This window comes from Bradyrhizobium sp. Cp5.3, from assembly GCF_000426265.1.
Taxonomy (GTDB): domain Bacteria; phylum Pseudomonadota; class Alphaproteobacteria; order Rhizobiales; family Xanthobacteraceae; genus Bradyrhizobium; species Bradyrhizobium neotropicale.
This window is the reverse complement of the sequence record NZ_AUFA01000002.1, coordinates 230,687-288,357: the sequence shown is the minus strand read 5'-3', so window position 1 is coordinate 288,357 and position 57,671 is coordinate 230,687. Positions and strand designations below refer to the sequence as shown.

Here is a 57,671-nt window from a genome sequence, read left to right as displayed (position 1 = left end):
CAACATTTCTGGGACGGCACGAAGGCGGGCGAGCTGCGCCTGCAGCGCTGCGACGCCTGCGCACATGTCTACTTCCCGCCGCGCCCGTTCTGCCCGTCCTGCGCCTCGCGCAAGGTCTCGGTCTTCAAGGCGAGCGGCAAGGGCTTTCTCTACAGCTACGTGATCAACCACCGCCCGGCCGCGCCCGGCTTCACCCCGCCTTACGCGATCGCGGTGGTCGAGCTTGCCGAGGGGCCGCGGATGATGAGCAACATCATCGACTGTCCGCAGACGCCGGAGGCGCTCGAACTCGACATGAAGCTCGAGGTCGCCTTCGAGAAGCTCGACGACAAGATCACCCTCCCCGTGTTCCGTCCGGCGAAGGGATAGGTCATGCGCAGGAACCAGGTTGCCGTCGTCGGCGCGGCCGAGACCACCGAACTCGGCGTCATCCCCAACACGTCGCAGCTCCAGCTTCACGCGGATGCTGCGCTCAATGCCATTGCCGATGCCGGGCTGAAACTGTCCGACATCGACGGCTTCGCCACCGCGGTCGAAACACCGCAGCAGGTCTGCCATTATCTCGGCATCAAGCCGACCTGGGTCGACGGCACCTCGGTCGGCGGCTGCTCGTTCATGCTGCACGTCCGCCATGCCGCCGCGGCGATCGAGGCCGGTCTGTGCAAGACCGTACTGATCACCCATGCCGAGAGCGGCAAGTCGATGATCGGCAAGGCGCCCCGCTCGATCCCTGCCGACAGCCTGCAGGGCCAGTTCGAGGCGCCGTTCGGCGTCTACGGCCCGCCCAGCATGTTTCCAATCCCCGTGCTGCGCTTCATGAAGACCTACGGCATCACCCATGAGCAGCTTGCGTCGGTCGCCGTGGTGCAGCGGGAATGGGCGGCGAAGAATCCGCGGGCGATGATGAAGGACCCGATCACGGTCGCCGACGTCCTCAACTCGCGCATGATCGCCTATCCGTTCCGGCTGCTGCAGTGCTGCCTCGTCACCGACGGCGGCGGCGCGCTGATCCTGACCTCGGCCGACCGCGCCAAGGACTTTCCGCGGAAACCCGTCTACATCATGGGCACCGGCGAGAGCGTCGAGACGCCGATGGTCAGCCAGATGGAGACGTTCAACTCCTCGCGCGCCTTCAAGGTCGCAGGCCCCCTCGCCTTCAAGGAGGCCGGCATTGCGCACAGGGATGTCGACCATCTCATGATCTATGATGCGTTCGCGCATCTGCCGCTGTTCGGCCTCGGCGACCTCGGCTTCATGCCGTATGAGGAGACCGGAAAATTCATCGCCGACGGCAACACGCGGCCCGGCGGCAAGCTGCCGCTCAACACCAATGGCGGCGGCCTCTCCTACATGCATTCGGGCATGTATGGCATGTACGCGCTTCAGGAGAGCGTGCGCCAGATGCGCGGCATTGCGCCGGCGCAGGTGCAGAACGCGAAGATTTCGGTGTGCCACGGCGTCGGCGGCATGTTCGCCGCGAGTGGTACGATCGTGTTTACGAACGAGAGGTGATGCGAGCTGCCACCTCTCCCTCTCCCCGTTCTTACGGGGAGAGGGTTGGGGTGAGGGGCCGCTTCCACACACTCGGACTCGCGGAGAGTCCCCCTCACCCGAATTCGAGCTTTGCTCGAATTCGACCTCTCCCCCGCAAGCGGGGCGAGGTAAGAAGCACCGGATCGATCGGAGAACTCACATGACAAAATCACTGCAAGACAAGGTCATCATCGTCACCGGCGCAGGCCGCGGCATCGGGCGCGAGATCGCGCTGCTCTGCGCCGCGGAAGGCGCCAAGGTCGTCGTCAACGATCCCGGCGGTGCCGCCGACGGCGCCGGTTCGAACGCTGCGCCCGCCGAGGAAGTGGTCGAGGAGATCAAGAAGCGCGGCGGCACTGCGGTCGCCAACTTCGAGTCGGTGGCGGAAGCGATCCCCGCGAGCAAGATCGTCAAGACCGCGACCGATCATTTCGGCCGGCTCGACGGCGTCGTCAACAATGCCGGCATCCTGCGCGACATGATCTTCCACAAGATGAGCGTGGAAGCGTTCGAGGCCGTCATCAAGGTGCATCTGATGGGCTCGTTCTACGTCTCTCACGCCGCGGCGCGCATTTTCCGCGAGCAGGAGAGCGGCTCCTTCGTGCACTTCACCTCGACCTCGGGCCTGATCGGTAATTTCGGCCAGGCCAACTACGCGGCCGCCAAGCTCGGCATCGTCGGCCTGTCGAAGTCGATTGCACTCGACATGGGACGCTTCAACGTCCGTTCCAATTGCGTCTCGCCCTTCGCCTGGACCCGCATGATCGGCACCATTCCGACCGAGACCGACGCCGAGAAGGCGCGCGTCGAGAAGATCAAGCAGATGGGACCAGAGAAGATCGCGCCGGTCTGCGCCTATCTGCTCTCCGATGCCGCCAAGGACGTCACCGGGCAGATCTTCGGCGTGCGCATGAATGAGATCTTCCTGTTCAGCCAGAACCGTCCGCTGCGCTCGGTGCAGAGCAGCGACGGCTGGACGCCGCAGTCGATCGCGGAACATGCGATGCCGGCATTGAAGGGCTCGTTCTACAAGCTCGATCGCTCGGCCGATATCTTCACCTGGGATCCCGTCTAGAGGGATCCCGGCCATTGCTGCGCTGCGATCTCCGGTTGTCCGGCCGGAGATCGCCCGCATTACGCCCGAATGCGGGCGGATTGTTTTCCTTCCAACAAGAAATTGGGAGGAGACTATGACAAAACCACTGACCATCTCCGCCGATACCAGTGAGCCCTCGCTCGGGCGCCGCGCCCTGTTGAAGGGTGCGGCGGCCGCGGTAGCTGCGACGGGCGTCACCATGAACGCAGCCCTGGCAGCCACCGTCGCGCCATTGGGCCAGACGGGCACTCCGACACGATCGACGGCGCCATTGCCCCTGGGACCCCTGCCCGGCAGCCGCTACCCGGACTCTCATCTGGAATCCGCCAAGAAGGGGCCGCCAACATTCGGGCCCTCCGGTTTTCCGGCCTTCGCCGGCACGATGGCCGTTGAGCGCGTCGCAACCGGCTTCCGCTGGGCCGAGGGACCGGTGTATTTCGCGGCCGGGCGATACGTGTTGTTCAGCGACATTCCGAACAACCGCATCATGCGTTTCTCGGAGGATGACGGTCACCTCAGCGTCTACCGTCAACCCTCGATGAACTCGAACGGCAACACCATCGATCGCGAAGGACGCCTGATCACCTGCGAGCATAGCGGTCGGCGCGTGACGCGGACTGAACTCGACGGCTCGGTGACAATCATTGCCGACAAATTCAATGGCAAGCGGCTGAACTCGCCGAACGATGCGGTCGTCACTGCCGATGGCGCGATCTGGTTCACCGACCCCGCCTACGGCATCGGCGGCTTCTATGAAGGGATCAAGGCCGAGCCCGAGCAGGAGAAGAAGAACGTCTACCGGGTCGACCCGAAATCGGGGGACGTCAAGGTTGTTATCGATGACTTCGTTGAACCCAACGGCATCGCCCTGTCGCCTGACGAGAAGAAGCTTTATGTCATCGACACCGGCTTCACGGATGGGCCAGACAATCCATCTCACATCCGCGTGTTCGACCTCGACGTGGCGGCGGGGAAGGTGTCGAACGGCAAGGTCTTTGCAGAGATGCCAAAGCCGAGCATCACCGACGGCGTCCGCTGTGACACCGAAGGACGGGTCTGGTGTTCGGTGGGCTGGGGCGATCCGAACGAGGACGGCGTGCGCTGTTATACGCCATCGGGCGAGTTGCTCGGCAAGATTCATATTCCGGAAACAGTTGCGAATCTGTGCTTCGGCGGTCAGCAGCGAAACAGGCTTTACATCTGCGGCTCGACATCGCTCTATGCCGTCTACACGAGTGTGCAAGGCGCAATGAAGCCGTGAGGCGCAGCGACGATCGTCATGCCCGGGCTTGACCCGGGCATCCACGCCCGTTCGCGATTGCGGCGGCTCGCGGATGGCCGGGTCAAGCCCGGCCATGACGAGCCAGCGTGCTGCCTACCCCGTATTCCTCAGCCCCGCCGAGATGCCGTTGATCGTGAGCTGAATGCCGCGCAGCACCTGCTCGTCGGGGGTCTTCGCGCGGTGCTCCTTCAGGAGCTCCACCTGCACGTGGTTGAGCGGATCGAGATAGGGGAAGCGGTGGCGCACCGAGCGCTCCAGCAGCGGGTTGCCCTGGAGCAGCCGGTCCTGACCCATGATATCAAGCAGCGTCTCGATGCAGGAATGCCACTCACGGCGGATGCGGCCGAAGATCTTTTCGCGCAACGCTTCGTCCGGCACGAGTTCGGCATAGCGCGAGGCGATCGCGATCGAGCTCTTGGCGAGCACCATGTCCATGTTCGACAGCAGCATGCGGAAGAACGGCCAGTCGCGGTAAAGCTCTTTCAGGAACGGCATGCCCTTGTCGGGATGCTCGGCGATCCAGGTCTCGACCGCGCTGCCAAAACCGTACCAGCCCGGCAGCATCAGGCGGCACTGCGCCCAGGAGAACACCCAGGGGATGGCGCGCAGGTCTTCGATGGCGCGGGTCTTCTTGCGCGAGGCCGGGCGGCTGCCGATGTTCAACGTCGCGATCTCGTTGATCACGGTCGATGCCCAGAAATAATCGACGAAGCCCTCTGTCTCGTAGACGAGACCGCGATAGGCCTTGAAAGCGAGGTTCGATAGCTCATCCATCGCGGTCAGATATTCGCGCCGCGGCGCGCTCTGGCGCGGATGCAGCAGGCTCGCCTCCAGCGTTGCGGCCGCGAGGATCTCCAGATTGTTGCGGCCGACTTCGGCGTTGGAATATTTCGACGAGATGATCTCGCCCTGCTCCGTGATGCGGATCTGGCCGTTCACGGCCCCGCCGGGCTGCGCGACGATGGCGTCATAGCTCGGGCCGCCGCCGCGGCCGACCGAGCCGCCGCGGCCATGGAACAGGCGCAGACGCACACCATGGCGCTCGAACACTTCGACGAGGCCGATCTCGGCCTTGTAGAGCTCCCAGCCCGAGGTGACGAAGCCGCCATCCTTGTTGCTGTCGGAATAGCCGAGCATGACCTCCTGCACGCCGCCGCGGCTGTCGACGAGACGGCGGTAATCGTGCAGCGCCAGCATGCGATCCATGATGCCGCCGGACGCCTGCAAGTCCTCGATGGTCTCGAACAGCGGCACGATATTGATGGCGCTGCGCCCCGATGGATTGACGAGGCCAACCTCCTTGAGCAGCACCGCGACCTCGAGCATGTCGGACATGCCCTTGCACATCGAGATGATGCACTGGGGAATGGCGTCCGAGCCGAACGCCGCATGCGCCTCCGCGGCCGCGTGGAAGACGTTGAGCTCACCCATCGTCTCGTCACTGTATTTGACGAATTGCGAGACCAGCGAGCGGGTGCTGCGCAATTCGTTGGTGAGCAGTGAAATGCGCGCCTCCTCGCCGAGGGCGAGATAGGACATGCCGGGGTTCGCGGCATCCATCAACTCGGCGATGGTGCGCTCGTGCACAGCGGAGTTCTGGCGGATGTCGAGCCGCGCCAGGTGGAAGCCGAAGCAATCCACGGCGCGCCGAAGCAGCCGCAGCCGGCCACGCGCGATGACGCGAGCGTTGTTCGCGATCAGCGAGCGATGCAGCACGTCGAGATCGGCTTGCAGCTCCTTCACGCTCTGGTAAGGAGCACCTTTGCCGACCGGACGGCGCGTGATCTCGACCTCGAGTTTTTCGGCGGTCGCGGTGAGACGGGCATAGATGCCGGAGACGGCGAGGCGATAGGGCTCGCCGCTTCGGTGCGGCGAGGTATCCGGCGAGCGTTCCGCGAGCGCGCGCAGCTCCTCGGAGACGTCGGCGAGATGCGCCGCGATCGACAGCTCGGAGCCGAGCACGTGCAGCTCGTTCAGATAGAACTGCATGACCCGGCTCGACTGCAGCCGCAGCGTGCCGCGCATCACGTCGGCGGTGACGAAGGGATTGCCGTCGCGGTCGCCGCCGATCCAGCTTCCCATGCGCAGGAACGAGGCGAGCTCGCTTGCCGCCTGCTCGCCGCCTTCCTCCAGCCGGTCCTCCAGCACGTTGACGAGCCGCGGCACCTCGCGGAGGAAGGTGTAGTCGTAGAACGACAGGCCGTTGCCGACCTCGTCGAGCACGGTGAGCTTGGTCCGGCGCAAGAGGTTGGTCTGCCACAGCGTCAGCACCTCGCGGCGGAGCTGCTCATCACTCGCCGCGGCCTCCTCCGCCGTCATGGCGAGGCGCTCGCGGCGATCGAGCAACGCTGCAATCTCCATCTCGCGGTCCATGGTGCTCTTGCGACGGACCTCGGTCGGGTGCGCGGTCAGGACCGGGCTGACGAGGGCGCCCTTGAAGAAGCTGCGGAGCTCCTCGGCGCTGATACCGGCGTCCTTCGCATGTGCCAGCGTTTCTGCCAGCACGCCCGATCCAGACTCCTTGGCCGCCGCGCGGGCGCGCATCTGGCGGATGTTGTTCTGATCCTCGGCGATGTTCGCGAGGTGGGAGAAATAGCTGAAGGCACGGACGATCCGCACCGTCTCGGTGGTCGCCATGCTGTCGAGGATCTGTTCGAGCTCGCGGCGGGCAACCCGGTCCTCGTCGCGGTGGAACCGGATCGAGGTCTGCCGGATGCGCTCGACCAGGTCGAACATGTCGGCGCCCTCCTGGTCGCGCACGGTATCGCCGAGGATGCGCCCGAGCAGGCGGATGTCATCCCGCAGCCGCGCATCCGCCTCCATCGCCTGGGCGTCCTCAGGACGGTTGGGGCGCTGGTCGGCGGCATCGGATGGTACGGTCTGGAGGGACATTGCTCGCTCCCAAAGCTGCCCGGGGGAGCCGAGTGTGCAAGTTTTTTACCGCAGCGCAAGATGAAGTTGGGGGCGGTGCACACCGAGGGTCGGGCTGGGCCAATTCCTCCACCGTCGCCCCAGCGAACGCCAGGATCCAGTGCCTTCGACGTTAAGCTGGCACGATCACCTTTCCGATCGGCCAAAGCGCGATGCCCGCGAGCTTCAGGTGGGCCCATGCGAAGGGGATGCCGATGATGGTGATCGCGAGGATCACGGCAGTAATGACGTGGCCGAGCGCCAGCCACCAACCAGCGAGCAGGAACCAGATGATATTGCCGAGCACTCCGAGCGGGCCGGTGCCGATATCGCTCTCGCCGGTGACCTCGTCGCGCCGCACCGCTTTCGAGCCGAACGGCAGGAGCGTGTAGACCGCGATGTTGAACGCCGCCCGCGCCCAGGGCAGGCCGACAATGGTGATGGCCATGATGACGGAAGCTGCCAGCCAGCCAAACGCCATCCAGGCACCGCCGACGAGAATCCAGAGCACATTAAGCAGGAGGGAAACCGGAGCCATGGGATCATCCGCGGTCAATGACCCCATTTGTATAAGCTCAAATTCTGTCTCTGCGAAGACAGCTCCGGTAGGCGCGCAATGTCAGATCTTCCGTCCCGCCTGCTCCCAATAGGGATCGCGCAGGCGGCGCTTGAAGATTTTGCCCGAGTCTTCACGCGGCAGCTCGGTGCGGATTTCGATGTGCTTGGGCACCTTGTAGTCGGCGAGCGAGGCCTTGAGGCGCGCGCGGATGTCGGCGGCATCGAGCGTGATGCCGGGTTGCGGCTCGACCACGGCCATGAGCGCCTCGCCGAACTCGGCGTCGGGGATGCCGAACACCGCGCAATCATGCACGCCCGGCACGGCGTGCAGCACTGATTCAATCTCGGCCGGATAGATGTTGACGCCACCCGAGATCACCATGTCGCGCTTGCGGTCGCAGATGAAGACGTAACCGTCCTCGTCGATGTAGCCGACGTCACCGGAGGTGATGAAACCGTCGCGGTCGATCTCGGCGCGCTTCTCCGGCTTGTTATGATAGGTGAAGTCGGTGTTCTCAGCCATGCGCGAATAGATCTCGCCGATCTCACCTGCAGGCAGCACGCGACCGTCCTCACCGATGAAGCGGAGCTCCGCGCCGGGCGAGATCTTGCCGACGGTGCCGGGCTTCTTCAGCGCGTCCTCGGAGGTCGCGAACGTGACGGCACCTGACTCGGTCGAGCCGTAGAATTCGTAGATCACCGGCCCCCACCAGTCGATCATGGCGCGCTTGACGTCCGCCGGGCACGGCGCGGCGGCGTGGATGACGTGGCGCAGCGAGGAGACGTCGTATTTCCTGCGAACGTCCTCCGGCAGCTTCATCAGGCGGATGAACATGGTCGGCACCATGAAGATGGTGTCGATCCCAAAGCGCTCGATGAGCTGCAGAAATTCCTCTGCCTCAAAGCGCGGCATCAGCACCAGCGCGCCGCCGAGGCGGCCGGCGCGAATGCCGAACGAGTTTGGCGCGGAATGATAGAGCGGACCGGGCAGCAAAGCACGAGCACCAGGCTTCAGCCCATAGATCAGCGCGCGCATGCGCTCGCCGGCGGCGGCCTGCTCGGGCGTCGGCGCATGACGCCGCACGCCCTTGGGGTGGCCGGTCGTGCCCGAGGTGTAGATCATGTTCATGGGCTGCGGCACGACCGGACCGTCATAGGGCTGGAATTGCGCGAGCCACGACCCGAGATCGATCGCGAAATCCGGTGTCGCCAAATGAGCGGGATCGATCTTGTAGGTGATGAGGATCTCCGGCGGAGTCGGCACGCTGAGCACGGTGACACCCTTCGGAATCACATCGCGCAAGCCGTGCAGCATGTCGGCATGGGCGATCAGCACGGAGGTGCTGGAGTCCTTGAGGATGTAGTTGATCTCCTCCGGCTTGAAGTGCCAGTTGATCGGGACGCCATAGGCGCCCAGCCGCATCGCTGCGTAGGCGGCCTCCAGGAACGCGATGTCGTTGCGCATCAGCATGCAGACGCAATCGCCTTGCCTGACTCCGATCTTGGCAAGGCCGGAGGCGATGCGGTCGGCGCGGCTTGCGACCTCGGCATGGGCGCGGCGGCGATCGCCGGAGACGAGGCCGAGGAATTGGGACGTTTCGCTCATTTTGTTTTTCTTTGTTGTTTGGAGTTGCCCCTCATGGTGAGGAGGCGCGAAACGCCGTCTCGAACCATGAGAGCCCGTGGCCCATCCCCCGAGACGCCGTTTCGCGGCTCCTCGGGATGAGGTCCGCGCTAATCCGCAAACCGCGGCGCGCGCTTCTCGAGGTTGGAGCGCACCGCCTCGGTCTGGTTCGCGCTGCCGATCAGCCTCTGCTGCTCGACGGATTCTGCGAGCAGCGCCGGGCCCGGATCGACCGAGAGATTGTTCAGCAATCGCTTCGCGGCGCGGATCGCGTCGGGGCTTTTCCCCGCGATCTCGCGCGCGACTTCGAGTGCGCTAGCGCGCGGGTCATCGCAGATGCGTGTGGCGAGGCCGTAGGTCATCGCCTCCTGCGCCGAGAAGATGCGCCCGGTGTAGGTGAGATCGCGCAGGATGTCGTCACGCACGAGCGAGGCCAGGATCGGCGTGCCCGCCATGTCGGGCACGAGACCCCATTTGATTTCCATCACCGACATTCGCGCATCGGCTGCGACGAAGCGCATGTCCGCGCCGAGCGCGAGCTGGAAACCGCCTCCGAAGGCAACGCCGTGCACGGCCGCGATCACCGGAACCGGCAGCTGGCGCCAGCCCCACACCGCCTGTTGCGGAAAATTCGCCTTGCCATGGGTGCGCACGGTAAGGTCGCGATTTTCGCCACCCGGAATTCCATTGCCACCCTTTTCCTTCATGGCGGCAAAACGTCCCATGTCGAGACCGGCACAGAAGGCGCGGCCTTCGCCGGACAGCACCACTACGCGCACACCTTTTTCCTTGGAAAGACGCTCGGTTGCAGCAACCAGCGCCTCGAACATGGCCTGATCCAGCGCGTTCATCTTGTCCGCACGCACCAGGCGGACATCGGCAACGCCTTCCGAGATCGAAATCGAGACGCGCTCTTCCATGGATCAATTCTCCCCTGTTCTTGTTCGGTGCCGCTTTACAGGAAGCTGACGGCCGGATTTAGTCAATCGACCAATTAACTGACAATCCCTACGGGGGAAACAGCCATGTTCAAGGAAAATCTTCTGGCCGGCCGGCGCATCCTCGTGACCGGCGGCGGCACGGGTCTCGGCAAGTCGATGGCGGCGCGCTTCCTCCAGCTCGGCGCCGAAGTGCACATCTGCGGCCGGCGCAAGATCGTCTGCGACGAGACTGCGACCGAATTGATGGATCAATACGGCGGTCGCGTCACCAGCCACGGCGTCGACATCCGCAACGCGCTCGCAGTCGAGGAGATGGTCGAGAACATCTTTCGCGAGGCACCGCTCACCGATCTCATCAACAACGCCGCCGGCAATTTCATCTCGCGCACCGAAGAGCTCTCGCCGCGCGGCTTCGATGCGGTCGCCAACATCGTCATGCACGGCACGTTCTACGTAACGCACGCTGTCGGCAAGCGCTGGATCGCCGCGCGCCAGCCCGGCAACGTCGTCTCGATCACCGTGACGTGGGTGCGCAACGGCTCGCCTTACGTGGTGCCGTCGGCCATGAGCAAGTCTGCGATCCACGCCATGACGATGTCGCTTGCGACCGAATGGGGCAAATACGGCATCCGCCTCAACACGATCGCGCCGGGCGAGATCCCGACCGAGGGCATGAGCAAGCGCATCAAGCCGGGCGACGAGGCCGGCGCGCGCACCAAGGCGATGAATCCGATGGGCCGCGTCGGCACCATGGAGGAGCTGCAGAACCTTGCGGTTTTTCTGATCTCCGGCGGCTGCGACTGGATCAACGGCGAGACCATCGCCATGGACGGCGCACAGGCGCTCGCGATGGGCGGCAATTTCTACCAGCTCCGCGACTGGAGCGACGACGACTGGAAACAGGCACGCGAGAGCATCATGGCGCAGAACGAGAAGGATCGGGCTGCGCGGGGGTGACATGTTCTCCGAAGCTTTCAACCGTCGTCCCGGCGAAGGCCGGGACGACGTGTTGAAACTGCAGCGCTCCCCTCCGTATTGTCTTTGCACGCGGATGACGCCACACTCCGCGGCATAAAAACAAAACGCCACGGGAGAGACATGTCTACCTCACAGCCATTGGCGAATCTCGCCGATATGGTGCGCGAGCGCGCCGGGAGCCGCGGCAACGCCACGGCCTATGAATTCGAGGGCCGCGTCACCAGCTTCGCCGAGTTCGACACTAGGACCAACAAGGTCGCGAATGCGCTCATCGCGATGGGCGTCAAGAAAGGCGAACGCATCGCCTATCTTGGCAAGAACAGCGACATCTATTTCGAGCTCCTGATGGGTGCGATGAAGGCCGGCGTGGTGATGACACCGGTGAACTGGCGGCTCGCGGGGCCCGAGGTCGCCTTCATCGTCGCCGACTGCAAGGCGCCGGTGCTATTTGTGGGACCGGAGTTCATCGCGCAGGTTCGCCAGATCAAGGACAAGCTTGCGGACGTGCGCACCGTCATCACCACCGAAGGCGGCGCGCCGGAATGGCAGGATTTCACCGCCTGGCGCGATGCGCAGAGCGGCGACGACCCCAGGGTGCCGATCGATACGAAGGACATCGCGATCCAGCTCTACACGTCCGGCACGACCGGAAAGCCGAAGGGCGCGATGCTGTCGCATGCGAATTTCCTCAATCTGGTGCAGACCGGCAATGCCGAAGACAAGCCGGAGTGGAACCGCTGGTCGACCGACGACGTCTCGCTGGTCGCCATGCCGATCTTCCATATCGGCGGCTCGGGCTGGGGCGTGATGGGGCTCTATCACGGCGCACGCGGCGTGATCGCGCGCGAGTTCGATCCGACCAAGGTGCTCGACTTCTTCGAGCTGTCAGGCATCACGAAACTGTTCATGGTGCCGGCGGCGATGCAGTTCGTGGTGCGCCAACCGCGTGCGAAGACGGTCGACTTCTCGCGGCTGAAATACATGCTCTACGGCGCCTCGCCGATTCCGGCGGCGCTGCTCAAGGAGTGCATCGAGGTCTTCAAATGCGGCTTCGTGCAGATGTATGGCATGACCGAGACCACCGGCACCATCGTCGCGCTGCCGCCGGAAGATCACATCGAAGGGCTGGAGCGGATGCGCTCGGCGGGCAAGGCGCTGCCGGGTGTCGAGATCGCGATCCTCGACGCGGATGGCACGCCGCTGCCTCCGCGCCAAGTCGGCGAGATTGCGACACGCTCCGGCTCGAACATGGCGGGCTACTGGAACCTGCCCGAGGCGACCGCTGCGACGCTCCGTTCCGACGGCTGGCTGCGCACCGGCGATGCCGGCTACATGGACGAGGACGGCTATCTCTACATCCACGACCGCATCAAGGACATGATCATCTCCGGCGGTGAGAACATCTATCCGGCCGAGGTCGAGAGCGCGTTGTGCGATCACCCTGACGTCGCCGAAGCCGCCGTGATCGGCGTGCCCGACGACAAATGGGGCGAGGCCGTGAAGGCGATCGTCGTGATGAAACCGGGCAAGCAGGCGACCTCAACCGACATCATCAACTTCACCCGCGAACGCATCGCCGGCTACAAGACACCGAAGACCGTCGAGTTTCTGCCCGCGCTGCCGCGCAATCCGTCAGGCAAGATCTTGCGGCGGCAGTTGCGCGAGCCGTATTGGGCGGGGAAGGAGCGGCGGGTGAATTGATCGTCATCGGGAGGAGCGAAACAACAAAGCGATCCAGAATCCCTCCACGGTAGCATTTCTGGATTGCTTCGCTTTGCTCGCGATGACGGTGCGGAGGCAGACACGCGCCTCTATCCACCGTCATTGCGAGGGGCCCTTGCGACGAAGCAATCCAGACTGTCTCCGTAGAACGACTCTGGATTGCTTCGCTGCGCTCGCAAATGACCGCTTTAGTGCTTCCCCGGCCCCATGTAGCCGAACAGGAACCCCGCCACCTTGCGCATCTGGATCTCCTCGCTCCCCTCGGTGATCCGATAGCGACGGTGGTGGCGGTAGATGTGCTCGAACGGCTTGTGACGTGAGTAGCCCATGCCGCCGTGGACCTGCATGGCGCGGTCGGCGGATTCGCAGCAGAGGCGGTTCGCCCAGTAATTGCACATCGAGACGCGGTCGGAGAGCGTGCGCTCGATCTGTTCCTGGGTGAGCTGGTCCATCTCCCACGCGGTCTTCCGGATCAACAGGCGCAGCATCTCGGCCTGTGTCGCAAGTTCGACCAGCGGAAACTGGATCGCCTGGTTCTCGGCGAGCGCCTTGCCGAACGGCTTTCGCTCGCGCGCATACGTCACGCTTTCATTGATGCAGTAGACGGCAGCGCCAAGCGAGCTCGCCGCCTGCCGGATGCGATTCTGATGCACGAAGCATTGCGCCAGCGACAGGCCGCGGCCGACCTCGCCGAACAAGGCATCCTCCGGCACGAACACGTCCGTGAAGCTGACGCGCGGGTGATCGGTCGGCATGTTGAAGGTCCACATGTACTCCTCGACCTTCACGCCTTCGCTCTTGGCCGGCACCAGAAAGCAGGTGATGCCGCGCGCGTCGCCGTCGTTGCCCGAGGTGCGCGCGAACAGCGCGCAGTGGGTGGCCACGTGCATGCCGGTGGTCCACATCTTCTCGCCGTTGATGATCCAGCCCTTGACGTTGTCGCGCGTCGCGGGCACCGCGCGCGTCTCCATGTGAGTGGCGTCCGAGCCGTGATGCGGCTCGGTAAGACCAAAGGTGATGCGGTACTTGCCCCTGATCGAGCCGTCGATCATCGCCTTCTGGTCGTCGCGACCGTAGCGGTCGAGCATGGTGACGACCGGGAAATTGCCGACGATGGAGTGCTCGTTCTGCAAGTCATTGTGCAGCCCAAGGCCCTTGGCGGCAAAATGCTCGCGGATCACCGCCATCCAGAGATTGGAACCGTCCCTGCCGCCATGCTGCTTCGGCACCGGAAAGCGCAGGTGACCCGCGGCGTCCGCGAGATCCTTTGCCTTGCGCAGCAGCTCCTCCCATTCGTGCCGCGGCAGACCGCCATTCTCGAAATCGGTGCGCGCCCATTCGCGGCGATGGTCGAAGAAGCGGATGTTGTCGTCGGCCTCTTCCAGCGGCTTGATCTCGCGTTCGATGAAACGGTCGAGCTCTCCGAGATAGGCGACGAGATCGGCAGGCAATGAGAAATCCACGGTTCTCTCCCGGAATGATTTTGTCGTTTTGCGTTAAGGCGCTACGCGCGTTTTTGCTTCGCGCGATTAAGGTGAGAAGAGCGCACGCAAGTCAAGCAAGGCGAAGCGAGTGAAGCACGCAAGGCGCGCCCGCGCAATTCGATGGTGCTGCGGCGTGTCCGCGCGCTACTATGAGCCCATAATTCTCTGCCACAGAAAATCCGGGAGCGACCATGGAGCTGAAATTTTCCAAAGTGGAACGCAAGGGGCCGATCACGATCATCACGTTGTCGCGGCCCGAGGTCTACAACGCTCTGCATACCGATGCGCATTTCGAGCTCAACAAGGTGTTCGACGATTTCTCCGCCGATCCCGAGCAGTGGATCGCAATCGTCACCGGCGCCGGCGACAAGGCGTTCTGCGCCGGCAATGATCTGAAGTGGCAGGCGGCCGGCGGCAAGCGCGGCTGGGACAAGGGCGGCTTTGCGGGCCTGACCTCACGCTTCGATTGCGACAAGCCGATCATCGCCGCCGTGAACGGCGTCGCGATGGGCGGCGGCTTCGAGATTGCGCTCGCCTGCGACCTCATCATCGCCTCGGAGAACGCAACCTTCGCCCTGCCCGAGCCGCGCGTCGGCCTTGCCGCGCTCGCCGGCGGCCTGCACCGGCTGCCACGCCAGATCGGCGTGAAGCGCGCCATGGGCATGATCCTCACCGCGCGCCATGTCAGCGCCAAGGAAGGCCTTGAGCTCGGCTTCGTCAACGAGGTGGTGCCGCAGGGCGAGGCGCTGACGGCCGCGCTGCGCTGGGCCGAGATGATCACCAAGAACTCGCCGATGTCGATCCGGGCCTCGAAGCAGACCATCCAGAAGGGCCTCGCCGTCTCGCTCGAGCAGGCGATCGAGGAGCAGCGGGACTACCCGGCGGTAAAGGCGATGGTGGCCTCGCAGGACTACATCGAAGGCCCGAAGGCGTTCGCGGAGAAGCGGCCGCCGAAATGGCTGGGGAAGTAGGACGTCTTCCCCTCTCGTCATTCCGGGGCGCGCCCGCTTAGGCGCGAGCCCGGAATCCATCTCGCGGCAGAGACAGCGGATGAATGGATTCCGGGCTCGTCGCTGCGCGACGCCCCGGAATGACGGTAGAGAAAGAAGCACGCTTGACTCAACACCGTCATTGCGAGCGCAGCGAAGCAATCCAGGCTGTCACCGCGGAAAGACTCTGGATTGCTTCGCTGCGCTCGCAATGACGGAGGATGTGGCGCCGCCTATTCGCCTCTCGACACTTCCCGCTTGTAGGAGGCGTAGTTCGGCTGATCCACGGCGAGCTTGTCCATCGTGGTCTGCCAGAGATGCTCGGCCAAGCCCGGCGTCGCGAGATCCACCTCGCCCTTGGCGATGCGTTCTGCCAGCGCGCGGTTGAGCTCGGTGACCGAGCCATTCATACCAAGCAGCGTGCGCAGGCGCTCGACCTCCTTCGCGTCACTCCCCTCCTCCAGCGCCAGCTGCCGGATGACGAGGTCGAGGATGTTGATGGCGACGCGCAGCTTGAACGCCTGGTGGCCGGAGATCAGCGGCGCGATGTCGTTGCGGAGGAAATCGGCGACGGCCTTGGTCAGCTCGATCGGTGTCGGTTCGTCCTGCATGCATCACCTCCCGCGCGGCGCGAGCAGCCGCAACAGATCGATCTCGGTCTCGGAGGCGCGGCGGCCGATCATGGCGCGCTCCATCGAATGGTCCGGGCCTTCGCGAAAGCGCTGCATCATGCCGCCGCACATGATGCCCCAGCGCAACGTGCCCATCACTTCCCAGAATTTGACGCGCGCCGGATCGACCTTGCGGCCCGCGGCCTCATAACCTGCGAACAGCTCCTCGCGCGAGCCGAAGCCGCCGACCGGTTTGTCGATCTCGCCAAAGCGCCACGAGTTGACGCAAACCCAGCCGAGATCCTCCATGGGATCGCCGAGATGGGCGAGCTCCCAGTCGAGCACGGCGCGCACGCCGTCAGAGCCGATGATGAGATTGCCGTTGCGAAAATCGCCGTGTACCAGCGTCACCTCGACCGAGGGGCCAGGATCGTTGTCGCGCAGCCAGCGCAGCGCCAGCTCGAACACGGGCTTGGGCCAGTTCAGGCTGCGATAGTCGCGCTCGAACTCGTCGATCTCCTTCGCCGCGGTCATGAGGCGCAGCTCGGGCAACTTCTCCTGCGGCAGCCTGTGCAGGCCGGCGAGCACACCGCCGATCTGCCGCGCGAGCACAGGGCGGGCCGCGGCGAACTCGTCGTCGCGGAGAATCTTGCGCGCGATGGTCTCGCCCTCGACCCGCTGCATGATGAAGCCGGTACCGAGATCGTCCTCCGGCGTGAGTACATGCAGCACCCGCGGCGACGGCACACCGGCTTCATAGGCGAGCTGCATCAACCTCGCCTCGGCGGCAAGCCCCGCCGCGCGCGTCGGCGCGGCGCCATAGCCTTTTGGCGCGCGACGCAGGATCGCGCCGATCGGCCCGTCGGGATGCTCGATGTCGAAGCGCCAGGTTTCCTGGCTGGCGCCGCCGGACAGCTTTGCGGCGCAGCTCGCGCCGGTCGCGCCTGGGCACCAGCGCACCACGCTGCGCGAAAGCTCCGCCTCGATCATTTGCCTTTGAACTGCGCCGGGCGCTTCTCCAGGAACGCGCCGACGCCTTCGCGGAAGTCCTGCGTATCGCCCGCGCGCAGCTGGCACTGAAATTCGAGATTGAGCTGTTCCTCGAAGGAATTCTCCGGGCTGTCCCAGTACAGCTTGCGGATCAGCGCGAGCGCGACCGTCGGGCCGCCCGCGAGTTCGTGCGCGAGCTTCATCGCCTCCTCCATCAGCACGCCGTCGTCATAGACGCGGTTGACGAGGCCCCATTCCAGCGCCTTTTCGGCCGGAAGGCGCTCGCCCATCAACGACAATTCGACCGAGCGCGCCTTGCCGATCAGCCGCGGCAGCAGCCAGGTCGAGCCGCAATCGGGCACGAGGCCGATGCGGCGGAAGGCCTGCAGGAAATAGGACGAGCGCGCGCACAGGATCATGTCGCCGAGCAGCGCGAAGCTCATGCCGGCGCCGGCGGCCGGGCCATTGACCGCTGTGACGAGCGGACAATGCAGATTGCGGATGCGTCGCAGAAATGGATGAAAACCGGTCTCGAGCGTCAAGCCGGCCTTGGTCTTCTTCGACTGGTTGTTGCGGCCCTGAAGATTCGCGCCCGTGCAGAACGCCCGCCCCGCGCCGGTCAGCACGACGCAGCGCACCTCCTCCTTTTTCTCCTCGATCGCGTCAAGCGCATCAGCGAGGCCACCCAGCATATCCATGGAGACCGCGTTCATCACCTCCTGATGGTCTAGCTTCAGGATCGCGACTGAACCATCGAACTCGAGCGTGACGTGTTTGAACTGCATCGTTTCCTCGTCAGTTGCGGCCTGCGTCAGTTTCGCAGACCGGAATTAGGTTTGCCGGGGCACATATTTGATTTTTGGCGCGGCCTTGTCCATGGTGGAGCGAACATACCTTACCGTCGTATCGCACAATCTTGCGCGCACCGGCTGGCGCGCGGGCGTGCCAAGAACAGGAAACGCTCCATGAACATTTTCGACCTCACCGGCCGCGTGGCCGTGATCACCGGCGGCAATGGCGGTATCGGGCTCGGCATCGCGCAGGCGCTCGCGGGCCAGGGCTGCAATGTCTCGATCTGGGGCCGCAACGCTAACAAGAATAAAAGCGCTGCCGCGAGCATGGCCGGCCTGCCCGGCAAGGTCGATACCCGCGTGTGCGACGTCACTGATCCGGCCTCGGTCAATGCGGCGATGAAGGCGACGCTCGACACGTTCGGCCGAGTCGACGGCTGCTTCGCCAATGCCGGCATCGGCGGCGGCGGCCGGCGTTCGTTCATCGAGCGCACCGAGGAAGAGTGGCGCACGATGTTCGCGACCAACCTCGACGGCGTGTTCCACGCCTTCCAGGCCGCCGCAAAACACATGACCGACCGCGCCAATGCCGGCGATCCCTTCGGCCGTCTGGTCGCAACCTCCAGCCTCGCCTCGATCTTCGGCACCGCGCGCAACGAGCACTATGCCGCGACCAAGGCCGCCATCAACGCGCTGGTCCGCGCGCTCGGCGTCGAGCTCGCCCGCCACGGCGTCACCGCGAACGCAATCCTGCCCGGCTGGATCAAGAGCGACATGACCGCCGGCATCATGGCCAACGACAAATTCGTCGCCAATGTGATGCCGCGGATTCCGCAGCGCCGCTTCGGCGAGCCCAGCGATTTCGGCGGCATCGCGGTGTACCTGATGAGCAAGGCGTCATCCTATCACACCGCCGATACGTTCGTGATCGACGGCGGCTATACCGCGTTTTGAGATTTCGTAGGGTAGGCAGAGGCGCGCTTGCGCCGTGCCCACCAACGTTATTTTCCATTGCCATGGTGGGCACGCTGCGCTTTGCCCACCCTACGTTCTCTGGTTTTTAAGCGCAGAAGGGGGATAGGCAAACATGTTCTCGCACGTGATGGTCGGCACCAACGACCTCGACAAGGCCAAGGCGTTCTACGACAAGCTGCTCGGCACGCTCGAGGTACGACCGGCCAGGCTTGACGGCCACCGCATCTTCTACATCACCAAGACCGGCATATTCTCCGTCTCCAAGCCGATCAACGGCGAGCCCGCAACGCCCGCCAATGGCGGCACCATCGGCTTTGCCTGCAACTCGCCGGAGCAGGTCGATGCGTGGCACGCGGCCGGCCTCGCCGCTGGCGGCAAGACGTGCGAGAATCCGCCCGGCATCCGCCAGGGCCCGGGCGGCAAGCTCTATCTTGCGTATTTGCGCGACCTCGATGGCAACAAGATCTGCGCGATGCACAGGCTGGGGTGAGTGCGCCCATACGTAACGCTGTCATTCCCCGCGAAAGCGGGGAATCCAGTACGCCGCGGCTTCTCCGTGAATCACCGACGCCTCTGGAATACTGGATCGCCCGCCCCAGTGCGCAATTGCGCACAAGGCGGGCGATGACGACGGAGAGCGTGAAGCCTAGCAGCACCGTTCAAACAACATTTCAAACGCTCTCGCGATATTCCATCGCATGGCATGGCGCGCGTGAAAAATGCGCGCTCGCGCTTTGGCCGCGCTGCGACTATTCTCCGGCCCAACGCGATCTCAACGAAACGGGAGGAACAATGAAACACACCTACATTCCCCGCACCACCAACTACACCCTCAATCCCGGCGACGAGCTCAACGACCTCAGGATGTCGGACCAGGTCCGGCCGCTCTATGATCACGTCAAGAAGTTCATCCGCGACACCGTCGAGCCGATGTCGATCGAGTTCGCCAAGGCCGGCGAGAACAAGGAAGACCGCTGGAGCTTTACGCCGAAGCAGCTCGAGGTGCTGGAGAAGGCCAAGGACAAGGCCAAGAAGGAAGGCCTCTGGAACTTCTTCCTGCCCGATGACGAGACCGGCCAGGGCCTGAAGAATCTCGACTACGCCTATATCGCGGCCGAGCTCGGCAAGAGCCCGCTGGCCTCGGAAAGCATGAACTGCTCGGCGCCCGACACCGGCAACATGGAAGTGCTGGAGCGCGTCGGAACCAAGGAGCAGAAGGAGAAGTGGCTGAAGCCGCTGCTCAACGGCGAGATCCGCTCGGCCTATGTCATGACCGAGCCGAACGTCGCCTCCTCCGACGCCAAGAACATCTCGACGACGGCCAAGCTCGTCGGCGACGAATGGGTCATCAACGGCGAAAAGTATTACATCTCCGGTCTCGGCGATCCCCGCTGCAAGATCCTCATCGTGATGGTGAAGACCAATCCGGATGCGGCGCCGAGCAAGCAGCAGTCGCAGATCCTGGTGCCGCGCGACACGCCCGGCGTCGAGGTGCTGGGGCCCATGTACGTGTTCGGACAGGATCATGCGCCGCGCGGCCACATGCATATGCGCTTCAACAATGTGCGGGTGCCGAAGGAGAACATGCTGCTCGGCGAAGGCCGCGGCTTCGAGATCTCGCAGCTCCGCCTCGGACCCGGCCGCATCCATCACTGCATGCGCACGATCGGCAAGGCCGAGAAGGCGCTCGACCTGATGGTGCAGCGTGGCCTCACCCGCGAAGCCTTCGGCAAGAAGATCGCCCATCTCGGCGGCAACATGCAGATCATCGCGCAGGCGCGCTGCGAGATCGAGGCGATGCGACTGATGGTGCTGAAGGCGGCGAAGGCCATGGACGTGCTCGGCAACAAGGAGGCTCGCGTCTGGGTCTCCATGGTCAAGGCGATGGTGCCGGAGCGCGCCTGCAAGATCATCGACCAGGCGATCCAGATGCACGGCGCGACCGGCATCTCGCACTGGACGCCGCTCGCCGAGATGTACCAGGACGTGCGCCACCTCCGCTTTGCCGACGGTCCGGACGAGGTGCACTGGATGGTGGTGGGACGCCACGAGCTGAGCATGGCGTAAGGGCTCGCCTCTGAGCCGTAGGGTGGGCAAAGCCGCGCTCTTCGCGCGCTGTGCCCACCGTCACGGTTTCCGCACGAAGTTGGTGGGCACGCTTCGCTTTGCCCACCCTACGAAGCTCTGCACTTCCTGAGGGTCCTCCTCACCCGCATCGCATCTTCGGTGCGATGCGACCTCTCCCCGCAAGCGGGGCGAGGTGAAGCAGGCGGCCACTTACGACGCAGCCACTTCGCCGATCTTGTCCTGCGTCCTGGTCTCGAAGTCGCTGGCGTCGTGGCGTTCGTGGAGCTGGCTCGCGGGATCGCCGGAGACGCGGTTGACCATGCGTCCGCGTTTCACTGCGGGACGTTTGGCGATCTGGTCGGTCCAGCGCTGCACATTCTTGTAGTCCTGCACGGACAAGAATTCGCCTGCGCCATAGACCAGCCCCTTGGCGAGCGCGCCGTACCATGGCCACACCGCGATGTCGGCGATGGTGTATTCGTTGCCCGCGAGATACTCGTTGTCCGCGAGCCGCCGGTCGAGCACATCGAGCTGGCGCTTGGTCTCCATCGCGAAGCGGTCGATGGCATATTCGATCTTGGTCGGCGCGTAGGCATAGAAGTGGCCGAAGCCACCGCCGAGATAGGGCGCGCTGCCCATCTGCCAGAACAGCCAGGACATGGCTTCGGTGCGGGTCTTGATATCCTTCGGCAGGAAGGCGCCGAACTTCTCGGCGAGGTAGACCAGGATCGAGCCGGACTCGAATACCCGAATCGGCTCTGGTCCGGAGCGGTCCATCAGCGCCGGGATCTTCGAGTTCGGGTTGATGTCAACAAAGCCACTGCCGAACTGGTCCCCATTGCCGATCTTGATCAGCCAGGCATCGTATTCGGCGCCCTTGTGGCCGAGCGCCAGCAGCTCCTCCAGCATCACCGTGGCCTTCACCCCGTTCGGCGTTGCCAGTGAATAGAGCTGGAGCGGATGGCGGCCGACCGGCAGCTCCTTGTCGTGGGTGGGACCGGCGATCGGACGGTTGATGTTGGCGAACTGCCCGCCGTTTTCCTTATTCCAGGTCCAGACTTTGGGCGGTACGTAGGCGGGGGTATCGGTCATGCGGAAGGGCTCCGGCGCGGAAGGCGCGTGGCCTGTTAGCTAGCGACCGGGGCGGGATTGGCAAGGGTATTGGGATGCATTACCCGCCGGGAGGCCTCTGCGTTTCGTCATGGCAGCCCATCTCTACGCCGTCATTCCGGGGCGCCCGAAGGGCGAGCCCGGAATCCATCGTCCCACAGGAGTGCTTGGAGAAATGGATTCCGGGCTCGATGCTCCGGGCCGCGCTTTGCGCGGTCCGGTCGCATCGCCCCGGAACGACGGCGCGGAGAGAGCAACTATGACGCGGCAGCCGCCTCCGGCTGCACCGCCCGCTCCATCACAAATCCCTCATATCCCTTCGCGGCGACGTCGTTGCAGATCTGCCGGTAGACGCCGACGCCGCCGATATAGGGCATGAAGATGCGCGGCTTGCCGGGGATGTTGGCGCCCATGTACCAGGAATTGGCCTGCGGATAGAGCGTGCCGTGAGCGACCTCGTTGACGTGGGTTACCCATTTGTCCTCGGCCGCCCTGCCCGCCTCCATGGTGGCAAGACCATGCTTGCGCATGTGGACAAGGCCGTCGGCGATCCAGTCGACATGCTGCTCGATCGACACGACCATGTTCGACAGCACCGAGGGGCTGCCCGGCCCGGTGATGATGAAGAGGTTGGGAAAGCCCGCGCTCATCAGGCCAAGATAGGTCTTTGGGCCCTCCGCCCATTTCTGGTTCAACGTCTGTCCACCGCGGCCACGAATGTCGATCTTTGCGACCGATCCGGTCATGGCGTCGAAGCCGGTCGCGAGCACCAACGCATCGACCTCGTGGTCAGTGCCCGCAACGCGCACGGCATTCGCGGTGATCTCCTGGATCGGGTTGGTCTTGATATCGACCAATGAGACGTTCGGCCGGTTGAAGGTCGCGAAATAATCCGTGTCGATGCAAATGCGCTTGGTGCCGATCGGATGGCTGTTCGGCTGGAGCAGTTTTGCGGTCTCGGGATCGCTAACGATCTCCGCGATCTTGCCGCGCACGAAATTCGCCGCCGTGTCGTTCGCGGTGCGATCGAGGCCGAGATTGTTGTAGACATACATGAAGGTCAGTCCGCCTCGCTCCCAGCGCGCTTCATATTTGCCGCGCCTTGCATCAGCGTCGTCGTCCAGCGCACCGCAATCAGGCTGCTGTGCATAGATGCCGTTGCGCGCCACTTCGCGCGCGAAACGGCGGATCTCCGGATAGTTCTTGCGGAACGCCTCGCGCTCCTCGTCCGTCAATGCAGCATTGCGGGCGGGAATCGAAAAATTCGCCGTGCGCTGAAACACGGTGAGGTGTTTTGCCTGCTCGGCGATCACGGGCGCCGACTGGATGCCGGATGATCCGGTGCCGATGAGGGCAACGCGCAGGCCGGTGAAGTCCACCGGTTCATGCGGCCAGTTGCCGGTGTGGTAGACAGGCCCCTTGAAGTTTTCGAGGCCGTTGATGTCGGGCTTGCGCGCGTTCGAGAGGCAGCCGGTCGCAAGCACCACGAACCTGGCGTTTACTGTCTTCCCATCGGAGGTCGTCACAGACCAGCTATTGGAGCGCTCATCGAACGCAGCGCGTTCGACGCGGGTGTTGAACTGGATGTCGCGACGCAGATCAAAACGGTCGGCGACGTGGTTGGCGTATTTGAGGATCTCCGGCTGCGGGGCGTAGCGCTCGCTCCAGTCCCATTCCTGCTGGAGCTCCTCCGAGAACGAGTAGGAATACTGCATGCTCTCGACGTCGCAGCGTGCGCCGGGATAGCGGTTCCAGTACCAGGTGCCGCCGACGCCCCCACCCTGTTCAAACAGGCGCGCCGAGAAGCCGAGCCCGCGCAGACGATGCAGCATGTACATGCCGGCAAAGCCGGCGCCGACGACGACCACGTCGTAGCCTTCGGTTACGATGCGCTCGACGGGACTCGACTGCGCTGACGACATCGGTTGGCGCTCCCTCGTTATTTCTGTTCTTGTGAGCAGCATTCTATCGGCCTGACGAAAGCGCAAGAGGCAAATGGGCGAGCCCTGCTCTGCTTATTTTGTGCAGCGGAATGCGCTGTCCGCGGCGTGACGCCTGCACGCAAGATACGCGCGGGAAATCGGCTTGGCATCGCAGGCGACGATGGGCTAGCGTCGAACAGCCTTCGCCGGAGAAGCAACAACAGCAACCCGAAGGGCCGCCGGGAGAGGACCATGAAATCGCCGATCTGCGACATGCTGGGCATCGAGTTCCCACTGCTCGCCTTCAGCCATTGCCGCGACGTCGTCGCCGCCGTCAGCCGCGCCGGCGGTTTTGGCGTGCTCGGCGCGACTGTGCACACGCCGGAAACTCTCGAACGCGAGCTGAACTGGATCGACGCGCACGTCGACGGCAAGCCCTACGGCATCGATGTGCTGATCCCTGAAAACATCTCGACCGCCGGCGAGAAGGATGTCACCTGGAAGAGCCTCGAGGCGCGCGTGCCGCAAGAGCACCGCAACTACACCCGCGAGCTCCTGAAGAAGTACGATATCGAGCTGACCACGACCTCAGTTGCCGACAATCAGCCGCAGCCGTTCGATGCCAAGACCGCGATGGAGCTGCTGGAAGTCGCCTTCCGCCATCCGATCCGGCTGATCGCGAATGCGCTGGGCGTGCCGCCGAAGGCGATGATCGAAATGGGCAAGACGCACGGCGTGCCGGTCGCAGCCCTCGTCGGCGCCAAGGAGCATGCGCTGCGCCAGGTCGCGGCCGGCGTCGACATCCTGGTCGTGCAGGGCACCGAGGCTGGCGGCCATTGCGGCGAGGTCTCGACCATGGTGCTGGTGCCGGAGGTGATCAAGGCGATCAAACCCATCCGCGACGTGCCGGTGCTGGCGGCCGGCGGCATCATGACCGGACGGCAGATGGCGGCCTGCATGGCAATGGGCGCGGCCGGCGCCTGGACCGGCTCGGTGTGGCTCGCAACCGTCGAGGCCGAGACCACGGAAATCTTTCGCGAGAAGATGATCGCGGCGTCGTCGCGCGATGCGGTGAGATCGAAGGGCCGCACCGGAAAACCGGCGCGGCAGCTCCGCTCGGTGTGGACCGATGCCTGGGATCGCGCGCCGGAGAGCCCGGGTGCACTGCCGATGCCGCTGCAAAGCATCATCAGCCGCGATGCCTTCAATTCGATCGACCGCGCGGCCGCCGCCGGCAACGAAAGGGCGCGTGATCTCGTGAGTTATTTCGTCGGTCAGGGCGTGGGGCTGATCGACAGCGTCAAATCGGCCGGCGCCGTGGTGCAGGAGTTCAAGGAAGAATTTGCCGAAGCCGTCGAGCACATGAACGCGCTGGTGGCGGAGTGAACGCCACACCGTCATTGCGAGCGAAGCGAAGCAATCCAGATTGTCGCCGCGGAAAGACCCTGGATTGCTTCGCTTCGCTCGCAATGACGAAACAACTGATACCGTGATTTGAAGCATGACAGATAAGACCAACATTTCCCCAGACCGCATTCCCGTCATCGTCGGCATCGGCGAGATCATCGATCGGCCCAAGGAGATCGCCGGCGGCCTCGAGCCGCTCGATCTGCTCGAGCAGGCGTTGCGGCGCGCGGAAGCGGATGCCGGTGCGAAGCTGCTTGACGAATTGCAGTCGCTCGACGTCGTCAATTTCCTGAGCTGGCGCTATCGCGATCCGGAGAAGCTGCTGGCGCAGCGGCTCGGTGTTGCGCCATCGCATTGCTATTACGGCCCGGTCGGCGGCGAGAGCCCGATCCGCTATATCCATGAGGCCGCGCAGCGCATCGCGCGCGGCGAATGCAGCGTGGCCGCGGTCTGCGGCGCCGAGGCGCAGTCGACCGCGACCAAGGCCGAGCGCGCCGGTGTCAAACTGCCGTGGACGCCGTTCGCCCATGATGTCGAGGAGCCCAAGCGCGGCGCGGCGTTCCAGAAGCCGCTTGCGGTCAAGCTCGGCGTGTTCCGCCCCGTCACGGTCTATCCCTTCTATGAAGCGGCCTCGTCGGCGCATTGGGGCCAGACACCGCGCGAGGCGATGGCCGAGTCAGGCACGTTGTGGTCGCGCTATGCGGACGCCGCCGCGCAAAATCCCAACGCCTGGCTGAAGCGCCGTCATGCGCCAGACGAGATCACGACGCCAACGGCCGACAACCGCCTGATCGCGTGGCCTTATACGAAGCTGATGGTTGCCAATCCCAGCGTCAACATGGGCGGCGCGCTGCTGCTCACCAGTCTCGCCAAGGCGCGCGCGGCCGGCATCGCCGAGGACCGGCTGGTCTACCCGCTCGGCGGCGCCTCGGCCGAGGAGCCGCGCGACTATCTGCTGCGTGACCAGTTCCATGAGAGTCATCCGCAGAATGCGGTGCTAAGGGCAGCGATGGATCTCGCCGGCGGTGACGGCAAGAATTTCGACGCGATCGAGCTCTACAGCTGCTTCCCTTGCGTGCCCAAGATGGCGCGGCGGACGCTGGGATTAGGGGCGGACGTGCAGCCGACCGTGAACGGCGGCCTTACCTTCTTCGGCGCGCCGCTCAACACCTACATGACCCATGCGGCCTGTGCGATGGTGCGCCGTCTGCGCGATGGCGCCAAGCTCGGCCTGCTCTATGGCCAGGGCGGCTTCGTCACCAAGCATCATGCGCTGGTGGTCTCGAAGGGGCCAGCACGCGAAGCGCTGGCGCAGGCGACCAGCGTGCAAGCGGAGGCGGACCGCAACAAGCGCGCCGTGCCGGATTTCGTCACGGAAGCCTCAGGCAAAGGCAAGGTCGAGAGCTTTACGGTGCTCTATGGCCGGGGCGGCGAGGTCGAGCACGGCGTCGTCATGCTGCGCACGAGTGACGACCAGCGCACCCTGGCGCGCATTCCCGCAAACGACAGCGCAACGCTGGCGCATCTGCTGAACATGGACCGGACTCCGGTCGGCTCGCTCGGCGACATCACGATGGCCGCTGATGGCGTGCCGGAGTGGCGGGTGGCGTAGCTGTCGTAGGGTGGGCAAAGGCGCTCTTGCGCGGTGCCCACCTTCTTTCCGCGATCGCTTGGAGATTGGTGGGCACGCTTCGCTTTGCGCACCCTACAAGACCGGAGCTAGCTCCTCGGCGCCTGCTTCTCCGACGCGGTGGCCGGCTTGCCTTTGGCACCGGCGCCGACGACGCGCACTTGATCGCCGTCAGAAAGGCCGTCCGGCGGAGCCGTGATGATGCGGTCGTCGGGCGCGATGCCTGAGGCAAGCTCGATCTCGCGGCCGAGATCGCGGGCGATCGTCACGGTCTTGAACTGCACCTTGTCGTCGGGGCCGACGGTCGCGACACGCAGGCCATTGCTGTTGAAGATGAGAGCGCTGGCGGGGATGCTGAGCGGCGCGGAATCGCGCTGCAGATTGAGCTTCACGCTGGCATAGCCGCCGGGCATCAGTTCGCCGCTCGAATTGTCCAGCCCGAGCTGCATGCGCGTGGTGCCGGAGGCGACGTCGACGGCCTGCGAGGAAGCTTCCACCGTCGCCTGGAACGTCCGGTTCGGGTATTCCGGCAGGCTGATGGTGGCCTTGGCGCCGATCTTGATCGCCGGCACATAATTCTGCGGCACGTTGACGTAGACGCGCAGCTTGGTGATGTCGGAGACCACGAACATCGCCGGGCCCGAGCCGCCGCCGGCATTGATCAGCGCGCCGACGTCAGTGTCGCGCGCCGTGACCACGCCGTCGAACGGCGCGGTGATCTTCTTGTAGCCGGCCAGCGCCTCCAGGCGCTCGACATTGGCCTGTCCGGAGTGGACGGCAGCGTTCTTGTTGGAGAGGTCTGCCGTGCGTTCGTCGATCTCCTGCGCGGAGACGAAGTTGGAGGCGACCAGCGTCTTGCGCCGGTTCAACGTCGCTTCCGACAGCCGCGCGCTGGCCTGCTGGCTGGCGAGGTCGGCGCGGGCCTGGAGCAGCTGCTGGTCGAGATCGGGCGCCTCGATCTCGGCGATCACCTGCCCGGCTTTGACGCGGGCGCCCATGTCGGCGCTCCAGCTCTTCAGATAGCCCGAGACGCGCGCGAAGATCGGAGCGCGGTAATAGGCTTCCAGCCGGCCCGGCAGGTCGATGGTGGCGTTGAGGCCCTTGGCGTTGGGCGAGGTCACCGCGACACTCGGAACGGCCTGATCATCGGTCCATTCCTTCAGCTTGGAGCCCTGTTCCTCGCGGGCACGGATGCCGGTGCCGACGACGAGGCCTGCCGCTATCAGTGCCACCACGCCGAAGATGCCCAGTTTCCGGTGCGACACCGGCGAGCGAGGTTCAGTGGGCGACATGCGGAGTCTCCAATGGGGCGGCGGCTTTGGCGCCTTGTTTCTTGTGTACCATACTGAACACCACGGGAACAAACATCAGCGTGGCAAAAGTTGCAAAGATCAGGCCGCCGATCACGGCGCGGCCAAGTGGCGCATTCTGCTCGCCGCCCTCGCCCAACCCCAACGCCATCGGGGCCATGCCGATGATCATGGCAAGCGCCGTCATCAGCACCGGGCGGAACCGGACGAAGCCGGCCTCGAGCGCGGCCGCGACGGGGTCGCCGAGCTCCTCATAGCGCTCGCGGGCGAAGGAGATCACGAGCACGCTGTTGGCGGTGGCAACGCCCATGCACATGATGGCGCCGGTGAGCGCCGGCACTGACAGCGTGGTCTCGGTGGTGAAGAGCATCCAGATGATGCCGGCGAGCGCAGCCGGCAACGCCGTGATGATCACGAAGGGATCGGACCAGGACTGGAAGTTCACGACAATCAGGAAGTAGATCAGCACGACCGCGCCTAACAGGCCGAACAAGAGGCCGGTGAAAGCGCTGTTCATGGTCTGCACCTGACCGAGCAGCACCACGGAGGAGCCCTTCGGCACCTCCTTGGCGGTATCTGCGATCACCTGGCGGATATCATTGGCGACCGCGCCGAGATCGCGGCCTTGCGTCGTGGCGAAGATCTGCACCATCGACTGGATGTCGTATTGCGACACCACCGCGCTCGACGTCGAGCGCTTGATGTCCGCGATGCCGCCGAGGATCGGCGACTGTGAGTTGCCGGTCGCCGTGATCGGCAGCGTCTGCAGCGCGCTGAGCGAGTCGATCTGGTATTGCGGCGTCTGCATCACGATGGAGTAGGACACGCCGTTGTCCGGATTCAGGTAGTATGTCGGCGCCACCTGCGAGGAGCCGGCGAGATTGACCACGAGGCTGTTGGTGACGTCGCGCTCGGTCAGGCCGACATATTGCGCGCGGGTGCGGTCGACATCGATGTTGAAGGTCGGGTTGTTCGGCGACTGCTGGATGCGCGCATCGGCCACGCCGGGAATCCTGCGCACCTTCGCCAGCAGCTTGTTGGCATAGGCGAAGTTGGCATCGAGGTTGGCGCCGCGGATCTGCAGGTCGATCGGCGCGGGCGCGCCGAAGTTCAGGATCTGGCTGACGATGTCGGCCGGCAGGAACGCGAAGCTCACACCCGGGAACAGACGCGGCAATTGCTCGCGCAGCACGCGCACATGTTCCTCGGTGGGCTTGTGGCCCTCCTTCAGCTTGATCTGGATGTCTCCGTCCTGCGGACCGATCACGCCGGTGTTGTTGTAGGTCATGTTGATGCCGGAGATCGGCATGCCGATGTTGTCGGTCAGCGTCTCGATCTCGCCCGGGATCAGCTTGCGGATCGCCTTCTGCACGTCGGCGAGCTGGTTGGCGGTCTCTTCCACGCGCGTTCCGACCTGGGTGCGGACATGCATCAGGATGTTGCCGGCATCGACTGCCGGGAAGAAGTTGCGGCCCAGGAACGGCACCAGCGCGAAGGACGCGCCGACCACGCAGAGGAAGCCGATCACGAACACGGCGCGGTGCGCCAGTGCCATGCCCAGGAGGCCGCGATAGCCGCCGCGGATGCGCTCGAACCGCGCCTCGAAGCCGCGCTGGAACCAGACGAAGGGATTGCGCGATTTCGGCGGCGCGCCCTCGTGATGGACATGCGCCTGCAACAGGTAGTTCGCCATGGTCGGCACCAGCGTGCGCGACAGGATGAACGACCAGATCATCGCGAACATCACCGCCTCGGCCATCGGCACGAACAGGAAGCGCGCGACGCCGGTGAGGAAGAACATCGGCACGAACACGATGCAGATGCACAGCAGCGAGACGAAAGCCGGTGTCACGATCTGGTTGGCGCCATCGAGGATCGACTGCTCGACCGGCTTGCCCTGCTCGAGATGATAGTTGATGTTCTCGATTGTGACGGTGGCGTCGTCGACGAGGATGCCGACGGCGAGCGCCAGCCCACCGAGCGTCATGATGTTGAGCGTCTCGCCGATCGCCGAGAGCATGATGATGGCGCCCAGCACCGACAGCGGGATCGAGACCGCGATGATGATGGTGGAGCGCCAGCTGCCGAGGAACAGGAGGATCATGACACTGGTCAGCAGCGCCGCGATCACGCCTTCGAAGGCAACACCTTCAATCGCGCCGCGGACGAACACCGACTGGTCGCCGATGAAGCCGATCTTCAGCGCGTCCGGCAGCTGATCCTTGACGTCGATCACCTTCTGCTTGATGCCCGAGATGATGTCGAGCGTCGAGGTCGCGCCCGCCTTCAGCACCATCATCAGCACCGAGCGGTTGCCGTCGACATGGACGATATTGGTCTGCGGCGGATTGCCGTCGCGCACGGTTGCGACATCGCGCACATAGACCATCGCGCCGTTGACGGTCTTGATCGGCAGATTGCCGAGCTCGTCCATCTTGAGCGGAGAGTTGTTGAGCTGGATGTTGTATTCGAACTCGCCGATCTTCTGGGTGCCGACCGGCGTGATCAGGTTCTGGGCGGCGAGCGCGTTGGCGACGTCCTGACCCGAGAGGCCGCGCGCCTGGAGTGCGGTTGGATTGAGGTCGATCTGCACCTGGCGCTGCTTGCCGCCGAACGGATACGGGATCGCCGCGCCGGGCACGGTGACCAGCGGCGTACGCAGCTGGTTGATGCCGATATCAGCGAGGTTCTGCTCGGTGAGCCCGTCGCCCGAAAGCGCCACCTGGATGATCGGCACGGTCGAGGCCGAGTAGTTCAGGATCAAGGGCGGTGTCGCGCCCGGCGGCATCTGCTTCAGCAGCGTCTGCGAGATCGCGGTCACCTGCGCGTTGGCGGTGCGGATGTCGACATTGGGCTGGAAGAAGATCTTGATGATGCCAAAGCCGTTATAGGAGTTGGCGACGATGTGTTCGATGTCATTGACCGTCGTGGTCAGCGCCCGCTGGAACGGCGTCGTGATGCGGCCGGACATCTGGTCCGGTGGCAGGCCCGTGTACTGCCAGACCACGCCGATCACGGGAATGCGGATATCCGGGAAGATGTCGGTTGGCGTCCGAAGCGCCGCGAGCGGCCCGATGATCAGAAGCAGAAGCGCGAGCACGACGAAAGTATAGGGCCGGCTCAGGGCAATACGGACCAGGGCAATCATTCGCCGGGCAATTCCAGGTCAAGTGGGAAAACGGAATCCGCCCCACGGGGATTCCTCTTTTCCCTTTACCCGAACACCACTGGAAGCGCCAACGCGAAGCGGCCTCGCGCCATTCAATTCCCTGCTACCCGCACTGCGGATAAGGCATCGCAGCTATGCAGCCCGTGTTCGAAAGATTACAGCGCCAGCTTTCGGCTGCGCAGAAAAAGAGCGGCGCCCGAAGGCGCCGCTCTCGCAGAACTCTCGTGTCTCCGCGGCCTACGCCGCGCGGACATTGGTCAGGAACCTGCTGACCTCGGTCTTCAGCCGGCTCGAGTCGTTCGACAGCATCTGGGCCGCCGATAGCACCTGCGAGGACGCCGTCCCGGTCTCGGTCGCGCCGCGCTGCACGTCGGTGATGTTGGACGACACTTGCTGGGTGCCCTGCGCCGCCTGCTGCACGTTGCGGGCGATCTCCTGGGTCGCGGCGCCCTGCTCTTCCACCGCGGCGGCGATGGCCGAGGAGATTTCCGACAGACGCTCGATGGTCGAGGAGATCTCCTTGATCGCGCCGACCGAGTCGTTGGTCGCGGCCTGGATGCCGGCGATCTGCTGGCCGATCTCGCCGGTCGCCTTCGCGGTCTGCTCGGCAAGCGCCTTCACTTCGGAGGCCACCACCGCGAAGCCGCGGCCGGCTTCGCCGGCGCGCGCGGCCTCGATGGTCGCATTCAGCGCCAGAAGGTTGGTCTGGCCGGCGATGGTGTTGATCAACTCGACGACGTCGCCAATGCGGGAGGCCGCCTTGGAGAGCTCGCTGACGCGATCGGTGGTGGCGCGCGCCTGACCGACCGCATCGCCCGCCATGCGGGCCGATTCCTGCACCTGGCGGCTGATCTCGCCGACCGACGAGGCCATTTCCTCGGTCGCCGACGCCACCGACTGCACGTTGGTGGAGGCTTCCTCCGACGCCGCCGCGACCGTGGTCGCCATCTTCTGCGAGCGATCGGCGGTCGAGGTCAGCGTCGAGGCGGAGGCTTCGAGCTGGGTCGAGGCGGACGACACGGTCTGGACGATCTCGCCGATCATCGTCTCGAATTCGCGGGTGATGTTGTCGACGCGGCGGCCGCGCTCGATCTTGGCCTCGGCATCGTGCGCGGCGGCTTCGTCGGCCGCCTTCTTGGCGATCAGCGCCTCCTTGAAGACCTGGAGCACATCGGCCATGGCGCCGATCTCGGTCTTCTCGCCACGGTGCGGGACTTCCGCGGTGAGGTCGCCCTTGCCCAGCGCCTGCATCGGCTCGACGATGGAGTTGATGCCGCTGGAGACGTCGTGGACGAGATAGAAGCCGACGCCGATGCCCGACAGAACCGCAGCGCCCAAGATGATCGCGACTAGGATAAAGGCGTTGTAATAGGTATCGGCGGCATCCGCAGCGGCCTGATCGCCCCCCTTGGTGTTCAGCTCGATGTCCTTTGCCAGGATGGCGTCGGCTTCAAGCCCGATCTTGTTGACGGTCTTGCTGTTCAGCTCGTGCGCCTCATGCGGGATCTTGCCGGCCTCCTGACGCGACAGCGCCATGACCTGCTGAGTGCCTTTCTTGTACTCTTCCCAAGTCTTAGACCACTGATCGTACAGAGCGCGCTCCTCGGGCGAGGTGATCATCGTCTCGTAGGTCTTGCGGAACTTGGTGTTGGACTCGACCACCGTCGCGAGTGTTTTCTCGGCTGCGAGCTTTTCCTCCAGCGTCTCTGCCAGCATGTGCTCGCGGATCACGTTGCGGTAAGTGATGACGCCCGCACGAAGATCGCCGATCACACGTACGCTGGGCATCCAGCTCGTGGTGATGTCGATCGTGTTGGCGTTCATCGACCGCATCTTCATGACGGCGAGCAGGCCCATGCCGCCCATCGCGAAGAGCAGGAACGCCAGGACAGTGATGATCTTGGCGCGAATGGAGATCTTGGCGAACATAATCGGGTCTCTTTGCGTTGGACGCGTTGGCGCGTCCTGGAAATGGCGGTCAACCAAAAGGATCGGCGCCGTTATCCAACAACAAAGCGACTGAGCAGTTGTTAACTACGACTCCGTACGACTACCGAAGCCGAAAGAAATGAACAGGCGGCTAAGAAGGCCCTGCGCTCAGCGCATGACCCTAAGCGCGTCCGAGAAAAACTCCGGTCCACCGAAATTGCCCGACTTCAACGCGAGCAGCATATCGCCGGCATCAGAGCCAACTGCACGCAACACAGGCACACCAGCGGCGATTTCTACTCCCACGAGAAATCCGGGAATCCTCAACCGGTCGACCACCGCGCCGGATGTCTCGCCGCCTGCGACGATCAGACGCCGCACGCCCGCCTGTACAAGGCCTTCCGCGATGTCGGCCATGGTTTGCTCGATGGCGTGACCGGCCGCGTCGCGGCCGTGACGCGCCTGCAGTGCTGCGACCTGATCCGGTGTCGCGCTCGACGCGATCAGGACCGGGCCGTCGGCAAGCCGCGGCGTCGCCCACGCCAGCGCACGCTGCGCTTCGTCCTTCCCCGTAATAATACGGTCCGAGTCGAGATGTAACACCGGCATGACAGCTTCGGCCTTGGCGACCTGCTGGAGCGTCGCCTGCGAGCAGCTTCCGGCAAGACAAGCCGCGGGTCCGCCGACCGCGGCGCCCTCCGCGCTGCCGGCCGCGGCCGATTTGACCTTACCTGTCGACACCAGCGCCCGCGCGAGCCCGAGGCCGATGCCGGAGGCGCCAACCGACAGCGTGTGTTCGGCGGCGACGAGACCGATGGTCTCGAGATCGCGGTCGAACACGGCGTCGATGATCGCCGCGCCGATGCCCTTGCCCGAAAGCTCGGCCAGCCGCGCCCGCACGGCATCGACGCCGCGCGTGACGGCCGCGAGGTCGACGAGGCCGACTTGCGCCTCGCTCTGGCGCGCCAGCACCCGCGCCAGGTTGGAATCGTGCATGGGGTTGAGCGGGTGATCCTTCAGCGGGCTCTCGTTGAGCGGCACGGCGCCGACGAACAGATTGCCCTGGTAGACGGTGCGGCCAGTCTCCGGGAAGGCCGGCGTCACCAGCACGATCGCTTCGCCGCAATCGGCGCGCAGCGCATCCATCACCGGGCCGATATTCCCGGCATCGGTGGAATCGAAGGTCGAGCAGATCTTGAACAGCACGTGGCGCGCGCCGCGGCCGCGCAGCCATGCCTCGGCCGCGCGGGAGCGCGACACGGCGAGACCCGCCTCGATCGAGCGGCTCTTGAGCGACACCACGACGGCGTCGACCTCGGGCAGCGCCAGATCGTCTGCGGGCACGCCGATGGTCTGCACGGTGCGCAGGCCCGCGCGCGTCAGCGTGTTGGCGAGATCGGAGGCGCCGGTGTAGTCGTCGGCGATGCAGCCCAACGCAAGGGTCACGGCTTCACTCCTGCATAGGGCTTGAACCAGGCGAGACCGTCGGTGGTCTTGCCGCGCGGATTGTATTCGCAGCCGACGAAGCCGGGATAGCCAAGCCGGTCGAGTTCAGTGAACAGGAACGGATAGTTCAGCTCCTCGCCGTCAGGCTCGTTGCGCGAGGGAATGCTGGCGATCTGGACGTGGCCGATGATCGGCATCATCTCGCGCAGCCGCATCGTCACGTCACCATGGATGATCTGGCAGTGATAGATGTCGAACTGGAGCTTCAGGTTGGGGAGCCTCAACTCCTGGACCACGTCGCGCGCGAACCCGAAATCGTTGAGGAAATAGCCGGGCACGTTGCGCGCATTGATCGGCTCGATCACGATGTCGATGCCGTGCGGGCCGAAGAACTCCGCCGCCCACGCCACCGACTTGTAAAAGGCCTCGATCGCGAGGCGGTCGCCGCGGTTGGCGATGCCGGCCATCAGATGCAGACGCTTGACGCCGGTCGCCTTGGCGTAGGGCAGCGCCGTGTCGAGGCTCTGCTTGAGATCGGCAAAGCGCGCCGGCAACGCCGCAAAGCCCTTCTCGCCGGCATTCCAGTCGCCCGGCGGCAGGTTGAACAAGGCCTGCGTCAGGCCGTTGCGCTTGAGCCGCTCGCCGACCTCCTCGGCCGGATGCTCGTAAGGAAAGAGGAATTCGACGGCGGTGAAGCCGGCTTGCGCTGCGGCATCGAAGCGGTCGAGGAACGGCACCTCGGTGAACATCATCGAGAGATTGGCGGCAAAACGCGGCATTGGAGTCCTCTTGCTTACTTGTCGCCGGGAAGCTTCACACCGGTGACCTGCGCATACATGCGCGCCACCGACGCGTCATCGTCGCGGCCCATGCCGGCGGCAGCCGTCATCAGGAACATCTGTAGCGCCGCGGCGGAGACCGGCACAGGGAATCTGGCGCTCCGCGCCATGTCCTGGATGATGCCGAGATCCTTGACGAAGATCTCGACCGCGCTGCGCGGCGTATAATCGCCATCGAGCACATGCGGCATGCGGTTCTCGAACATCCAGGAATTGCCGGCGGAGGCCGTGATCACCTCATAGACCTTGCGGATGTCGAGACCCTGCTTGGCTGCGAACGCCATCGCCTCGGACGCGGCGGCGATGTGCACGCCGGCAAGCAACTGGTTGATCATCTTGAAGGCGGCGCCTTGACCTGCGGCATCGCCGAGCTCGTAGAGCTTTGCGGCCATGGCATCGAGCGCGGCGCGCGCCTTTGCAAAGGCGGCGGGACTGCCGGAAGCCAGGATCGTGAGCTCGCCTTGCGCGGCACGCTGCGCACCGCCGGAGATCGGCGCGTCCAGATAATGCCGACCGGACGCCTCCAACTGCTTTGCGAGACGCCGCGCCACATCGGGATCCATGGTGGCCGAGGAGATGAAGACGCTGTCCTTCGGCATGGTCTCGGCGGCACCATCCTTGCCGAACAGGACCGCCTCGGTCTGCGCGGCGTTGACGACGACGCTGACGACGACGTCGGCGCCCTTGGCTGCCTCGGCCGGCGTCTTGGCGCCCGCGCCGCCGTCGTTCACGAAGCGCGCCACCGCATCGGCCGAGACGTCGCAGCCGGTGACGGCAAACCCAGCGCGTTTCAGCGAGGTCGCCATGCCAAAGCCCATCGAGCCGAGCCCGATGACGGCAACGCGCTGATTCTGTGATGTGGAGGCAGACATGCAACTCATCCTCTGGAACGTTCCCCGATGGCCAGGCTTTGGTCCGCGGCCTGGCAAACCGAATATCACGGCTTGGCCGCGCTGCCAAAGCATGAGACAAGCGGGCATGACGGCCATGAGCAGTGAGACACGGCTTCGCGAGGACATCTGCCGCTTCGGACGCTCTTTGTTCGAGCGCGGGCTGACGCCGGGCTCCTCCGGCAATATCAGCGTGAGGCTGGATGGCGGCGGCTGGCTGGTAACGCCGACCAACGCCTCGCTCGGCTTCCTCGATCCGGCACGGCTGTCGCGGCTGGATGAGCAGGGCCGGCTCGTCTCCGGCGATGCGCCGACCAAGGAAGTTCCGCTGCACACCGCGCTCTACGACACGCGCGGGGGTGCACGCGCGATCGTGCATCTGCACTCGACCCATTCAGTCGCGTTGTCGATGCTGCCCGAGATCGACCCGCGCGCCGCGCTGCCGCCGATGACGGCCTATTACCTGATGAAATGCGGTGCCACCGCGCTCGTGCCCTATTATCGGCCAGGTGATCCGGCGGTGGCGGATGCGATCAAGGGTCTGGCGGGGAAGTATTCGTCAGTGCTGCTCGCCAATCACGGCCCTGTGGTCGCCGGCGACACGCTGGAGGCCGCAGTGTTCGCGACCGAAGAGCTGGAGGAGACGGCCAAGCTGTACCTGCTGCTGCGGGGGATGAACCCGCGCTATCTGTCGCCCGAGCAAGTGAAGGATCTGGTGAAGGTGTTCGGGGTGAGATTGTCGGAGCATGAGCACTGAGAATGACCGATCTCGCGCGGCCTACACCAGGTGAGATAGAGGCAGCGGCCCGTGTTCTCCACGAAGTGGGCTTGCACCATCACTGGTGGTTGCCACGGGCGCTCGCGGCGCATCCTTCGAGGCGCGCAAGGGCGCGCACCTCAGGATGACGGTTGCCTGTGTGGAGAGAGCCGTAACGCCTACAGCCCCAGATACGCCTTGCGCACGTCGGGATTGCCCTTGATCTCCGCCGACGGGCCCTGCAGCAGCACGCGGCCGGTTTGCAGGATGTAGGCGCGGTCGGCGATCTCGAGGCACTCGGCCATGCGCTGCTCGACGATCAGAACAGTCATGCCGGCGTCGCGGATGCGCTTGACCGCCTGGAAGATCTCGTCGACCAGCTTTGGCATGATGCCCTGCGAGGGCTCGTCCAGCATCAAGAGCCGCGGGCGCGTCATCAGCGCGCGGCCGATGGCAAGCATCTGCTGCTCGCCGCCACTTAGCGTCTCGGCACGCTGCTCGAGCCGTTCCGACAGGCGCGGAAACAGCTTGAAGACGAGATCGAGCGGCTCCTCGCGATTGGTCTCGCCGCGATAGAGATAGCTGCCGAGGCGAAGATTGTCGCGCACCGAAAGGCGCGGAAACAGGCGGCGGTTCTCCGGCACATAAGCGATGCCGGCGGCGGTGACGTGATGCTGCGCCATGCCCTCGAGGCGCTTGCCGTCGAACGTCACCGTGCCCGAACGCGGGCGCTCGGCGCCGGCGATTGATTTCAGCAGCGTCGACTTGCCCGCGCCGTTGGCGCCGGCGACGCAGACGATCTCGCCCTTCTCGACCTCGATCGAGACCGCGGAGATCGCGACCAGGCCCTGATAGGCGGTCGTGACTTCATGCACTGACAGCATGACGATCTCCCAGATATGCGCTGATCACCTTGGGATCGCGGACGACCTCAGTGGGCTTGCCTTCGACCAGCACCTTGCCGAGGTCGAGCACGATGGCGCGGTCGACCAGCGGCATCACGATCTCCATGACGTGCTCGACCATCAACACGGTGATGCCGGCATCGCGCACCTTGCGCACCAGCGCGACGCCGGTCTGCGCTTCGGTCGGCGTAAGGCCGGTGAGGACTTCGTCGAGCAGCAGCAGCTTTGGTTCGGTCGCAAGCGCACGCGCGACTTCGAGGCGGCGCTTCTCGGCGGGCACGAGGTCGCTCGCGAGCACGTCGGCACGCGCGGCAAGGCCGGTGAAGTCCAACACCTCATGCGCCTTGCGGCGAGCCTCGCGCATCACGGTGTTGCGCACGAGCGCTCCCACGATGACGTTGTCGACCACCGTCATGGTCTCAAAGCTCTTGACCACCTGGAAGGTGCGCCCCACCCCGAGCTGGCAGCGCTCGGCAGCACGCATCCGGGTCACGTCCTGGCCGTCGAACCAGATTGAGCCCTGGGTCGGCGGCAGGACGCCGGCGATGAGATTGAACAGCGTCGATTTACCGGCGCCGTTGGGTCCGATCAGGCCGACGATCTCGCCGCGACCAACCGAGATCGAGACGTCGCTGTTGGCGACGAGGCCGCCAAAGCGCTGCCAGACGCCACGGGTTTCGAGGAGCGCAGTCATCGTGTGGCTCCCTTTGCTTTCGCGCGCGAGAACAGGCTCACCAACCCTTGCGGCAACGCCAGCGAGATCAGCACGATCAGCGTACCGTAGACGATCAGATCGACGCCGCGTCCGGAGCCGCCGATATAGGAGCGCGTCAGCTCCGTCATAGGGATCAGGATGGCCGCGCCGAGCACCGGGCCCCAGAGCGTGCCGATGCCGCCGAGCACCGCCGGCAGCGCCATCAGCAGCGAGAACTGGAAGCCCATGACGCTTTCGGGATCGATATAGGCGAGATACTGCGCATAGAACGCACCGCCGATGGCGACGAGGAAGGCGGAGACGGCGGCCGCACCCATCTTGGAATTGAACACGACGACGCCGAGGCTTTCAGCGGCGTCCGGATTGTCCTTCACCGCGCGCCACCAGAAGCCCCATTTGGAATCCTCCAGCCACCAGGTCACGAACCAGGCGAGACAGCACAGCGCCAGCGCGAAATAGAAATACGGCAGCTTGCTGCGCAGGAACTGGAATTTCAGCCAGCTATCGCCCCGCACCGGGATGGTGATGCCGAGCGCGGCGCCCGCCCAGTCCCAGTTCTGGAACAGCAGCAGCCCGATCTCGGCGATGACGATGGTCGCGATCACGAAGTAATGACCGCGCAGGCGGAAGAAGGGATAGCCGAGCACCATCGCGATCAGGGCCGCGATCACGCCGCCACTGATCATGCCGAACCACGGCAGCACGCCGAACTTCGTGAACAGCAGCTCGGTGGTGTAGGCGCCGATGCCGAAATAGAGCGCGTGGCCGAGCGAGATCTGCCCGCAATAGCCGGAGAGGATGTTCCAGCTCTGCGACAGCGCCGCATACATCAGCGTCAGGATCAGGATGTTCTGGACGTAGACGTCCTTCACGAATAATGGCGCAAGCGCTGCCATGACCGCGAGGACGGCGGCGATGATGAGATCGCGGCGGCGCCGCGCGGCAAAATTCTTGTCCATCACATCGACCCGAACAGGCCGCGCGGCCGGATGAAGACGACGAGCAGGTAGACGGCGTAGATGCCGACCGACTTCAGCGACGGCGGCAGCACCAGCGCTGTGACGGCTTCGACAAGACCAACGACGATGCCGCCGGCGAAGGCGCCGAACACGCTGCCGAAGCCGCCGAGCGCGACCGTGACATAGGCGATCAACGCAAAGGACGCCCCGACGTCGGGATAGATGTAGAAGAACACCGCCATGATCGCGCCGGCAAGACCAACCAGCGCGGCGCCCAGGCCCCAGCCCAGCGCGAACACCCGGTTCTTGTCGATGCCGACGAGCGCGACCGCGCCGGGATCTTCACGGGTCGCCTCCAGCGCGCGGCCGAAATCGGTGCGGTTGATGAAGAAGTAGAGGCCGGCAAAGGCCGCGATCGAGACCAGCGCGCCGATCAGCTGCGGCTCCGGCAGGAAGATGCCGGCCACCGACACCGTCTTGCCGCCGAGCCAGGACTGCGGAATGCTGCGGTAGTCCGGCGTGAAGAAGAACTGCGCGAGCCCGCGCATCACGATGGCGAGGCCGAAGGTCGAGAAGATCTGCACCATGCCGGCGTTGGCCTTGGCGCGCATGGCAAAGCGCACGATCAATAGATAGACTACCGCCCCAAATATGAAGAGCGCCGCGGCGACCAGCGGCGCCGACAACAAGGGGTCGATCGCGAAGAAGGCGAACAGGAAGAAGGTCGCGTACATCGCGATCATCAGGAACTCGCCATGGGCGAAGTTCACGACGTCCATCAGGCCGAAGATCAGCGCGAGACCGACCGCGATCAGACCGTAGAGCAGCCCCATCAGGAGGCCGCTCGCGAGACTCTGGATAATGGCTTGGGCTGTCACTGCATCTTTCCCCACACTCTGACCTCATCCTGAGGAGCGCGCCCCAGCGCGCGTCTCGAAGGATGGGCCCGCCCTCGTCCTTCGAGACGCGGGCTATGCCCGCTCCTCAGGATGAGGGCGGGAGCTACTGTCTAAGCTCCCGCTCTCCGCACTACTTCATCGGCCAGGTCGCCTCGGCGATCGCGGCCTGCGGCGGGAAGACAGTGACGAACTTGCCGCCACGATATTGCAGCAGCACCGGGTCGGCGTCGTTGTTCTGGCCCATCTCGTCGAACTTGACGCGCTTCCAGGGCATGATGGTCTGCTCGCCCGGGATGTCGGTGGCGGCCAGCGCATCGCGGATCCTCTCGCCGTCGGCCGACTTGGCGCGGTTGATCGCATCCGCCAGGATGATCAGGCCCATGAACTGGCGCGAGGTGAGGTCGTTGAGGTCCTTGCCCGACTTTGCCTTGAACATCTCGTTGATCTTGCCGACCATCGGGCGCTTCTGAGCGAGGTCAAGCGAGAAGGTGCCGCGCGAGATCACGCCTTCGAGCTTGTCGCCGACGGCGTCATACAGCGCCTTCTCGGAGAAGCCGGCGTCCTGCGCCACGATCGCGTTCGGCTTGTAGCCGAGCTCGGCCATGGTCTTGACCAGGAGGATACCATCGGTGGTGTAGCTGGAGGGCATCAGAACGTCGGCGTTCGCGGTCTTGAGCTGCTGCACTTCGGCGGACAGCGACGGCGAGTTGGCGCGGTACTTGATGTCGGAGACGATCTTGTAGCCGCGCTCGCCCGCGATCTTGGCCTGGGCGTTGCCGGAGTCGGTGCCGAAGATAGTGTCCTCGTGGAACAGCGCCAGCGTCTCGATCTTAGTGCCCTTCTTCTTCATGGCATCGAAGAAGTCGAACATCGCGGCCGAGTACATCTCGTCGTGCGGTGAAGCGCGGAAGTAATATTTCAGGCCGCGGCGATGCAGGCTCGGCGAGGAGTTGTCGGCGGACACGAACGGGATCTGGTAGCGTTCGCAGATCTGGCTAACCGTGACGGCGACCGCGCTCTGATAGGTCCCGATAATGGCGGAGACCTTCTCCTGCGTGATCAGGCGCTCGGCCTCGGCGCGGCCCTTCTGCGGATCGGCCTGGTGGTCGGCGAACACGAGGCGAACCTTGGCGCCACCGAGGCCGGGCAGGCCCTCGCCCTTCGCCAGCGGCAGGTCGAAAACGGTATCCTTGTTGATGACCTCCAGCGCGGTCTCATAGGCCTTCTGCGCATCGATGCCCTGCTGCGCGCTGCCGCCGGAGAACGGATAGATCACGCCGATCACGACTTCCGAGGTCTGCGCGCGGGCCGCGAGCGGCATCAGTGCGGCAGTGGCGGTGGCACCCAACAATACGTCGCGGCGAGTGATCGTCATGGCAAAGTCCCCTGTTACCCATTTTGGCTCGTCGAATGGAGCGATTGATAGACGCCGTAAAGCCTGAAGAAGCAGCAACCGCTGCCCACTAAATCACGGCCATGTTCTTGTTCTTGAGATCCGTCACCAGCATCAACCCCGGCGAATGCGTGATCGCGAACGGTAGCTTGGCGGCATTGATGACCGATTGCGGCGTGACGCCGCAGGCCCAGAACACGGGGATCTCGTCATCGGCGACCGGCACGGGATCACCGTAATCGGGCTTCGAGATATCCTTGATGCCGATCAGATGCGGATGACCGAGATGCACCGGCGCGCCGTGGACGGCCGGATAGCGCGAGGTGATCTGCACCGCGCGGATCGCATCGGCCGACTTGAACGGACGCATCGACACCACCATGGGGCCGGCGAATGGACCCGACGGGCTGCACGCGATGTTGGTGCGGTACATCGGCACCCGCACATCGTGCTCGATGTGACGGATCGGCATGCCCTCGTCGAGCAGCGCCTCCTCGAACGAGAAGGAGCAACCGAGCACGAAGGTGACGAGATCATCGCGCCAATGCTTGGACACGTCGGTCGGCTCGTCGACGACCTCGCCGTCGCGCCAGACGCGGTAGCGCGGCACGTCGGTGCGGATGTCGAGATCGGCGCCGAGCGCGGGGATGTGCGGGCTGCCGACGTCGGACATGCCGATGATCGGGCACGGCTTCGGATTGAGCTGGCAGAAGCGATGAAAGGCGCTGGCGTATTTCTCGGGCAGGATCGCCAGATTGCCCTGGACGAAGCCTGGGGCGATGCCGGCGGTGGAGGCGACGCGCCCGTCGCGGTAGGCGAGCCGGGCCTGACGGCTCGGGAGGGCGTCGGGCGTTTCAGTTTGCTGCGCTGCCACCAAAACAGTCATGTGATCGACCTGCCTATAAACTCGACAAGGACAGCCAACACCAAGCATGCTATAAAGTCTAATCGTCCTTTCTAATCAATATCGATAAAGCAGATTTATCGATCGGGAAATTCCTTTCAATGCTGGACTTCAGATCGATCGAAACGTTCCTCTGGGTCGTGAAGCTCGGCAGCTTCCGCGGCGCGGCGGCGCGGCTCAACACCACCCAGCCGGCGATTTCCCAGCGCATCGCCCAGCTCGAACGCGAGATGGGCGTGAAGTTGCTCAACCGCGATCATCGCGTGGCATCGCCAACGCCGAGCGGCCGGCAGATGATGGTCTATGCAGAAAAGCTGATCGGCCTGCGCGCGGCGATGATGGCCGAGATCGGCGACCGGTCCGCGATGCGCGGCGTGATGCGTCTCGGCGTCGCCGAAACCATCGTGCACACCTGGCTGCCGCGCCTCGTCAAAAGCGTGAACGAGCTCTATCCGAACCTGTCGCTGGAGATCGAAGTCGACATCACGCCGAACCTGACCGCGCGCCTGCTCGGCCAGGAGATCGAACTCGCATTTGTGGTGGGACCGCTGTCGACCTCGGGCGTGCACAACCGCGTACTCGCCGATTATCCGATCGGTTTTCTTGCGAGCCCCTCGCTCGGCCTCGGCCGCGGCCCGGTGACACGGGCCGAGCTTGCACGGTTCCCGATCATCACCTTCCCGCGCAAGACGCGGCCCTACGAGGTGGTGCGCGAGGTGTTCGACCGGCCGGAGCTGCCGCCGATCCGCCTGCACGCCTCCGCCTCGCTCGCGACCGTCATCCACATGGCGGTCGAGGGGCTCGGCATCGCCGTGATCCCGGCGGCGATCGTCGAGAACGAGCTCGCGGACGGACGGCTGCAACTGCTCGACACCGACCTCAACATCGCACCGCTGACGTTCACGGCAAGCTGGCTCGCCTCGCCCGACGTCGTGGCAGTGGAGCGCGTCGCCGAGCTTGCCCGGCAGATCGCGCAGAGCAGCCTCGCGGTTGACGCCGCCGTGACGGCGCGTCATTGAATCATTCGCCGGACAACTAAATCGTCATTCCGGGGCGACGCGTCAGCGTCGAACCCGGAATCTCGAGATTTCGGGTTCGCGCTTTGGGCGCCCCGGAATGACAAGTGAGAGAACGACCGCATGAGCCGAGCCGCCACCAATCTGCAAATCGATTCCGCCCGCCTCTGGGGCTCCATCCACGAGACCGCGCAATTCGGCGCGACGGCCAAGGGCGGTGTGCGGCGGCTGACGCTGAGTGCCGAGGACAAGCAGGTGCGCGACTGGTTCCGCAAGGCCTGCGAGGACGCCGGACTGGAGGTGCATGTCGATGCGCTCGGGTCGATGTTCGGATTGCGCAAGGGGCGAGACATGTCGAAGCCGCCCGTCGGCATCGGCTCGCATCTCGACACCCAGCCGACCGGGGGCAAGTATGACGGCATCCTGGGCACGCTCGGCGCACTCGAAGTCATCCGCACGCTGAACGATGCCGGCATCGAGACCGAAGCGCCGATCTGTGTCGTCAACTGGACCAACGAGGAAGGCTCGCGCTTTGCACCTGCGATGATGGCCTCTGCCGCCTATGTCGGCGACTTCACCACCGACGACATCCTCTCGCGCAAGGACGTCGAGGGCGTCACGGTCGGCCAGGCACTCGACGGCATCGGCTATCGCGGCGACAAGCCGGTCGGCTTCCAGAAGCTCGGCTGCTTCGTCGAATTGCACATCGAGCAGGGCCCGATCCTGGAGGCCGAAGGCAAGACCATCGGCGTGGTCGATTCCGGCCAGGGCGTCTTGTGGTACGACGGCAAGATCACCGGCTTCGAGAGCCATGCCGGCTCGACGCCGATGCCGCTGCGGCGGGATGCACTGGCCACGCTGTCCGAGATCGTGCTGGCGATGGAGGCCGTTGCGAAGAAGCACGGGCCGAAGGCGGTCGGCACCATCGGCGAAGCCATCATCGCCAACCCCTCGCGCAATGTCATTCCCGGCGAGATCGCCTTCACGGTGGATTGCCGCAGCGCCGATGCGACCATCATGGATGCGCTCGACCGCGACCTGCGCGCCGCGATTGCCGAGATCGCCGCGCGCCGCAAGGTCGAGGTGAAGCTCGACCTGGTCTGGCGCAAGCCGCCGACGCACTTCGATCCGAAGCTCATCGCGGCCGTCGAGAACGCGGCCAGGACGCTCGGCTATTCCAGTCGCCGCATCACTTCCGGCGCCGGCCATGACGCCTGCAACCTCAATACCGTCATTCCGGCCGCGATGGTGTTCGTGCCCTGTAAGGACGGCATCAGCCACAACGAGCTGGAAGACGCCACGCAGCCCGACTGTGCCGCGGGCACCAACGTGCTCATGCACACCGTGCTGGCGATCGCCGGCGTCGCGTCCTGATCGGAGAAAAACATGCGCGGAGTTTTCGTCGACGCCAATGAAGCCATGGCCGCGATCATGGAGCGGCTCACGAGGCCCGGCGATCCCAAAGTGCGGATCCATCGCGATCCCGACATCAAGCCGGAGCAGTATCCCGAGATTCTCGACGGCGCCGAGATCGCGATCGTCGACCACACCGCGCTGCCGACCGAGGTTGCGAAGAAGTGCGCAGGGCTCAAGCACGTGGTGTTCCTCGGCACCGGCGCCCGCAGCTACATGAATCCTGAGGAGCTTAGCCAGCTCGGCGTCTCCGTGCATCTGATCAAGGGCTATGGCGACACCGCGGTGGCGGAATCCGCGATCGCGCTGATGTGGGGCTCGGCCCGCGTCATCGCGATGATGGATCGCGAGATGCGAGCCGGCAACTGGCTGCGCGAGGACGGCATGCAGCTCACCGGCAAGACGCTCGGCCTGATCGGCTTCGGCGGCATCGCCGCGGAAGTCGCGCGCATCGCCTCAGGCAGCGGCATGAAGGTGATCGCCTGGAACCGCTCGCCGAAGAGCCATCCGGGCGTGGAGTTCACCGATCTCGACACGGTGCTGGCCAGAAGCGACGTGGTGTCGCTGCATCTGCTGCTCAACGACGAGACGCGCGGCATGATCACGCGCGAGAAGATCGCGAAGATGAAGCCGGGCGTCGTGCTCATCAACACCGCGCGTGGCGCGATCGTCGACGAGCAGGCGATGATCGATGCGCTGAAGTCGGGCCACATCCGCCATGCCGGCCTCGACGTCTTCAACATCGAGCCGCTGCCCGCCGATCATCCGCTCACGAAACTGCCGAACGTGACGCTGTCGGCGCATTCGGCGTTCCGCACGCCGGAGGCGAGCGAGAACCTGATTTTTGCGGCATGGGAACACTGCCGCCGGATCGCGAAAGGATAAGAACAACAACAATGGCCGATTACCGCACCATCAAAGCCGAGCCGCTCACCAACGTCATCCGCGCCATCGCCAAGGCCGGCGGCTCCACGGACCGCGAAGCGGACCTCGTTGCAACCAACCTCGTCGAAGCAAACCTGAAAGGCCACGATTCGCACGGCGTCGGCATGATCCCGCGCTATGCCGAAGCGGTCAGCGAGGGCGGCCTCGCCGTGAACCAGCACGTCAAGATCGTGATGGATACGGGCCCCCTGCTCACGCTCGACGGCCTCACCGGCTACGGCCAGGTGATGGGTTTTGAGGCGATGGAACTGGGCGCCGAGCGGGCCAAGAGCAACGGCGTGTGCGTCGTCGGTCTCTCCAACGCGCATCATATCGGCCGCATCGGCCATTGGGCCGAGCAGTGCATCGACCACGGCCTCGTCTCGATCCACTTCGTCAACGTGATCTCGCGGCCCATCGTTGCACCCTGGGGCGGCAGCGATGCGCGCCACGGCACCAACCCGTTCTGCGTTGGCATCCCGCGCACGGGCAAGGAGCCGATCGTGCTCGACTTCGCAACCAGCAAGATCGCGCAGGGCAAGACCCGCGTCGCCTTCAACAAGGGCGTCGAGCTCGAGCCCGGCACCATCATCGACAACGAGGGCAAGCCGACCGTCAATCCGCGCTACACCGTGATCGCGCCGCACGGCGCCATCCTGCCATTCGGCGAGCACAAGGGCTCGGGGCTCGCACTGGTGTGTGAAATCCTGGGCGGCGCGCTTTCGGGCGGCGAGACTGTCAAAGGCCCGGCCGACGGCAAGCGCCGCGTCCTCAACGGGATGCTCTCGATCATCATCGACCCGACCAAACTCGGCACCGCCGAGAACCTCGCGCGTGAAGTCGAGAGCTTCGTCGCCTGGCATACCGGCTCGCCCCCCGGCCCTGGCGTCGACAAGGTGAAAATCGCCGGCGACCCCGAGCGCGAAACGAAGACGAAGCGCTTGGCCGAAGGTATCCCGGTCGATCCGAACACCTGGCAGGAGATTTTGGATGCCGGGAAGAAGTTTGGGCTGGATCAGGCGGCGATCGAGAAGATCGCGGGCTAGCTGCCACCTCCACCGTCGTCCCGCCAAGGCCGGGACGACGGTGGAGTTTGTTGCGGCGGCGGAGCTGACGCTCGCTGGCGCCCTGCCCTAATCCAGCATCTCCGCAACGGCCTTGCCGCAGGCCGTCGTGTCGGCGTTGCCGCCGAGATCCTTCGTCCGCAGGGTGCGTTCGGCGAGCGTGCGCTCGATCGCATCGACGATCGACTTGCCGGCTTCCTTCTCGCCGAGATGCTCGAACATCATCGCGCCCGACCAAATCATGCCGATCGGATTGGCGATGCCCTGCCCCGCGATATCCGGCGCCGAGCCGTGCACCGGCTCGAACACCGAGGGGAAATTGCGCTCGGGATTGATGTTGCCGGACGGTGCGATGCCGATCGTGCCGGTGCAGGCGGGACCGAGATCAGAGAGGATGTCACCGAACAGGTTCGAGCCGACCACGACGTCGAACCAGTCCGGATGCAGCACGAAGTTCGCGGTCAGGATGTCGATGTGGTACTTGTCCCACTTCACGCCCGGGAACTTCTTGGCCATCGCCTCCACGCGCTCGTCCCAATAGGGCATGGTGATCGAGATGCCGTTGGACTTGGTCGCCGAGGTCAAATGCTTCTTCGGCCGCGACTGCGCGAGCTCGAAGGCGAATTTCAGGATGCGGTCGACGCCGGTACGGGTCATCACCGTCTGCTGCGTGACGAACTCGCGGTCCGTATCCGGGAACATGCGGCCACCGACGGAGGAATATTCGCCTTCGGTGTTCTCGCGCACCACCCAGAAATCGATGTCGCCGGGCTTGCGGTTTGCCAGCGGCGACGGCACGCCCGGCATCAGCCGCACCGGGCGCAGGTTCACATACTGGTCGAACTCGCGGCGGAATTTTATGAGCGAGCCCCACAGCGAGACGTGATCCGGGATCTTGGCCGGCCAGCCGACCGCGCCGAAATAGATCGCGTCGTGCTTGCCGATCTTCTCCTTCCAGTCGTCCGGCATCATCTGGCCGTGCTTCTCGTAGTAATCCCACGAAGAGAAGTCGAAATGGTCGAAATGCACGGCGACCCCGTGCTTCTTCGCCGCCGCCTCCAGAACGCGCAGGCCTTCGGGCATCACTTCCTTGCCGATGCCGTCGCCGGGAATGACTGCGATCCGGTATTGTTTCTTGCTCATCGAGAACGTCCTTGGTTGGTCCGGCAGCCGCCGCCTTTTGATCGCCCTGCAATGGACCAAACTCGCAGGCAGTGCAACGCTGCACTGCAAGGTTGACCATGGCGCAGCCGACCGCCTACTGATTTGATCCTGTTCCCACCGAGCGAGAAGTCCCCATGGATCTGCATCTGCGTGGCAAGCGCGTCCTGATCACGGGCGCGTCCAAGGGCATCGGCGCAGCCGCAGCCGAGGCGTTTGCCGAGGAAGGCGCGCATCTCCTGCTTGCCGCCCGCAGCGGCGACCAGCTCAAGGCGCTGGCCGATCGCCTGCGCTCCGCGCACCAGATCGATGCCACGACGAGCGTCGTCGACCTGCGCAAGGCTGAGGACGTCGCGCGGCTCGCCAAGGAGGCCGCCGATATCGACATCCTCGTCAACAACGCCGGCGACATTCCCGGCGGCTCGATCGACAAGATCGACGAGGTGACCTGGCGGCACGCCTGGGAATTGAAGGTGTTTGGCTACATCAACCTGACACGGCAGATCTACGCGCAGATGAAGGCGCGCGGCGGCGGCGTCATCGTCAACGACATCGGCGCGGCCGGCGAGAAGTTCGATGCCAACTACATCTGCGGCAGTGCCGGTAACGCGGCACTGATGGCCTTCACCCGCGCGCTCGGGGGCAAGAGCCTCGCCGACAATATCCGCGTCGTCGGCATCAATCCCGGCCCGGTCGGCACAGACCGCCACGTCACGCTGCTCAAGACGCGTGCCAAGCACCAGTTCGGCGACGAGAACCGCCACAAGGAATTCCAGAAGGGCCTGCCGCTGGGCAGGCCGGCGCATGCGCGCGAGATCGGAGATCTCATGGCGTTCCTGGCATCGGATCGCTCCGGCTATACGTCGGGCGTGATCTACACAGTGGATGGCGGCATCAGCGCGGGGTGGGGATAGATTCGGCACCGGCAAAAACCACGCTACGCGCCCCATACACCGTCATTGCAAGCGCAGCGAAGCAATCCAGGAATGTTCCCGCGGGAACAGACCGGATTGCTTCGCTGCGCTCGCAATGACGACACCAAGACCGGGCATAGGAGTAAAATAATTGTCTCAAGACCTGATCCGCGAAACCGCATGCGCCGTCGTCGACAAGCTGCGTTCGGGCGATGTCACGCCGCTCGAGCTGCTTGATGTGCTGGAGAAGCACATTGCGGAGGTCGACGGCAAGGTCAACGCGCTGCCGACGCTGTGCTTCGATCGCGCGCGGGATAGCGCGAAAGCACTGATGCAGAAGCCGGCCGGCGCGCGCGGGCTGCTGGCTGGCCTTCCGGTGCCAATCAAGGACCTGACGGACGTTGCCGGCGTGTTGAACACGCAGGGCTCGCCGATCTTCAAGGACAACGTTCCGGCAAAGTCGGACCTCATGGTCGAGAACCTTGAGGCCAACGGCGCGGTCGTCTACGCGAAATCCAACACGCCGGAATTCGGCGCCGGCGCCAACACCTTCAACGAGGTGTTCGGCGCAACGCTCAATCCCTGGGATACGACAAAGTCGGCTGCAGGCTCCTCCGGCGGCGCGGCGGTGGCGCTTGCCACCGGCATGGCCTGGCTCGCGCAAGGGTCGGACATGGGCGGCAGCTTGCGGAGCCCCGCGAGCTTCTGCGGCATCGTCGGCATGCGGCCGAGCATCGGCCGCGTTGCGCACACGCCGAAATCGGCGATCGACCGCAATCTCGGCGTCCAGGGCCCAATGGCCCGCAATGTCGAGGACCTTGCGTTACTGCTCGATGCCATGAGCGGCGATTATGCATCCGATCCGCTGTCGCTGCCTGCGCCGGCGACCTCGTTCCAGTCAGCCGCACGCTCGGGCAAAAAGCCGAAGCGGATCGCCTATTCGCCCGATCTCGGCATCACGCCGGTCGATCCCGAGGTCAAGGCGATCACGCGCAAGGCGGCAGAGCGCTTTGCCGAAGCGGGCGCCATCGTCGAGGAGGCGCATCCGGACTGGCGCGAGGCGCATGAATGCTTTCACGTGCTGCGCGCCTTCGACTTCGCGATCAGCAAGGCGCAATTGTTGCGGACCAAGCGCGACCTGCTCAAACCCGAGGTGATCTGGAACATCGAGGAAGGCCTCAAGCTTACGGTCGATCAGCTAGCGCGCGCCGAGGCGCAACGTGTCGGAATGACCGCGCGCGCGGTCGAATTCTTTGGAAACTACGACCTGCTGCTGGTCCCGACGACGATCGTGCCACCCTTCCCGGTCGAGAACCGCTACGTCGCCGAATGCGCCGGCAAGAGGTTCGACAACTACATCGAATGGCTGGGCATCGTCTACGCGATCACGCTCGCCTGCTGTCCCTCGCTGTCGCTACCCTGCGGCTTCACCGCCTCAGGCCTGCCGGTCGGCGTCCAGGTGGTCGGCGCCCCGCGTGGCGATGCGCAGGTGCTCGCAGGCGCGAAAGTGCTCGAGGATGTTCTGGGTCTGCGCGGCACGACGCCGATCGATCCGCGAGTGAAGGCGTGACGCGGTCTGCACCGGGGGGAGCTTTAGCTGTCCCTCCGGTGCCGGCATTCTTGCCCTTGGATCGATCTGGATAACCCCTTGCGGAATCCGATAGGTCGCGAGGCGAGCCGCTGACGTTCGACGCCTTGGTCAGATCCTAGTCGTTCGCTTTCGGTCCGCCGTGATACTGATGCGCATCGTACCCGGAGTCCTCCCCCATTGGAGCGGCAAAGCCGAGGGAGTCCGGATGGACTTCCGATACCCGCATGGTGGCTTCCGAAGCCATGTGTGGATGGTGCATTGCGTCGCGAGCAGCGGCGGCGGAGCAAAGCGCGACCAGCATGGCCGACGCTACGAGAACGGACCTGATCATGATTCCATGTGCCTCTTGTTGAGTACCACCAGCAAACTGCAGATGGATTTGGCAGCGTAGGATTGCCAGTCTGAGTCCAGGCCCGCTTTATAGGTGCGGCATAAGCATTCCGCATTCCAGCATAGACTGTCTCTGATCCGCGCCTTCCTTATCGCAAGCGCGTGTACCGGCGCCCGCGACGAGGCGCAGCCTGTGCGGCCTTCTCCCAAAGCGAGGGAGGAAGGCAGGTCACCTCGATGCGGTATGCGCCTCCAGGCTGCGGCTGTAGCGCGACATCGCGAAGCAGAAGGCGAAATAGATCGCGGCGACGAAGATGTAGACCTCGACCGAAAACTGCTGCCAGGCCGGATCGATGATCGCGGTCTTGGCGGTCGTGAGCAGGTCGAAGATGCCGATGATCAGGACGAGGCTGGTGTCCTTGAAGAAGGCGATGAAGGTGTTGACCAGCGGCGGGATGACGTGGCGGATCGCCTGCGGCAGGATGATCAGCCGGTTCTTTCGCCAGTAGGACAGCCCCAGCGCGTCGGCGGCCTCATATTGTCCGCGCGGCACGGCCTGCAGGCCGCCGCGGACGACTTCGGCGAGATAGGCACCAGCGAACAGGATGATCGCGATCTGCGCGCGCAGCAGCTTGTCGATGTTGAAGCCGCCGGGCATGAACAACGGGAACATCACGCTCGCCATGAAGAGCAGGCTCACCAGCGGCACGCCGCGAATCAGCTCCACATAGAGCACGCAGAGCGAACGGATCGCCGGCAGCTTTGAACGCCGGCCGAGCGCGACCAGGATGCCGAGCGGGAAGCCGAAAGCGAGACCGAAGGTGGCGAGGATCAGTGTCACCGGCAATCCGCCCCAGCGATCCTGCGAAACGTACGACAGGCCCAGCACGCCGCCCCACATCAGCACGCTGATCAGCGCCAGCGCACCGATCCAGAGATAGATCAGCTCGCGCCGCCACCAGGCGCGGCGGGTGGAGAGATAGAACAGCGCTATGAACAGGAGCACCGACAGCGCCGGCCGCCACTGCTCGTCGAACGGATAGGTGCCGAACAGGATGAAGCGGTATTTTTCGGGAATGATCGCCCAGCAGGCGCCGACGCCGCGCACGGCGCGACAGGCGCTGGAGTCGTTCACCGGCGTCAGCCAGACCGCGTTGGCGATGCCCCATTGCACGAAACTGACGATGCCCTTGGCGAGTATCGCCAGCAGCACCAGCGAGATGATCGCGTTGGGAATCGACGAGAACAGGTTGGTGCGCAGCCAGCGCAGCACCGGATTGCCCATTTGCGGGCGACGGGCGGCGCGCGGTGCGTCGGGAATGTCGGTGATCACCGTCATGATCAGCGCTCCACCAGCGCGATGCGCGCGTTGTACCAGTTCATGAAGAAGCTGATGCCGAGGCTGATGGTGAGGAACACGGCCATGATCAGCGCGATCGCCTCGATCGCCTGCCCGGTCTGATTCAGCGTGGTGTTGGCGACCGAGACCACATCCTGGTAGCCGATCGCAACTGCGAGCGAGGAGTTCTTGGTGAGATTGAGATACTGGCTCGTCATCGGCGGTACGATCACGCGCAGCGCCTGCGGCAGGATGATCTGCCGCAGCATGAAGCTGCGGCGCAGGCCGAGTGCATTGGCAGCGTCCCACTGCCCGCGCGGCACGGACTGGATGCCGCTTCGCACGATCTCGGCGATGAAGGCCGAAGTGTAAGTCACGAGCGCGATCAGCAAGGCAAAATATTCCGGCGCGAGCGTCAGCCCGCCGACGAAGTTGAAGCCGCGCAGCTCGGGCCATTCGATTTTCCAGGACACGCCGAGCAGCACGGAGACCAGCGCCGGCAGCACCACGATGAGGCCGAGCGCGATGGGCCATGCCTTGCGCGGCTTGCCGTCCTGCATCTGCTGCGCGATTTGCCAGCGCCGGATGAGATAGAACACGACAAGGCCCAGCGCTGCAGTGCCGAGCACCCAGAGCTGTGGCGTCCCGATCGGGATCGACGGCAGGATCAGCCCGCGATTGGACAGGAACACGCCGTCGACCGGCCGCCACGCCAGGCGCGCGGCCGGCAACGCCTGCATCAGCACGTACCAGAACAAGAGCTGAAGCAGCAGCGGGATGTCGCGCAGCACTTCGACGTAGACGGCGGCAAGCCGCGACAACAGCCAATTGGCAGAAAGTCGCGAGATGCCGATCAACGTGCCCAGAATGGTTGCGAGCACGATGCCGATCACGGCGACGCGCAAGGTGTTGGTGACGCCGACGACGAAGGCCCAGAGGTAGGTGTCCTTCGGGCTGTACGACAGCAGGCTGTCGGCGATGGGCATGCCGGCTTCGCGGCCGAGGAAGGCAAAGCCGGTCGTGATGCGGCGGGCGGAGAGATTGGTAACGGTGTTGGACCAGAGGAAAGCGACGACCGCGACCGCAATCCCGACGACAAGCACCTGCCAGAACAGGCCTTTTAGCTCGCGGGGGCCCCATGCGCCGAACAAGCTGCGGCGCGGCGGCGGCCTGGGATGATCGGTTGTCACGGCACAAAAATCCTTCGTCAGAGGCGGCGATTTCCGGCAGCGTGCGTCAACTGTTGCACCAATCGGCAATTCGTGCAACAAATGTTTCATGGCCGAGCCCGCGAAATCCTCGCCCTTGAGCGAACTCTGCAGTGCATTGCCATCGCTCCCCCTGCGGCTGCAGGAGGTCGGGCGGTTCGTTGCGGCCAATGATTACGACGCCACCACCCGTTCGATGCGCGACCTCGCCGCGGAAGCCGGCGCCGATCCGGCCGCGTTCACGCGCCTTGCGAAGGCGATCGGCTACTCCGGCTGGGACGAATTGCGCGCGGCGCTGACGGAGGCGCGACGGCCGTCGCAGACCTCGCCGTTCTCCGGCCGTGCCAAGAGCCGCCGCCATGGCCCCAATGCCGATGTCGCGCTCGTCACCGAGAAGCTCGAGGCCGAGGCCGCGGGCCTGCCGCGCATCCCGGCCCAGTCGATCGCGGATGCCGCCCGCGCCCTGCATAGCGCGAAGCGGATCTGGATCGCCGGCTACCGCAGCTGCCGCAGCGTTGCGGAATTGCTGAATTACGAGCTCCGGCTGTTCCGGCCCGACCAGGTGCAGATCGTCGGCGGCTCCGGCCCCGATGATCTCGATCTCGGCGCGTTCCGTCCCGGCGAAGCGGTCATCGTCATCGGCTTTCTGCCGTACACGCACGCGAGCGTCCGCGTGGCGCAGGCCGCCTATCACGCCGGCGCGACGCTGATCGCGATTGCGGATAGCGTCGCTGCGCCGATGGCCGAAGGCGCCAATCACGTGCTGCTGTTCGAGGCGGATTCCCCGCCCGGCTTCTTTCCGAGCCTGACCGGCGCCATCGCGATTGCACAGTCGCTGGCGGCGGTGACGTTCTCGCTCGGCGGCTCGGCCGCGAAGAAGCGCCTCCAGGACACCGAGGCGCGGCTGGCCGCAGCCTCCACCTACGTCTCAGAGAAAGGTTGATCCATGGCCGCTCGCACCACACGCGTGCTGCACCGCTCATTGCGTGAAACGCCGCCCAAGGCGATCGGCGGCGAAGGCGTCTATCTCTTTGCCGAGGACGGCAGCCGCGTGATCGACGCCTCCGGAGGCGCGGCGGTCTCCTGCCTCGGCCACCAACACCCGCGCGTGATCGCGGCAATGGCGAAACAAGCTTCGACCCTGGCCTATGCCCACACCGCCTTCTTCTCGTCCCAGCCGGCGGAAGCGCTCGCCGAGATGCTGGTCGGCCACGAGCCCGGCGGTCTTGCCTACGCTTATTTCGTCAGCGGCGGATCGGAGGCGATCGAAGCCAGCATCAAGCTGGCGCGGCAGTATTTCATCGAGCGCGGCGAGCCGCAGCGGCAGCATTTCATCGCGCGGCGGCAGAGCTATCATGGCAACACGCTCGGAGCCCTTGCCGCCGGCGGCAATGCCTGGCGGCGCGCGCCCTATGCGCCCCTGCTCTCGGCCGCGTTCAGCCATGTGACGCCGGCCTTTGCCTATCACGAGAAGCGCGACGGCGAGTCGGATGCGCAGTTCGTGGCGCGGCTTGCCGCCGAGTTAGAGGCCGAGTTTCAGCGGCTCGGGCCCGACACCGTCGCGGCGTTTCTTGCCGAGCCGGTCGTCGGCGCGACCGCGGGCGCGGTGACGGCGCCGGATGGCTACTTCAAGGCAATGCGCGAAATCTGCGACCGGCACGGCGCGCTGCTCATCCTCGACGAGGTCATGAGTGGCATGGGTCGTACCGGCACCACGCATGCCTGGGAACAGGAAGGCGTCGCGCCGGACATCCAGGCGATTGCAAAGGGGCTCGGTGGCGGCTACCAGCCGATCGGTGCGATGCTCGCAAGCGGCACGATCATCGACACGATTCGTGCGGGAAGCGGTGCCTTCCAGCACGGCCATACCTACCTTGCGCATCCCCTCGCCTGTGCGGCAGCGCTGGCGGTGCAGCAGGTGATCCGCGAGGATCGCCTGCTCGACCGCGTCAAGGAGCGCGGCAAGCAGCTCGAGCAGCGCCTCATCGACCGCTTCGGCAATCATCGCCATGTCGGCGATATCAGAGGCCGCGGCCTGTTCTGGGCGATCGAGCTCGTGACCGATCGCGCCAGCCGCACCTCGTTCGATCCCGCGCTCAAGCTGCACCAGAAGATCAAGGCGGAGGCCTTTGCCAACGGGCTGGGCTGCTATCCCGGCGGCGGCACCGTGGATGGCGTCCGTGGCGACCACGTGCTACTGGCGCCGCCCTACATCGCCTCGGCGGCGGAGATCGACCTGATCGTCGACAAGCTCGGCACGGCCGTCGACAACGTCTTGCGTAGTGTCAATCACTGAGGGGAGAGTAGAATGATGAGGAAAGTGGTTATCGCCGCGGGTCTATTCGCGGCTTCGACGGCGATGGGGTCGGCTGCAACGCTCGACACGGTCAAGAGCCGCGGCACGCTGGTATGCGGTGTCAGCGCCGGCTTTGCCGGCTTCTCCGCGCCTGACTCGCAAGGCAATTACAAGGGCCTCGACGTCGATTATTGCCGCGCGCTCGCAGCCGGCGTACTCGGTGATCCCAACAAGGTCCGCTACGTCGCGCTGACCGCGCAGAACCGCTTCACCGCTCTGCAATCGGGCGAGATCGACGTGCTCTATCGGAACTCGACGCAGACATATCTGCGTGGCGTCACGCTGGGCCTGCGGCAAGGTCCGATCAACTTCTACGACGGCCAGGGCTTTGTCGTGAAGAAGGACCTCGGCGTGAAGGAACTGAAGGATCTGAAGGGCGCCACCGTCTGCGTCGCGCAGGGCACCACCCATGAGGTCACGCTCGGCGACTACGGCCGCGCCAACGGCATCGACTGGAAGCCGCTGGTGTTCGACCGCGTCGACACCATGTATCAGACCTTCTTCGGCGGCCGCTGCGATGCCATGACCCAGGACGCCTCCGCGCTCGCCGGCGCGGTGACGACCGCAGCGCCGAACCCGGCCGACTATATCGTGCTGCCGCAGACCATCAGCAAGGAGCCGCTCGGGCCCTTCACCCGCAACGGCGACGAGGTCTGGAGCGACATCATCACCTGGCTGCACTACGGACTGATCGAGGCCGAGGAGCTCGGCGTGACGCAGGCCAACGTCGATGAGATGACGAAGTCGACCACGCCCGCGATCCAGCGGCTGCTCGGCACCTCCGGCGATCTCGGCTCGCGGCTGGGGGTGGACAACAAATGGCTGGTCGTGGCGATCAAGGCCGGCGGCAATTACGGCGAGATCTATGAGCGCAACGTCGGCAAGGCGAGCCCGCTGAAGCTCGAGCGCGGCCTCAACGGCCTCTGGAGCAAGGGCGGCTTGATGTACGCGGTGCCGTTCAAGTAAAGGCTGGCGCGCTTTCACCTCTCCCCGTTCGCGGGGAGAGGTCGACCGCGAAGCGGTCGGGTGAGGGGGAGCGTCCGCGAGTCCAACTCTCACCTTCTTTGCGGATAGAGCCCCTCCCCCGTAAGAACGGGGAGAGAGAGAAGAGATATCGATGCGCATCGCCCTCATCCACGCACTCAAGCATTCCATCGCGCCGATCGAAGCTGCGTTCGCAAAGGCCTGGCCAGAGGCGCGGCTGATGAACCTGCTCGATGACAGCCTGTCAGCGGATCTGGCGCGTGACGGCGCACTCAACGATGCCATGACCGAGCGCTTCCTTGCGCTCGGCGATTATGCAGCGGCGACAGGGGCGAACGCGATCCTGTTCACCTGCTCGGCCTTCGGCCCCTGCATCGAGGCGGTTGCCCGCGCACATGCGCCCATGCCAGTGCTGAAGCCGAACGAAGCGATGATCGAGCAGGCGGTGATGATGGGCAAGCGGATCGGCCTGCTCGCGACCTTCCCGCCGACGCTGGCCTCGATGCCATCGGAGTTTCCGGCCTCCGTCCAGGTCGTGCCGAGACTTGCCGAGGGGGCACTGGCCGCGCTCGACCGCGGCGACCGCGCCGAGCACGACCGGCTGATCGCCGAGGCCTCGCGCGACTTGTGCGACTG

48 protein-coding genes (2 of these 48 running past the window's edge) are annotated in these 57,671 nt (G+C 64.7%); 23 read left to right on the top strand and 25 right to left on the bottom strand.

The genetic code is table 11. The features are described from left to right. The 4 genes from K289_RS0104360 to K289_RS0104345 all read left to right on the top strand — a co-directional run. Positions 1 to 369: the 3' portion of a Zn-ribbon domain-containing OB-fold protein gene (locus tag K289_RS0104360; protein WP_027550368.1), read on the top strand. The gene continues 45 nt to the left of window position 1, outside the view; 369 of the gene's 414 nt are visible here — the last part of the coding sequence; the start codon falls outside the window, past its left edge; the stop codon is at positions 367 to 369. A gap of 3 nt (positions 370 to 372) precedes the next feature. Next, positions 373 to 1,512 carry a thiolase gene (locus K289_RS0104355; RefSeq protein WP_027550367.1) on the top strand — a complete coding sequence of 380 codons (1,140 nt, stop codon included), beginning with the start codon at positions 373 to 375 and terminating at the stop codon, positions 1,510 to 1,512. A gap of 181 nt (positions 1,513 to 1,693) precedes the next feature. Next, on the top strand, positions 1,694 to 2,608 hold the full coding sequence (locus K289_RS0104350) for an SDR family oxidoreductase (protein WP_027550366.1): 915 nt from the start codon (positions 1,694 to 1,696) through the stop codon (positions 2,606 to 2,608). Between the two features lie 115 nt (positions 2,609 to 2,723). Next, the gene (locus K289_RS0104345) at positions 2,724 to 3,890 is read left to right on the top strand and encodes an SMP-30/gluconolactonase/LRE family protein (protein WP_027550365.1); all 1,167 of its coding nucleotides are present in this window, start codon (positions 2,724 to 2,726) and stop codon (positions 3,888 to 3,890) included. A gap of 114 nt (positions 3,891 to 4,004) precedes the next feature. On the opposite strand, the gene ppc is transcribed toward K289_RS0104345, so the two are convergent. The 4 genes from ppc to K289_RS0104325 form a co-directional block, all read right to left on the bottom strand. Further along, a complete protein-coding gene (gene ppc, locus K289_RS0104340; RefSeq protein ID WP_027550364.1) occupies positions 4,005 to 6,803 on the bottom strand; it encodes a phosphoenolpyruvate carboxylase in 2,799 nt (932 codons plus the stop codon). Positions 6,804 to 6,954: 151 nt separating this feature from the next. After that, positions 6,955 to 7,359 (bottom strand): YccF domain-containing protein, encoded by a 405-nt coding sequence (locus K289_RS0104335; RefSeq protein ID WP_027550363.1) that lies wholly within the window; start codon positions 7,357 to 7,359, stop codon positions 6,955 to 6,957. Positions 7,360 to 7,440: 81 nt separating this feature from the next. After that, the gene (locus K289_RS0104330; RefSeq protein WP_027550362.1) at positions 7,441 to 8,985 is read right to left on the bottom strand and encodes an acyl-CoA synthetase; all 1,545 of its coding nucleotides are present in this window, start codon (positions 8,983 to 8,985) and stop codon (positions 7,441 to 7,443) included. A gap of 128 nt (positions 8,986 to 9,113) precedes the next feature. Then, on the bottom strand, positions 9,114 to 9,923 hold the full coding sequence (locus K289_RS0104325; RefSeq protein WP_027550361.1) for a crotonase/enoyl-CoA hydratase family protein: 810 nt from the start codon (positions 9,921 to 9,923) through the stop codon (positions 9,114 to 9,116). A 105-nt stretch (positions 9,924 to 10,028) separates the two neighbouring features. On the opposite strand from K289_RS0104325, the gene K289_RS0104320 reads away from it, so the two are divergent. Both K289_RS0104320 and K289_RS0104315 read left to right on the top strand, forming a co-directional pair. Beyond that, entirely contained in the window at positions 10,029 to 10,901 is an 873-nt protein-coding gene (locus K289_RS0104320) for an SDR family oxidoreductase (protein ID WP_027550360.1), read from the top strand. A gap of 141 nt (positions 10,902 to 11,042) precedes the next feature. Continuing rightward, entirely contained in the window at positions 11,043 to 12,623 is a 1,581-nt protein-coding gene (locus tag K289_RS0104315) for a fatty acid--CoA ligase (protein WP_027550359.1), read from the top strand. A 209-nt stretch (positions 12,624 to 12,832) separates the two neighbouring features. Here K289_RS0104315 and K289_RS0104310 read toward each other — a convergent pair whose 3' ends face one another. Further along, positions 12,833 to 14,107, bottom strand: coding sequence for an acyl-CoA dehydrogenase family protein (locus tag K289_RS0104310; RefSeq protein WP_027550358.1), 1,275 nt, complete (start codon positions 14,105 to 14,107; stop codon positions 12,833 to 12,835). A 212-nt stretch (positions 14,108 to 14,319) separates the two neighbouring features. Here K289_RS0104310 and K289_RS0104305 point away from each other — a divergent pair, with 212 nt between their 5' ends. Next, positions 14,320 to 15,099 (top strand): enoyl-CoA hydratase-related protein, encoded by a 780-nt coding sequence (locus tag K289_RS0104305; RefSeq protein WP_027550357.1) that lies wholly within the window; start codon positions 14,320 to 14,322, stop codon positions 15,097 to 15,099. Between the two features lie 251 nt (positions 15,100 to 15,350). On the opposite strand, the gene K289_RS0104300 is transcribed toward K289_RS0104305, so the two are convergent. The 3 genes from K289_RS0104300 to K289_RS0104290 are packed head-to-tail and all read right to left on the bottom strand — an operon-like array spanning position 15,351 to position 17,503. After that, the gene (locus tag K289_RS0104300) at positions 15,351 to 15,728 is read right to left on the bottom strand and encodes a DUF6285 domain-containing protein (protein WP_027550356.1); all 378 of its coding nucleotides are present in this window, start codon (positions 15,726 to 15,728) and stop codon (positions 15,351 to 15,353) included. Between the two features lie 3 nt (positions 15,729 to 15,731). Further along, positions 15,732 to 16,718: a phosphotransferase family protein gene (locus K289_RS0104295; protein ID WP_027550355.1), complete on the bottom strand. Its 987-nt coding sequence runs from the start codon at positions 16,716 to 16,718 to the stop codon at positions 15,732 to 15,734. Beyond that, positions 16,715 to 17,503, bottom strand: coding sequence for an enoyl-CoA hydratase/isomerase (locus tag K289_RS0104290; protein WP_027550354.1), 789 nt, complete (start codon positions 17,501 to 17,503; stop codon positions 16,715 to 16,717). The genes K289_RS0104295 and K289_RS0104290 overlap by 4 nt, the downstream gene beginning before the upstream one ends. Positions 17,504 to 17,683: 180 nt before the next feature. Between K289_RS0104290 and K289_RS0104285 the strand changes: the two genes are divergently transcribed. The 3 genes from K289_RS0104285 (at position 17,684) to K289_RS0104275 (ending at position 20,551) form a co-directional block, all read left to right on the top strand. Then, a complete protein-coding gene (locus K289_RS0104285) occupies positions 17,684 to 18,463 on the top strand; it encodes an SDR family NAD(P)-dependent oxidoreductase (protein WP_027550353.1) in 780 nt (259 codons plus the stop codon). Positions 18,464 to 18,596: 133 nt separating this feature from the next. Beyond that, positions 18,597 to 18,974 carry a VOC family protein gene (locus K289_RS0104280; protein WP_027550352.1) on the top strand — a complete coding sequence of 126 codons (378 nt, stop codon included), beginning with the start codon at positions 18,597 to 18,599 and terminating at the stop codon, positions 18,972 to 18,974. 302 nt (positions 18,975 to 19,276) lie between these two features. Then, entirely contained in the window at positions 19,277 to 20,551 is a 1,275-nt protein-coding gene (locus K289_RS0104275) for an acyl-CoA dehydrogenase family protein (RefSeq protein WP_027550351.1), read from the top strand. A gap of 210 nt (positions 20,552 to 20,761) precedes the next feature. On the opposite strand, the gene yghU is transcribed toward K289_RS0104275, so the two are convergent. Next, a complete protein-coding gene (yghU, locus tag K289_RS0104270) occupies positions 20,762 to 21,643 on the bottom strand; it encodes a glutathione-dependent disulfide-bond oxidoreductase (protein WP_027550350.1) in 882 nt (293 codons plus the stop codon). Positions 21,644 to 21,918: 275 nt separating this feature from the next. After that, a complete protein-coding gene (locus tag K289_RS0104265) occupies positions 21,919 to 23,583 on the bottom strand; it encodes an NAD(P)/FAD-dependent oxidoreductase (RefSeq protein WP_027550349.1) in 1,665 nt (554 codons plus the stop codon). A 252-nt stretch (positions 23,584 to 23,835) separates the two neighbouring features. Between K289_RS0104265 and K289_RS0104260 the strand changes: the two genes are divergently transcribed. Then, entirely contained in the window at positions 23,836 to 24,969 is a 1,134-nt protein-coding gene (locus K289_RS0104260; RefSeq protein WP_027550348.1) for a nitronate monooxygenase, read from the top strand. Between the two features lie 115 nt (positions 24,970 to 25,084). Further along, the gene (locus K289_RS0104255; protein ID WP_027550347.1) at positions 25,085 to 26,602 is read left to right on the top strand and encodes an acetyl-CoA acetyltransferase; all 1,518 of its coding nucleotides are present in this window, start codon (positions 25,085 to 25,087) and stop codon (positions 26,600 to 26,602) included. A gap of 107 nt (positions 26,603 to 26,709) precedes the next feature. Here K289_RS0104255 and K289_RS0104250 read toward each other — a convergent pair whose 3' ends face one another. The 6 genes from K289_RS0104250 to ltnD all read right to left on the bottom strand — a co-directional run bounded on the left by K289_RS0104250 (position 26,710) and on the right by ltnD (position 36,242). After that, positions 26,710 to 27,912, bottom strand: a complete 1,203-nt coding sequence (locus tag K289_RS0104250) for an efflux RND transporter periplasmic adaptor subunit (RefSeq protein ID WP_027550346.1) — start codon at positions 27,910 to 27,912, stop codon at positions 26,710 to 26,712. Further along, the gene (locus K289_RS0104245) at positions 27,899 to 31,078 is read right to left on the bottom strand and encodes an efflux RND transporter permease subunit (protein WP_027550345.1); all 3,180 of its coding nucleotides are present in this window, start codon (positions 31,076 to 31,078) and stop codon (positions 27,899 to 27,901) included. Before K289_RS0104245 ends, K289_RS0104250 begins: the two co-directional genes overlap by 14 nt. Positions 31,079 to 31,336: 258 nt before the next feature. Next, entirely contained in the window at positions 31,337 to 33,028 is a 1,692-nt protein-coding gene (locus K289_RS0104240) for a methyl-accepting chemotaxis protein (RefSeq protein WP_027550344.1), read from the bottom strand. Positions 33,029 to 33,196: 168 nt separating this feature from the next. Continuing rightward, positions 33,197 to 34,474, bottom strand: a complete 1,278-nt coding sequence (gene otnK / locus K289_RS0104235) for a 3-oxo-tetronate kinase (protein WP_027550343.1) — start codon at positions 34,472 to 34,474, stop codon at positions 33,197 to 33,199. Beyond that, complete coding sequence (otnI, locus tag K289_RS0104230) at positions 34,471 to 35,253, bottom strand: 2-oxo-tetronate isomerase (RefSeq protein ID WP_027550342.1); 783 nt, start codon at positions 35,251 to 35,253, stop codon at positions 34,471 to 34,473. The genes otnK and otnI overlap by 4 nt, the downstream gene beginning before the upstream one ends. Positions 35,254 to 35,267: 14 nt before the next feature. Beyond that, the gene (ltnD, locus tag K289_RS0104225; RefSeq protein WP_371260785.1) at positions 35,268 to 36,242 is read right to left on the bottom strand and encodes an L-threonate dehydrogenase; all 975 of its coding nucleotides are present in this window, start codon (positions 36,240 to 36,242) and stop codon (positions 35,268 to 35,270) included. A 49-nt stretch (positions 36,243 to 36,291) separates the two neighbouring features. On the opposite strand from ltnD, the gene K289_RS0104220 reads away from it, so the two are divergent. Further along, positions 36,292 to 36,960 carry an aldolase gene (locus tag K289_RS0104220; protein ID WP_027550340.1) on the top strand — a complete coding sequence of 223 codons (669 nt, stop codon included), beginning with the start codon at positions 36,292 to 36,294 and terminating at the stop codon, positions 36,958 to 36,960. A 179-nt stretch (positions 36,961 to 37,139) separates the two neighbouring features. Here K289_RS0104220 and K289_RS0104215 read toward each other — a convergent pair whose 3' ends face one another. From K289_RS0104215 to K289_RS0104190, 6 genes are all read right to left on the bottom strand, one after another. Then, positions 37,140 to 37,844 (bottom strand): ABC transporter ATP-binding protein, encoded by a 705-nt coding sequence (locus tag K289_RS0104215; RefSeq protein WP_027550339.1) that lies wholly within the window; start codon positions 37,842 to 37,844, stop codon positions 37,140 to 37,142. Beyond that, positions 37,828 to 38,559 carry an ABC transporter ATP-binding protein gene (locus K289_RS0104210; protein WP_027550338.1) on the bottom strand — a complete coding sequence of 244 codons (732 nt, stop codon included), beginning with the start codon at positions 38,557 to 38,559 and terminating at the stop codon, positions 37,828 to 37,830. The genes K289_RS0104215 and K289_RS0104210 overlap by 17 nt, the downstream gene beginning before the upstream one ends. Then, positions 38,556 to 39,539: a branched-chain amino acid ABC transporter permease gene (locus K289_RS0104205; RefSeq protein WP_027550337.1), complete on the bottom strand. Its 984-nt coding sequence runs from the start codon at positions 39,537 to 39,539 to the stop codon at positions 38,556 to 38,558. Before K289_RS0104205 ends, K289_RS0104210 begins: the two co-directional genes overlap by 4 nt. Then, entirely contained in the window at positions 39,539 to 40,372 is an 834-nt protein-coding gene (locus tag K289_RS0104200) for a branched-chain amino acid ABC transporter permease (protein ID WP_245283843.1), read from the bottom strand. Before K289_RS0104200 ends, K289_RS0104205 begins: the two co-directional genes overlap by 1 nt. Positions 40,373 to 40,568: 196 nt before the next feature. Continuing rightward, complete coding sequence (locus tag K289_RS0104195; protein WP_027550335.1) at positions 40,569 to 41,813, bottom strand: ABC transporter substrate-binding protein; 1,245 nt, start codon at positions 41,811 to 41,813, stop codon at positions 40,569 to 40,571. Between the two features lie 88 nt (positions 41,814 to 41,901). Next, positions 41,902 to 42,717, bottom strand: coding sequence for a putative hydro-lyase (locus K289_RS0104190; RefSeq protein ID WP_027550334.1), 816 nt, complete (start codon positions 42,715 to 42,717; stop codon positions 41,902 to 41,904). Between the two features lie 119 nt (positions 42,718 to 42,836). On the opposite strand from K289_RS0104190, the gene K289_RS0104185 reads away from it, so the two are divergent. The 4 genes from K289_RS0104185 to K289_RS0104170 all read left to right on the top strand — a co-directional run bounded on the left by K289_RS0104185 (position 42,837) and on the right by K289_RS0104170 (position 47,134). Continuing rightward, positions 42,837 to 43,754 (top strand): LysR family transcriptional regulator, encoded by a 918-nt coding sequence (locus K289_RS0104185; RefSeq protein ID WP_027550333.1) that lies wholly within the window; start codon positions 42,837 to 42,839, stop codon positions 43,752 to 43,754. Between the two features lie 120 nt (positions 43,755 to 43,874). Continuing rightward, complete coding sequence (locus K289_RS0104180; RefSeq protein WP_027550332.1) at positions 43,875 to 45,125, top strand: Zn-dependent hydrolase; 1,251 nt, start codon at positions 43,875 to 43,877, stop codon at positions 45,123 to 45,125. Positions 45,126 to 45,137: 12 nt separating this feature from the next. Continuing rightward, positions 45,138 to 46,049: an NAD(P)-dependent oxidoreductase gene (locus K289_RS0104175; RefSeq protein WP_027550331.1), complete on the top strand. Its 912-nt coding sequence runs from the start codon at positions 45,138 to 45,140 to the stop codon at positions 46,047 to 46,049. Positions 46,050 to 46,060: 11 nt separating this feature from the next. Continuing rightward, entirely contained in the window at positions 46,061 to 47,134 is a 1,074-nt protein-coding gene (locus K289_RS0104170) for a malate/lactate/ureidoglycolate dehydrogenase (RefSeq protein WP_027550330.1), read from the top strand. Between the two features lie 87 nt (positions 47,135 to 47,221). Here K289_RS0104170 and K289_RS0104165 read toward each other — a convergent pair whose 3' ends face one another. Further along, positions 47,222 to 48,295: a tartrate dehydrogenase gene (locus tag K289_RS0104165; protein ID WP_027550329.1), complete on the bottom strand. Its 1,074-nt coding sequence runs from the start codon at positions 48,293 to 48,295 to the stop codon at positions 47,222 to 47,224. 155 nt (positions 48,296 to 48,450) lie between these two features. On the opposite strand from K289_RS0104165, the gene K289_RS0104155 reads away from it, so the two are divergent. Next, positions 48,451 to 49,227, top strand: coding sequence for an SDR family oxidoreductase (locus K289_RS0104155; protein ID WP_027550328.1), 777 nt, complete (start codon positions 48,451 to 48,453; stop codon positions 49,225 to 49,227). Between the two features lie 151 nt (positions 49,228 to 49,378). After that, positions 49,379 to 50,797, top strand: a complete 1,419-nt coding sequence (locus tag K289_RS0104150; protein ID WP_027550327.1) for an amidase — start codon at positions 49,379 to 49,381, stop codon at positions 50,795 to 50,797. Positions 50,798 to 51,377: 580 nt separating this feature from the next. Here K289_RS0104150 and K289_RS0104140 read toward each other — a convergent pair. Beyond that, positions 51,378 to 52,487, bottom strand: a complete 1,110-nt coding sequence (locus tag K289_RS0104140; protein ID WP_027550325.1) for an amino acid ABC transporter permease — start codon at positions 52,485 to 52,487, stop codon at positions 51,378 to 51,380. 2 nt (positions 52,488 to 52,489) lie between these two features. Further along, the gene (locus K289_RS0104135) at positions 52,490 to 53,677 is read right to left on the bottom strand and encodes an amino acid ABC transporter permease (protein ID WP_027550324.1); all 1,188 of its coding nucleotides are present in this window, start codon (positions 53,675 to 53,677) and stop codon (positions 52,490 to 52,492) included. Positions 53,678 to 53,765: 88 nt separating this feature from the next. On the opposite strand from K289_RS0104135, the gene K289_RS0104130 reads away from it, so the two are divergent. From K289_RS0104130 to K289_RS0104115, 4 genes are all read left to right on the top strand, one after another. Next, positions 53,766 to 54,638, top strand: a complete 873-nt coding sequence (locus K289_RS0104130; RefSeq protein WP_027550323.1) for a MurR/RpiR family transcriptional regulator — start codon at positions 53,766 to 53,768, stop codon at positions 54,636 to 54,638. Between the two features lie 3 nt (positions 54,639 to 54,641). Next, positions 54,642 to 55,991 (top strand): aspartate aminotransferase family protein, encoded by a 1,350-nt coding sequence (locus K289_RS0104125; RefSeq protein ID WP_027550322.1) that lies wholly within the window; start codon positions 54,642 to 54,644, stop codon positions 55,989 to 55,991. A 12-nt stretch (positions 55,992 to 56,003) separates the two neighbouring features. Further along, entirely contained in the window at positions 56,004 to 57,017 is a 1,014-nt protein-coding gene (locus tag K289_RS0104120; RefSeq protein ID WP_027550321.1) for an amino acid ABC transporter substrate-binding protein, read from the top strand. Positions 57,018 to 57,168: 151 nt separating this feature from the next. Next, positions 57,169 to 57,671: the 5' portion of an aspartate/glutamate racemase family protein gene (locus K289_RS0104115; RefSeq protein WP_027550320.1), read on the top strand. Its footprint extends 136 nt past the window's final position; 503 of the gene's 639 nt are visible here — the first part of the coding sequence; it begins with the start codon at positions 57,169 to 57,171; its stop codon lies beyond the right edge, outside the window.

Bases quoted from the DNA above. Each gene is read 5' to 3' on its own strand.
- K289_RS0104265 (WP_027550349.1), bottom strand. From the start codon at position 23,583: ATGTCGTCAGCGCAGTCGAGTCCCGTCGAGCGCATCGTAACCGAAGGC.
- K289_RS0104200 (WP_245283843.1), bottom strand. From the start codon at position 40,372: ATGGGGCTGCTCTACGGTCTGATCGCGGTCGGTCTCGCGCTGATCTTC.
- K289_RS0104125 (WP_027550322.1), top strand. From the start codon at position 54,642: ATGGCCGCTCGCACCACACGCGTGCTGCACCGCTCATTGCGTGAAACG.
- K289_RS0104220 (WP_027550340.1), top strand. From the start codon at position 36,292: ATGACGGCCATGAGCAGTGAGACACGGCTTCGCGAGGACATCTGCCGC.
- K289_RS0104210 (WP_027550338.1), bottom strand. From the start codon at position 38,559: ATGACTGCGCTCCTCGAAACCCGTGGCGTCTGGCAGCGCTTTGGCGGC.
- K289_RS0104155 (WP_027550328.1), top strand. From the start codon at position 48,451: ATGGATCTGCATCTGCGTGGCAAGCGCGTCCTGATCACGGGCGCGTCC.
- K289_RS0104335 (WP_027550363.1), bottom strand. From the start codon at position 7,359: ATGGCTCCGGTTTCCCTCCTGCTTAATGTGCTCTGGATTCTCGTCGGC.
- K289_RS0104190 (WP_027550334.1), bottom strand. From the start codon at position 42,717: ATGACTGTTTTGGTGGCAGCGCAGCAAACTGAAACGCCCGACGCCCTC.
- K289_RS0104300 (WP_027550356.1), bottom strand. From the start codon at position 15,728: ATGCAGGACGAACCGACACCGATCGAGCTGACCAAGGCCGTCGCCGAT.
- K289_RS0104140 (WP_027550325.1), bottom strand. From the start codon at position 52,487: ATGACGGTGATCACCGACATTCCCGACGCACCGCGCGCCGCCCGTCGC.
- K289_RS0104250 (WP_027550346.1), bottom strand. From the start codon at position 27,912: ATGTCGCCCACTGAACCTCGCTCGCCGGTGTCGCACCGGAAACTGGGC.
- K289_RS0104195 (WP_027550335.1), bottom strand. From the start codon at position 41,813: ATGACGATCACTCGCCGCGACGTATTGTTGGGTGCCACCGCCACTGCC.
- K289_RS0104180 (WP_027550332.1), top strand. From the start codon at position 43,875: ATGAGCCGAGCCGCCACCAATCTGCAAATCGATTCCGCCCGCCTCTGG.
- K289_RS0104275 (WP_027550351.1), top strand. From the start codon at position 19,277: ATGAAACACACCTACATTCCCCGCACCACCAACTACACCCTCAATCCC.
- K289_RS0104355 (WP_027550367.1), top strand. From the start codon at position 373: ATGCGCAGGAACCAGGTTGCCGTCGTCGGCGCGGCCGAGACCACCGAA.
- K289_RS0104130 (WP_027550323.1), top strand. From the start codon at position 53,766: ATGGCCGAGCCCGCGAAATCCTCGCCCTTGAGCGAACTCTGCAGTGCA.
- K289_RS0104350 (WP_027550366.1), top strand. From the start codon at position 1,694: ATGACAAAATCACTGCAAGACAAGGTCATCATCGTCACCGGCGCAGGC.
- otnI (WP_027550342.1), bottom strand. From the start codon at position 35,253: ATGCCGCGTTTTGCCGCCAATCTCTCGATGATGTTCACCGAGGTGCCG.
- ppc (WP_027550364.1), bottom strand. From the start codon at position 6,803: ATGTCCCTCCAGACCGTACCATCCGATGCCGCCGACCAGCGCCCCAAC.
- K289_RS0104255 (WP_027550347.1), top strand. From the start codon at position 25,085: ATGACAGATAAGACCAACATTTCCCCAGACCGCATTCCCGTCATCGTC.
- K289_RS0104325 (WP_027550361.1), bottom strand. From the start codon at position 9,923: ATGGAAGAGCGCGTCTCGATTTCGATCTCGGAAGGCGTTGCCGATGTC.
- K289_RS0104185 (WP_027550333.1), top strand. From the start codon at position 42,837: ATGCTGGACTTCAGATCGATCGAAACGTTCCTCTGGGTCGTGAAGCTC.
- K289_RS0104305 (WP_027550357.1), top strand. From the start codon at position 14,320: ATGGAGCTGAAATTTTCCAAAGTGGAACGCAAGGGGCCGATCACGATC.
- K289_RS0104285 (WP_027550353.1), top strand. From the start codon at position 17,684: ATGAACATTTTCGACCTCACCGGCCGCGTGGCCGTGATCACCGGCGGC.
- K289_RS0104240 (WP_027550344.1), bottom strand. From the start codon at position 33,028: ATGTTCGCCAAGATCTCCATTCGCGCCAAGATCATCACTGTCCTGGCG.
- K289_RS0104260 (WP_027550348.1), top strand. From the start codon at position 23,836: ATGAAATCGCCGATCTGCGACATGCTGGGCATCGAGTTCCCACTGCTC.
- K289_RS0104245 (WP_027550345.1), bottom strand. From the start codon at position 31,078: ATGATTGCCCTGGTCCGTATTGCCCTGAGCCGGCCCTATACTTTCGTC.
- K289_RS0104295 (WP_027550355.1), bottom strand. From the start codon at position 16,718: ATGATCGAGGCGGAGCTTTCGCGCAGCGTGGTGCGCTGGTGCCCAGGC.
- K289_RS0104345 (WP_027550365.1), top strand. From the start codon at position 2,724: ATGACAAAACCACTGACCATCTCCGCCGATACCAGTGAGCCCTCGCTC.
- K289_RS0104215 (WP_027550339.1), bottom strand. From the start codon at position 37,844: ATGCTGTCAGTGCATGAAGTCACGACCGCCTATCAGGGCCTGGTCGCG.
- K289_RS0104170 (WP_027550330.1), top strand. From the start codon at position 46,061: ATGGCCGATTACCGCACCATCAAAGCCGAGCCGCTCACCAACGTCATC.
- yghU (WP_027550350.1), bottom strand. From the start codon at position 21,643: ATGACCGATACCCCCGCCTACGTACCGCCCAAAGTCTGGACCTGGAAT.
- K289_RS0104320 (WP_027550360.1), top strand. From the start codon at position 10,029: ATGTTCAAGGAAAATCTTCTGGCCGGCCGGCGCATCCTCGTGACCGGC.
- K289_RS0104175 (WP_027550331.1), top strand. From the start codon at position 45,138: ATGCGCGGAGTTTTCGTCGACGCCAATGAAGCCATGGCCGCGATCATG.
- K289_RS0104165 (WP_027550329.1), bottom strand. From the start codon at position 48,295: ATGAGCAAGAAACAATACCGGATCGCAGTCATTCCCGGCGACGGCATC.
- K289_RS0104315 (WP_027550359.1), top strand. From the start codon at position 11,043: ATGTCTACCTCACAGCCATTGGCGAATCTCGCCGATATGGTGCGCGAG.
- K289_RS0104280 (WP_027550352.1), top strand. From the start codon at position 18,597: ATGTTCTCGCACGTGATGGTCGGCACCAACGACCTCGACAAGGCCAAG.
- K289_RS0104205 (WP_027550337.1), bottom strand. From the start codon at position 39,539: ATGGACAAGAATTTTGCCGCGCGGCGCCGCCGCGATCTCATCATCGCC.
- K289_RS0104120 (WP_027550321.1), top strand. From the start codon at position 56,004: ATGATGAGGAAAGTGGTTATCGCCGCGGGTCTATTCGCGGCTTCGACG.
- K289_RS0104330 (WP_027550362.1), bottom strand. From the start codon at position 8,985: ATGAGCGAAACGTCCCAATTCCTCGGCCTCGTCTCCGGCGATCGCCGC.
- K289_RS0104290 (WP_027550354.1), bottom strand. From the start codon at position 17,503: ATGCAGTTCAAACACGTCACGCTCGAGTTCGATGGTTCAGTCGCGATC.